Raw genomic sequence first — 57,671 nt, 5'->3', positions numbered from 1 at the left:
CGGTTCCCCCCGCGACTAAAATCATGGGGTTTTGGCTATTTTCTCTAAACCAAGCTTTACCGTGTGGGATATCAATATCAATGCGGCGTTGGTCTAAAATTCTATCCATCACCGCCATGGCATAAAGATTAATCTCCGAAGCCCCAATATGAAGTTCAATTGTTTCGTTATTCGCGGGTGTAGAAGCCATGGAAAATGGGCGCTTATCACGTTCGTCCATTACCACCATAAGATACTGGCCCGCTTTAAAATGAAAAGGACCATCCGGCAACAAAATAACCCGATATACAGTATCAGTTATGGACTCAACAGATGTGACTTTGCAGCTCAAAGTTGCCATGGATCCCCTCTTATTTTTCAAAAATATTCAATTGTTCCCAAATATCATCTATACGCGACTTCACTTTTTCATCCATTACTATTGGTCTGCCCCACTCCCTGTTTGTTTCCCCAGGCCATTTATTGGTGGCATCTAGCCCCATTTTCGAGCCTAAACCTGACACTGGTGAAGCAAAATCAAGATAGTCAATCGGTGTATTTTCCATCATAACAGTATCACGGGCAGGATCCATACGCGTGGTTATCGCCCAGATCACATCTTTCCAGTCACGCGCATTGATATCATCATCACAAACAATGACAAATTTTGTGTACATAAATTGGCGAAGATAAGACCAAACCCCCATCATGACGCGTTTTGCATGACCTGCGTATTGTTTCTTCATGGTGACAACCGCGAGGCGATACGAGCAACCTTCAGGAGGCAAATAAAAATCAACAATTTCTGGGAATTGCTTTTGCAAAATAGGCACTAAAACTTCATTTAGTGCTTCACCAAGTACGGCTGGCTCATCAGGTGGTCTGCCTGTATAGGTGGAATGATAAATGGCATTGCGACGCTGTGTAATATGAGTCACTGTAAATACAGGGAAACTATCGATTTCATTATAATAACCGGTGTGATCCCCATAAGGTCCTTCGGGGGCAAGCTCTCCCGGCTCAATATACCCTTCTAAGATAATCTCAGCCCCAGCGGGCACCTCAAGGTCATTAGAAATACATTTAACAACCTCTGTTTTATTACCGCGCAATAATCCTGCAAAGGCATATTCAGATAATGTATCCGGAACGGGTGTCACTGCCCCCAAAATAGTTGCAGGATCTGCTCCTAGTGCAACCGCCACGGGGAACTTTTCCCCCGGATGCTGTTGGCACCACTCTTGGTAATCAAGAGCGCCACCACGATGTGAAAGCCAGCGCATAATGACTTTATTTTTACCTAACACTTGCTGGCGATAGATACCTAAGTTTTGGCGTTCTTTATTCGGACCTCTCGTGACGGTTAATCCCCACGTAATGAGTGGCGCGGCATCCTCAGGCCAACAATGCATCACAGGAATTTTAGTCAGATCGACATCATCACCAGTCCAAATTTGCTCTTGGCAAGGTGCTGAGCTTAGCCGTTTCGCCGGCATATTCAATACTTGTTTAAATTTAGGTAATTTATCGAATAAATCACGGAATCCCTTCGGGGGATCTGGCTCTTTCAGGAAAGCAAGCAACTTACCCACATCATGTAAGGCTTTGATATCTTCTTGCCCCATCCCCATGGCAACGCGTTTAGTCGTACCAAACAGATTGCATAAGACAGGCATATTATACCCTTTGGGGTTTTCAAATAATAATGCCGGGCCCCCTGCTCTAAGCGTGCGATCGGCTATTTCCGTCATTTCGAGGTAAGGATCGACTTCCATCGTAATACGTTTTAATTCGCCTTGCTTTTCAAGCTGGGCAATGAAGTCTCTTAGGTCACGGTATTTCATTGTCATCTTTTACTATTACAGAGGGAGTCTCATTATAAGACGTCCGGCAAAGGTTACAAGTTACCCATAAAAACTATTTGTAATCAATATGTTTATCTCTAAAAACTGATTACTTTACTGACAAACAAATGGAACCAGTGATTTTAATGATAAAGTATCAAACTGTTCAGGAAATACCTGATTGTGCTTAAATAATTTAAAACCATCACCTTTTCCACTGAAATACTCCAGTGTATTCCCCTTAATTTGTAACCCACTACCTTCCCTTAGCGCAACAACGACTTCATGTGGATTGATCACACAAAATTCTTGCAATCTTTCATCGCGAGTTTCCCCCATATGACCAGAGATATGCGCATCAATATAATGAGGATTTATTTGCAATGGAAAGAGCCCCAAAGATGGCATAATTGCCGCATTACTCACTGGCATATCATTGGTTGTACGAATACTGGGTGTCGCGACATTACAACCTGCACTCCAGCCAATATATGGCACATCACGTTCTCTCACCGCACGCTGAATAGCCACAATAAGCCCATTTTCATGCAGACATTTATTTAACCACCAAGTATTACCACCGCTAACAAGAATACATTCCGCTTGTTCAATTGCTTCTACAGGACTAGAGAAATGCTCTATCGAGGTGACTTTGATCCCTAAAGATTCACTTAGCTGTTCCGCACGTTCATCATGCGAACCGCGTAATATTGCATAAGGCACTAATACTGCTGACTTAATATTTTTACGGGCAATCATTTCGTGAATACGAGGTAATGCGTAGCTTAGCCATACTGGATTATTAGGAAGCTTACCATTACTTAATAAAAATATTTCCATGCTGTCTCCTAGATAACGAGTTGTTATACTATGGTTAACTCTCTTGAGTAAGTTTAAGTTAATATATGTTTCTGATTCTGAATGATATTCTTACTTAATGGATTAGTCACATTTTTATGTGTTAATTTGTTATGATGAGCATAATTTTGTCGCGTGGGTTAGAAAAATGGAAAAGTGGTATTTGCTATATTGTAAACGAGGGCAAATTGATAGGGCCATAGAGCACTTGAATAGGCAAAGTGTCATTTGCATGACCCCGATGACAGAGATAGAAAAAGTGGTTAGAGGAAAACGGGTGACAGTACAAGAAGCTCTATTCCCTAACTACCTATTTGTGAAATTTGATCATAATGACATCCATACGACAACAATCCAATCAACACGAGGTGTAAGTCATTTTGTGCGTTTTGGGCAACTACCTGCCGTTGTACCCGATGAAATTATAGAGCTCTTGCAACAGGCTCCACTGTCTCATCTTGTCGCCCCTGAAACACCGGTGCATGGTGATAATGTTTTAATTACAGAAGGTATTTTTTCCGGTATACAAGCTATCTATGATGAGCCAAATGGTGAGTCGCGATCCATCTTATTGCTGAATATTTTAAATAAAAATGTATCTAAAGTGCTTGATAACTCTCAATTTAAAAAATTACCTCAATAGAAATAAAAAGGCCCACATCGAGTGGGCTTTTTTGTTAATTCAATAGTCATGAACTAAGAATCTTCTTTCTCTTCGTTTTCTTCGTTTTCTTCTTCATCCGCCTTCCGTCGACCTTTACCTACATAAAAGTTAGATAAAAGTACCCCCAACTCAAAGAGTAAGTACATCGGAACGGCAAGTAAAGTCTGAGAGAGAACGTCTGGTGGCGTTAGGAACATCCCAACAATAAATGCACCAACTAAAATATATGGGCGTTTACGTTTTAATGATTCCGGTGTTGTCACTCCCGTCCAGCATAAGAGAATAATGGCTATAGGTACCTCAAATGCGGCACCAAATGCCATAAATAGCGTCATAACAAAACTGAGATATTTGCTAATATCCGGAATAAAATTAACGCTATCGGGTGTCGTTTTCACAAAAAAGCCGAATGCTAATGGGAAAACCACAAAATAAGCAAATGCCATTCCTAAATAGAAAAGGAAGCTGCTCGAAACCAACAAAGGCAGCATTAATCTACGTTCGTGCTTATATAACGCAGGTGCTATAAACGCCCAAATTTGATACAGAATGACCGGTATTGATACAAATATCGATACCATCATTGTCAGTTTAATTGGGGTAAAGAATGTAGATGCCACATCTGTCGCACTCATTTGAGAACCAACAGGGAGCTTATCAATCAAAGGGGCGGCAACTAACCGATAAATGTCATTTGAGAAGTAAGCCAAAGCAGCGAAAACAATCAAAACCGTAATCAAACAGTTTAGCAGCCGCTTCCTGAGTTCAATGAGGTGGCTAATAAGTGGTTGTGTATCATTTACAGCCATGTTCTATTTTTCGCTTTCAGTCTGATTAGGATTTTTTTTCGTTGTCGATGCAGTTTGTTGAGCGTCGTCGCTTTGCGCTGATAACGTTACTGGCTCTTCAACCACTTCTGCCATTTTTGCTGCATGTTCAGGATCAGGGTCTGACTCTTGAGTTTTTGAAGCATTGTTTTGAGCATCTTTAACTGCACTATCATAGTTGTCAGTTAATTCTTTCGCTTTTTGCAATTCGCTTTCAACACCCTCTGTCGTCGCTTGATAACCTGATTTTAATGATTGTGCTGCTTGGCGAAGCTCATCCATAGATTGTTTTAGCTCAGGAGAAAGCGTTTCCATACCAGCTTTCTCCTCAACTTTTTTCAAGGTCTCTTGCAATTCTTGCAATTTGAGTTCTTGTGACAATTCATTTTGCACATTAGCGGCTAAAGAGCGCATAGCACGGATCCAACCAGCAACAGTTCTCACTGCCACTGGTAGACGCTCAGGGCCTAATACGACAAGACCAATAACTGCAACAAGCAGCAGTTCACTGAAACCTATGTCAAACACGGTTTAACCCTGCTCTTTATTTTTGCTCTCAACTGGGCTGTCTTTCTTCTCAGCAGCCTGTTGCTCTGTAATATTTTTAGGTGCAAAATCAGCATCTTGTTTTTCTTGCTCTTCTTTTGCAGCCTTTGCAGCTTCATCATCGTTCATTGCTTTTTTAAAGCCTTTCAATGATTCACCTAAGTCAGATCCCAGAGAGCGCAGCTTTTTGGTTCCGAAAATTAAAATAATAAGTAGAGCAATAATAATAAGTTGCCAAGGGCTACCAAAAGCGGCCATTGAAATAGTTGATTCCATTGTTTATACCTCTGTAAAAGTGGGATCAATAGTTATTTATCCCATTATATACAACCTGCTCTCAATACGGAAATATTCACAGGCTTATAAACTTGTCGCAAAACAAGGTTTACTTAATTTTTTCCTGATTTATACCAACCTATAACCCATGACAACGCACCAATAGTCATAAATGCTGTCGCCATTGAGGTTGACTCAAAAATAAAGAATAAACTACCGCAAAGAATCAGTGTTGCCCCCATTCCTAATAGGTACTGAGACTTACGCTGTTTGCTACGTTGTTCCTTTAATTGATCAGTAAGTTGTTCAATATTCGATTGTAGGAATTTATGTTGACGTAAAGCGCCATAAATTAAATCAGGAATTTCAGGCATTTTTTCTGCCCAATAAGGTGCCTTTTCTTTTAAAGCTTGAGTAATAGCTGGAATACCAACTTGGCTATGTATCCAATCTTCTAAAAATGGCTTCGCCGTCTTCCACAAATCAAGTTGGGGATAAAGCTGACGACCTAAACCTTCAACATAAAGTAAGGTTTTTTGTAGCAATACTAGCTGTGGTTGCACTTCCATATTGAAGCGACGAGCAGTATTAAATAGATTCAGCAGGACATGCCCAAACGAAATTTCAGCCAGTGGCTTTTCAAAGATTGGTTCGCACACCGTTCTGATAGCAAACTCAAAATCCTCAACGTTGGTATCAGCAGGTACCCAACCTGAATCGACATGTAACTCCGCCACCTTACGATAGTCGCGGTTAAAGAACGCAATAAAGTTTTCCGCTAAATAACGCTTATCTTCTTTATTTAATGACCCTACAATACCACAATCAATGCCAATATAAAGTGGATCTTCAGGGTGTTCATAACTCACAAAAATATTGCCTGGATGCATATCCGCATGGAAGAAACTGTCACGAAAAACTTGGGTAAAGAAGACTTTGACGCCTCTTTCAGCCAAGATTTTCATATTTGTTCCCTGAGCTTTTAAAGCCGAGATATCCGACACCGGGATTCCGTAGATGCGCTCCATGACCATCACATTTTCACGGCAATAATCCGCATAAACTTCAGGCACATACAACATAGAGCTATTTTCAAAGTTACGACGCAGCTGGATAGCATTGGCTGATTCACGTAAAAGGTTCAGCTCATCGATTAACGTTTTTTCGTATTCACGCACGACTTCTTTAGGGCGTAAACGACGGCCGTCTGGTAACAAAGGCACCCAATTAGCGATGCGGTACATGAGTTTCACATCAGCTTTAATCACTGGCAAGATATCAGGACGAATGACTTTTAAAACAACCTCTTTGCCATTTTCTTTCAGCTTGGCAGTGTGGACTTGAGCGATTGACGCTGAGGCGAGGGCTTTTTCATCAAAATCATCAAACCATTGTTCTAATGGCCCACCTAATGATTCTTCAATGTAGCGACGCGCCAATTTACCGTCAAAGCTAGCGACTTTATCTTGTAGTAAAGAGAGTTGATCAGCAATTGTTGGAGGGAAAAGGTCTCGGCGAGTCGATAACATCTGACCAAATTTAATCCATACCGGCCCCAACTCTTGTAACGCTAAACGTAATCGTTCACCCACTTCTTTTTCTGGATGTTGATTCTTGATCCAAAAGAAACCAAAGCGACCAATCCGAAGGGGTAACGTGAGTTTAACTTTTGGGATTAATTCATCTAAACCATATGAGAGGAATACCCGAATAATAAAGTAAAGGCGTTTTATTTCACCGGGCGTCATTATGCTCCTCCAGCTGGCGTAACCGCATTTCTAGCTGATTTAAGGACTCAGCAATCTGCTCAACTTCATCACTAAAATAAGCCAGTTCTAGCGGATTTGGCGCCATTTTCCATTCTTCAAGCAATGTATCTTTTAGGTACGTTTTTTGTCGACATGCTAGATGTGAAACAAGTTTACTTCCCTTTTGAACGATTTGGCTAATCCCTTGTGCGGCAACATCGCCGAGATAAGGTGACAGATAATGGGCGGGGTCCCAAATGGCCATATCTAACAGCGACGACCAATGCTGAACAACCTGCATATCACCTTCAATAACAATTTCACCACTATTAATTAGCTGTGATAATTGCTGTTTATCCTTTAGTTTAATCAACGTAAACAGGGATGTTTTGATTGTACAATCAGCAGGTTCACACCATTGGCTTAACACATCAACATGGTTATCAGTAAAAATCAGCGTCAACGTTTGATTGAGCTCTTTTAAGTCGACCGACATGACTTTACCCGCTAAGCGTGCTCTAGCGGGTTTTAAGACCGATTCTTTAAATAACATATGATTCATACATGTTTCCATGAATGCCGTCATTAAAGAATATAATACGGTATTTTGGCTTTCTGACTGTGCTGACGTGGCTTCCATCTTAGAATTTAAACCCTTTATGCAATGCGACGATACCACCTGTCATATTGGTATAAGTAACCTGTTCAAAACCTGCATTTTCCATCATGGATTTCAGTGTTTCTTGGTCAGGATGCATACGAATAGATTCAGCGAGATAACGGTAGCTCTCAGGATCACCAACGACTGCTTGCCCAATACGTGGCAAAACATGGAATGAATACGCATCATAAGCTTTATTCAGTGGCTCAATAACAGGTTTAGAGAATTCAAGAACAAGCAAACGTCCACCTGGCTTTAACACTCGAAACATTGAGCGCAACGCTTTATCTTTGTCTGTAACATTACGCAGACCAAAAGAGATAGTGATACAATCAAAATAATTATCTGGGAACGGCAACTCCTCAGCATTAGCTTGAACATAGCTAACATTACCAACGATACCAAGGTCACGTAACTTTTCACGCCCCATTTTTAACATGGAATCATTGATATCAGCGAGAATCACTTCGCCTTTTTCACCGACAAGGCGAGAAAATTTAGCGGTTAAATCGCCGGTTCCACCCGCCAGATCTAGAACGCGTTGATTACGACGCACACCACTGGCTTCTATCGTAAAACGTTTCCAGACACGATGAATGCCAAACGACATTAAATCATTCATCAAATCATATTTTGATGCTACAGAATGAAAAACATTTGCTACTAGGCCAACTTTATCTTCTTTGCCTACTGTACGGAAACCAAAATCAATAGTTTCTTTTGTTGGTTCTGTCATTTCTATTATGCCTGTTTATAATTCAAACTTTTGTAGGAAGTGTAACAGCCTTTGAGGTAAAACCCTATCAAGAAGTCTAAGATTCCGCACAATATGGCTTATCTGACTTTTCAACTAATTGAGCGGAGATTGGCTGCTTTACCTCTACTCCCATTTCTTTAAAGCTTTCTGCTTGGCTAATCAAATTTCCTCGGCCTTCTGCTAGCCTTTTCATTGCTGATTGATAAGCCTGATCTGCTTTATCTAAGCTGGCGCCTAAAAGCTGCATATCCTCGACAAAAAGGCGCAACTTATCATACATTTTCGCTGCTTTTGTCGCAATTTCTTGCGCATTTTGTCCTTGTCGTTCGTACCGCCATAAGTTATTGATTGTTCTCACTGCAACCAATAAGGTAGAAGGACACACTAACATGATATTCTGTTTTATCCCTTCATCAAGTAACTCAGGCGATTCTTTTAAAGCTAACAAATACGCAGGTTCAATCGGAATGAACATCAAGACATAATCAAGGGAGCGTATTCCTGGTAATTGGTGATAATCTTTACGGCTTAAACCACGCATATGATTACGAATTGAAGCGACATGATTTTTGAGTGCATAGGCTTGTTCTTCAGGATCTTCACTATTGAAATAGTTTTCATAGGCGACTAATGACATTTTAGCATCAACAATGACGTCCTTGCCTTCAGGTAGGCGAATAATCACATCGGGTTGATAACGGCTATTGTAGCTTGTGTTTATACTCACCTGTGTCTCAAACTCACTACCTTGACGTAAGCCAGAAGCTTCAAGGATACGAGTCAAAATCGTTTCTCCCCAATTCCCTTGGATTTTATTATCACCTTTAAGAGCACGCGTTAAATTAACGGCTTCTTTCGTCATTTGGTTGTTTAACTGTTGTAATTGACGAATTTCATAAGCCAAGGTGTGCCGTTCTTTAGCCTCTTCCCCAAAACTTTGTTGAACTTGCTGGCGGAAACCTTCAAGTTGCTCACGAAATGGTGACAGCATGGCGATTAAGCTTTTCTGTTGCTGCTCTGACACTCGTCGTTCACTTTGTTCGAAAATACGGTTTGCCAAATTTTCAAATTGTGTAGTCAGCCGCTGCTCACTATTTTGCAATAGCCTTTGTTTTTCTTCGTTAGCTAATTGATTTTGTTCAAAACGTGTGGTGATTTCCCGTAGTTCAGCTTCCTGCTCACGGTTAATGTCTCGCAATGTACGCAGCTCTTGATCAAGACGCTCATACTCCATTTTCCATTCAGAAAGATGGATGTTTTTTTCATCGCTTGCCGCAAGCTGACGGTTAACTTGTTGGAGTTCTTGTTCTTTTTGGCTCAATTTTTGTGCAATAGAAAACCAGACAGCCAAACCGCCAATTAAAATACCACCGAGGGCACCAATAACCCCATATAGTAGAGAGGTATCCACTGTTAAATCCTTACATTACGTGATCCAATGTAAAGTAATCGGATACTGTATATCTGTCCAGAAGTAATTTGAAGTAAGCCATAAATTGCGAACAGCTTCGCAGCTTATCCCATCCAATGAGCCAACCAACGTAGGCCAAAAGCGCCTGGCGCTAATATACCGAATGCCCATATCATCGCAGAAACAATATTCGCGACTTGAAAGTAACGTTTCGGCATTTTACAAATGCCTGCAACTAAAGGTACTACGGCTCTAAATGGTCCAAAGAAACGTCCTAAAAATACGCTCCAGATCCCCCAACGATTAAAGAAGTGCTGCCCGCGATCTATCATCTGTGGTTTACGAGAAATAGGCCACATTTTACGAACATTGTCTTTGTAGTGAAAACCAAACCAGTAAGAAAGCCAATCACCAAAAAACGCGCCTAATGTCGCGGCAAGCCATACAGGCCAAAATGTGATACCGCTTTCTCCGATTAAAGCCCCTAAGCCAAGTAAAATGACGGTCGCAGGTAACAGTAAGGATAAAAATGCTAAAGATTCACCAAAAGCGAGAAAGAAAATGATTGGTAGTGCCCATATTTCATGTTCACGGGTAAACTCAGTCACCGCATGGACTATTTCATTTAGTGTCACCGTCATTTCTCCCTTAATGATAACTTGGTGAGTACATTAACGAATATGTAATAAACCAATATTAAACTAACTATTCGATAAAATAGCTTTGCAGCACGCTGCGACCAGACTTATCCAAACCAAAATCCGTCTCTAACCACTTATCAATGCTGCCATAATGATTATTTATACTATTTATCGCTGTCAGTAAAAACTCTTCGCGTACTGAATAGACATATTCAAACTTCTTCACTGCGCTTTCGCTCATTCTCTGGGCGTGTTCTTCCAGTAAATGCTTGCGATATGGGGCCAACGTTTCGTTTGTTAGCAAGTAATCTTCCATGACGGTGTCTAAGTCAGCGCCAAGTGCAAATAGTACTAAAGCTGAACCAACGCCGGTACGATCTTTACCAACGGCACAGTGCTGAACGATACCACCTTTTTCTGGCTGCTTTAGCATATTCACCAGTTGATGATAAGCTGGATTATTTAGCGGCAGCAGTTCGTAAAGACGGTTCATGAAAATTTTAGGATCAAATTTTTCAAGGAGTTCAGGGGTTAATTTATCAAGATCAGCACTCACCTCTTTAGCCATAGGGTTTGCAGGTGCATTAACATAATGAGCGCCATCCCAAACAATATCTGGTTTTGATTTAATTTCAGCAACATCGCGATAATCTAATATCTGATAGAGATTTTGATCTTGTAAAATGATCAAATCCTCTTCAGTTAAATGGTTGAGAGCCCCTGAGCGAAACAATAAACCTGACTTAATTTTATTACCATTCGCTAATTTTTTCCCACCAAGGTCACGGAAATTAACGCCGCCTTTAAGAGGCAATACTGAAGGGTGCAAATAAGGTGTTTTGGTCATCATCTTCTTACCTATAATGTTGATTGTTCTCAAAACCATAACAGATTATGCCTCGAAAAAAATCAGAAAAAATACCTGCAATTAAGCAGGCATTAATAAAATGAGCGATAAAGATGAAAATAAACCAAGAGAGAGAAAGTGAACTGGGCTCGTCTACTGTTTATTCACAACCGAGTGAAAGCGTAAGTAAACGAGCCAGTAATGACGCAATTAAAGTAGGCGGCGAGCAGCCTCAACCACAATACTCAACACATTACCTTCTGTTTTCTTCAGCAAGGCTTCATTAGGGATTTCTTGTTGGGTACGGTTAACAATCACACCAGCGACCATACCAGCCCGTAAACCTTGGCTTGAACACATAGTCAATAATGTTGCAGATTCCATTTCATAATTCATGACACCCATATCTTGCCATTCTTTCATTGAACCTCTGAAATGGCGCATCACACGGCCTGTATAGGTATCGTAGCGTTCTTGTCCTGGATAGAAGGTATCAGAGGAAGCCGTCACCCCCACATGGACGGTCGCCCCCGCTTCTTTTGCTGCATCATAGAGAGCATTTGTACATGTAAAGTCAGCAACCGCAGGGTATTCAAGAGGTGCAAAGTGCTGGCTCGCGCCATCCAGTCTTACTGCGCCTGTCGTCACCAAAACATCACCTACATTGATGTTTTCTTGGATAGCACCTGTTGTACCAATACGTAAGAAAGTACGGATCCCTAACTGTGCTAATTCTTCTACAGCAATCGAGGTAGAAGGACCACCGATACCTGTAGAACACACAATCACGGCTTTACCATCAAGCTCACCACGCCAAGAGGTGAACTCACGCAGAGAAGCGAGATGTACTGGGTTATCCATCAAACGTGCGATTTTCTCAACGCGATTCGGGTCACCGGGAACAATAGCAACAGTAGCACCCTGCAAGTCACTCTTTTTTAAGCCTAAGTGGAATACGTCAGACATATCAAACTCCTTTACACAATGGCATCATTGAATTTATACGTTAAGAGTAATATAGCGGTAAACCCCAAACAGTTTAGTGACATTAATCACCTTTAATGAAAATCGATATGTTTATGTTGCAAAATAAAGTGATTCAAGTCACACAAAGCAAGCGGGTAGACCTAAGTATCCGATCAGTATAGACGATACCGAGAGGAGCACTGAAACAACACTTATAAAATTTGATTAGCCATGATGAGAAGTATTGATTGTTGTTAATGATATACAGCAAAGCCTCTATTTATACCTATAAATGCCAATCCAAGGCTGATTCATCGCATATTTTGCGTGACGCCTGTTGATATTGAAGGTGGACATGCCTTAGCACAAGATATCTTCATTGCCCCCGCTCATTGGCATGGAACTGCGAGAATAAAAAAGCGCCACTCATGATTTGAATGGCGCTTTGAATTATTGGCAGAATAAAAGAGCGTTGGCTATCAGAGAACTACATCAAGGATTAGAACGCCCACCAGACCGATTGCCCAAGCTATCGTTGTTGGGATAGACCAGACCATCATCTGCTGTTTAACGTCCTTAATACCCATCATTCTATTCACAACCCAGTAAAGGCTGTCGTTAAAATATCCGAAGAATAATGACCCCATAGTTGCTGCTTGAGCAGCGACAAGTAGATTAATATCCGGAATTTGGCTAATGATTGGCGCAGATATTGAAGCTGCCGTGATCATCGCGACGGTGCCTGAGCCCTGAATTAAACGTACTAAGGTTGCGATAATAAATGGGATGAGCACAGGCGTGATCGGTAAGCTCGCCACATGCTCGGCTAAAATATTTCCCGTCCCACTATCACGTAGCACTGCGCCTAATGCACCGCCAGCACCTGTTACCAATAAAATGATACCCGCTGACTGTAAGCCTTCTTCCATACGGTCGATGACTTCTTCCTTTGTCGCTTTTGGCATCAATGTATAAACCGAGATTAACACACTGATCGATAAAGCGATTATAGGTGCCCCAAGGAATTGGAAGGTTTGGAAGTACCAATTATCATCCATACCTTGGAAAGTGTCAGTTTTCAGCAATAACCCATTAACTGCGTTAATAAAAATCAGCAAGATCGGCGTGACGATAGGCAATACAGATAAGAACAGGCTTGGTAACGGTTTATTTGCCTTTTCTTCCATATAACGATCGTGGATTTCTTTTAAATCGGCATTGTTGCTGTCATCAGGCATGAACTCAGGGTATTTAACCGCTAGCCATTTTGCGTAAAAAACAATACCAATCACGCAAGGCACCGCAAGGGTCATCCCCGTTAATATCATGGCACCAATATCAACACCAAAAATGCCTGCAACCCCCAAAGGACCTGGCGTTGGCGGTACAGTATGGTGTGTGACCACCAGACCACCCGCTAATGCAACACCTAGGGTTAACAAACTGCGCTTACCGTTCTTTGCTAACGCTTTCGCCAACGGATAAAGAATAACGAATGCCGAATCAACAAAAATAGGGATACTAACGATATAACCTGTAATAGCCAGCGCCCATTCTTCACGCTTTTTTCCTAACCAACGAATAAAACTATAAGCTATCTGTTCAGCGGCACCAGAAACTTCTAGCACCCTTCCCATCATTACCCCGAGACCGATAACAATACCGATGCCACCGAGTGTACTACCAAAACCTTTTGTAATGACAGTCACTGTTTCGGCCGCTGTTAATCCACCAGAAATACCGGCGATTGCAGCCGCAATCAACATGGCAAGTAACGCATGAATACGCGTTCGTAATACCAAGAAGATCAGGACAAATATGGCCACTGCGAGGCCAATAATAGGAATATAGGACATCGCTTATCCCCTATTGCTGTGAGCCGTGGTGAGTGATGAACGAACGGATCGCATCAGCAAATGAACCATCTGCACGGAAGCCAAGGCCTAACGCACGGCTAATATCAAATTTGCCCGGCCAACTCGCGACGATACGGTTAATGGCTTCATCAGGTTCGAAACGAATAAGGTCAACAGCGTCTTGACCAGCGACATCGCGTAGCGCATCAATCATTCCTTGAACCGTTACGGTAATTCCCGGTAAGTTAACGGTACGAGAAAGGCCAAATTTCTCTGCTGAAATAGTTGCAGCATGGATGAAATTGCTCACCACGGTTTCTGGGCTAGACAGCCACAAAGCAAGTTCAGGTGAAACTGGGCAAACACTTTCAATACCATTTAATGGCTCACGAATGATCCCACTGGCAAATGATGAAGCAGCCTTGTTAGGCACTCCTGGGCGAACACTGATGGTCGGTAGACGTAACACACGTCCGTCAACATAACCTTTACGTGAGTAGTCGTTAACCATCAACTCACACATGGCTTTTTGAGCGCCATATGAAGATTGCGGATTCACAACACATAGGTCGGTGATCACATCTGGCAGCTCACCACCAAATACGGCTAAAGAACTGGTAAAGATAAACTTCATGGCCGGATTTTTAGCACGAGCCACTTCTAACAACTGACGTGTTGCTTCGAAATTCACTTTCATGCCTAAATCGAAATCACTTTCAGCATGGCTACTCACAATTGCAGCGAGGTGGTAAACCACATCGGTTTGTGCATCAATCAGTTGATCAGCAGCACCTGCTTGAGTTAAATCCGTTGCCACACAGCTCACTCTAGCATCTTCAATTGGGGATGTAGGGCACTGAATGTCCGCTAGAACGAGTTGGTCAAATTGAAAACCCTGGCTATTTTTAAGTAAAGCAGCGGCTAGCTGCTGACCTAAAAAGCCAGCGCCGCCAGTGATGATAACTTTCATTGTTATTCTCCTTGAAATAGCCTATTTCTGGCTATTTATCATTAGGTAAGATTTATTTATGTCTTTATTAAATGAAGTTTTATATTTTGTTCTGTTATCCGCTGCACAGCATCGTTTGGTAGTTGATCGTCGCAAATGATGTCATGCAATTGATTGAGTGGACAAACACGAAACATACCGTATTTGCCAAATTTACTACTGTCAGAAACCAGCACACAGCGCCGAGCAACATCTAGTAGTGTTTGTTTTATCTGCACTTTTTCTTCATGGGGCGTAGAGACACCATGCAGTAAATCCCAAGAGCTTGTACTAATAAATGCCACATCAACATTTAACGTTTTCAGCATCATCGCTGCGGTATTACCAACACACGAATGATTGCGTTTATCGACTTGCCCTCCCGTGTGATAGAGATTGAGTTGCGATTTATTCATCAAATACTGCATGATCGAAAAATCGTTAGTCACAATTGTTAAATTAAACCGTTCACCTAACACACGAGCGATTTCAAATGTGGTCGTTCCCGCATCGAGATACACCACTTGCCCGTCTTCAACGAGCGATGAGGCAAATTTACCTATCTCACGTTTACTGCGATGGTGTAGACGCGCTTTTTCACTCCAAGGTAACTCTTGGCGTAACGCATCGTTTAAACGAACACCACCGCTGATTGCGACCACCTTCCCTTCTTCTTCGAGCATGCGAATATCACGTCTTACCGTCATATGTGACACATTCATCAGTTCAACCAAATCGTTGATCGAAACGGTTTGGTATTCATGAACGTAACGGTAAATAAAATCACGACGCTCTGAAGGGATCATAGGTTCTCCTGTTTATGACTGTGCTTGTTTCAGCCACCCTAAACCGTCTTCTGTGCGGCCCGCAGGATGATATTCACATCCCAGCCAACCTTGATAACCCATTTTGTCGAGTTGCTCGAAAATCCATGGGTAGTTGACTTCACCGCTATCAGGTTCGTGACGATAAGGCACTGAAGCTATCTGAATATGACTAAATTTACCCCATAAACGCTCAATTGTTTTCAATAAATCACCTTCCATGATTTGGCAGTGATAAAGATCCAACTGAATAAAGACGTTTTCACGAGCAATTTCAGGGAGTAAGGCTTCAGCTTGCTTCTGTGTCGTTAAGAAGTAGCCAGGCATATCACGCGTATTAATCGGTTCAATTAAGACGCGAATACCATGTTCTGCCATCACATCCGCTGCATATTGGATATTCTTGATAAAGCAGGCTCGCTGTTGCTCAGGCGTAAAGCGGGCATCGACTTTGCCGGCCATCGCATGCACTTGTTGACATCCTAATGCCTTAGCATAGTGCAATGCCGTATGAACGCCTTTTGCAAATTCATCTTCACGACCTGGTATCGATGCCATTCCGCGCTCACCAGCAGCCCAATCCCCCGCAGGCATATTGAACAGTGCTTGTGTTAATCCATGTTTCTTCAGCTCTTCCGCGATAGCTTCTGGCTGCTCTTCGTAAGGAAACAGATATTCAACGCCAGTAAAACCTGCCTGTGCGGCACGCTCAAAACGTTGGATAAAAGGAACCTCGTTAAACATCATACTGAGATTTGCTGCAAATTTAGCCATGTATAGTGCCTCATTTCTTTGGATAACGGCTTTCTAGCTCGTTAACCTGCTCTTCAGTGAGTGTTGTAAAGCCTTGCTGACGTAGCGTGATATACAAACGAGCCGTATCTTCCAGTTCTTCCGCATTGAAGAAGGCTTGTCTTAATGTTTTACCGCCAACAACAGGCCCATGATTCGATAGCAATACCGCATTGTGGTTTGGTGCTAACTTTTCAATCTCTTCACCAATACGGTCATCCCCCGGTGGTAAATATTGAATCAAGGGTAGTTTGCCAACTCGCATCACATAATAAGGCGTGATCGGGGGTAAGCAGTTGCTGCTATCAAGTCCCGCTAAACACGATAACGCTGTTAGCCAAGGCGAATGTAAGTGCACCACGGCTTGGCAGTCTGGACGCTGTCGATACATCGCCATGTGCATAGAAACTTCTTTCGTTGGCTTATCTCCATCGATCCAGTTACCTTCTGCATCCAACTTACTCAATCTTTCTGGATCTAAATCACCAAAGCTTGAATTGGTTGGGGTAACAATAATGTTCCCATCGGGAAGTTTGGCACTGATGTTTCCGGCTCCACCACTGCTATAGCCGCGGTTAAACATCGATTTAGCCCAATCAGCCAGTTCTTGGCGTAGTGCCTGTTCTTCACTCATTAAACATCTCCTGTGCGTACTGGAAGAAATTCTCTTGGCCGAAATTACCCGATTTGAGTGCCAACCAGTGTCCGCTTGTTAAATCCTGAACCCATGGAACCCCAGGTGCGATTGGCGCACCAATGCTAAGCTGCTCTGTTCCTAGGCTTTGAACGACCTTGCCGGATGTTTCGCCACCCGCAATAATAAAAGTGTTATAACCTTGCGCTTGAAGAAGTTTTACCACTTCACCAAACACGTTTTCGACTGCACTACTCGCCACTTCTGCCCCATAATTTTCCTGAATTTTTTTCAGAATTTCAGGTGGTTGAGTCGCATAGAGTAAAGGGGCTAAACCAGTGATTTTTTGTTCTTGAACCCAATTCGCTAATTGCTGTGCATATTCTGGGTTAGCAATACACTCGCCCACATCCACAACTTTTGCAGGCGCGATTTGCTGGTAGCTTTGAACTTGTTTATTCGTCATCACTGAGCAGCTACCGGATAAAATAATGGTTTTACGGCCTTGGCTTGCAGGTATTTCACCACGGCTGCCACCCGCGCCCCATTCACAACCCGTATCCACATTTGCTAACGCAGCGCCAAGACCTGAGCCCCCCGTCAGCAAAGGCATCTCTTTCACGGCTTTTGCGATAGGCAATAAATCATTCATTGTTAATGAATCAACAACGATATAGCTTGCCCCTTGCTCTGCTAAAGTCGCTAGACGTTGCTTAATCAGCGCGTCACCTTGCTGAATATCAGACAATGGAATTAACCCGGCTTTACCTTCAGACTGTTTTTCCATGACTCTGAGCAAGTTAGCATCTGTCATTGGTGTCACTGGGTGATGCTGCATGCCACTTTCATTGAGTAATTGGCCATTTACAAATAAATGACCATGAACAACGGTTCTGCCGTTTATTGGCAAGGCAGGACAAATCAATGCGACTTGCGTATCAAGCTGTTGCATCAATGCGTCAGTAACCGGTCCAATATTGCCTTTTTCTGTAGAATCAAAAGTGGAGCAATATTTAAAGAAAATCTGTTGGCAGTGAGCTTGCTGCTTTAACCAACGGCAGGCATTTAAGGATGCATTGATTGCGGTGTCGACAGGACAAGAACGGCTTTTTAGGCTGATAACAATCGCATCAACATCTTGTGGCACAGCCGTATTTTCATCCGGTTCATTCAATAGTTGAACGACACGCCAGCCGTTCTGTACCATAAATCCTGCAATGTCGGTTGCACCGGTAAAATCATCGGCGATCACACCTAATTTCACTGTCATACTTTTTTCTCCGGTAAAGCAATTCCTTTGAAAGTTTTGATCACCGCACTGTCATCTTGATGGCCAAAGCCTTCATGACTTGCAGAAATAAACATCTGATGAGCAGTTGCGGCAATAGGCAATGGGAAATTAAGTGCTTTTCCCGTTTCCATGACTAAACCTAAGTCTTTAACAAAAATATCCACAGACGATTTTGGCGTATAATCACCATCAAGAACATGCTGCATACGGTTTTCAAACATCCAAGAATTACCCGCAGCATGGGTGACGATGTCGTACATCATATTCAAGTCGATACCTGCTTTAGCGGCTAACGCCATACTTTCCGCAGCAACAGCAATGTGTACGCCAGCCAGCAGTTGGTGGATTGTTTTCACCGTTGACCCTAGACCGACTTCATCACCAACGCGGTATAAGCGCTCAGATATCGCCGCAAAAATAGCGTTAAGTTGCTCAAATAATGCTGGTGCGCCTGACGCCATCACCGTTAACTTACCTTCCGCCGCTTTCAGCGCCCCCCCAGAAATAGGGGCATCCATTAGTGGTAATTGATATTGTTCTAAACGCTTAGCGATGCGCTTGGTTTGCTCAGCCGCTAACGTACTATGCAACACAATAATTGTGCCTGGATGTAACTGTTCTACGAGAGGTTTATCCCCTTCAAATAGAATAGCTTCAACTTGGCGACCATTAACGACCACTAAAAGTAAAGCCTGTAAGTCTTGAGCATATTCAGCAGCGTTTTGCCCCACCGCAACAGCGCCAGCCTGTTTTAAGGTTTGGCATGCATTTGGGCTAAGGTCAAAGCCATAGGTAGGAATATTATTTTTTATAAGGGATTGTGCGATCCCCATACCCATAGAACCGAGACCAATAACACCGACATTCTTAACGATATTTCCCATAACAACCCCTGATGTTGTTAATCTTTGTTATTGATGTGAATTCTCACATAACAAAATTCACAAACACATGATGAACATCACATTACGAACAAGATAAAAAACCAACAAATAAATTTTATGTAATTGATTTTTAATGTTTTATATTTTTTGGTAATTCACAAAACCATTCACAGCATAATGTGATAAAAAATGTGATATGAGTATGTTTTACACAGTTCAAGAATAAAAAAAGAAAATTTGTCATCTTTTCCATTCAGTTAAGTAGATATCGCATCATTTTTGATTGACGCTTTGCTGAAATTGACCAAAATAGCCGACGACTTAATTTTTTAGTGGTATTCCAAAGCTAACCATAGGCAGTTGGAGTCTACAACTTGATAAACGATGAGGAGCATTAGATGGGTTTGTTCGATCAACTGATCACCATGGTTGCCGGTGATAAAATGAGCCAGTTTCAATCTGTTATTGAATGGATTGATAAACAAGGTGGGTTAGCGGGTGTTGCCGATAAATTTAACCAACAAGGCTTAGGTGAGATTGTCCAATCATGGATCGGTAATGGTGAGAACCTACCTGTTAGTGTAAACCAATTAATCCAAGTATTCGGTAATTTAGATATCCAGCAGCTCGCTCAACAAGTAGGCTTCGACTCACAAGAAACAACCGAGTTAATCGCAAAATACCTCCCCAAACTCGTCAATCAAGCGACTCCTGAAGGCGTTTTACCAGAACATATTGATTTATCAGCAATCGGCATGAATATGCTAAAAGAAAAGCTGTTTGGTTAATACTGTCAAAAAATAGAAAAACGGTAGGGAATACGCTGTCTCACCTACCGTTTGTCATTGTTAAAGCCTTAGCTTTGGTATTCATTCCTCAGTTTTTTCGCCGCTTCAACCATGTTAGCTAATGATTGACGGGTCTCTGGCCAGCCTCTTGTTTTCAAACCACAGTCAGGGTTAACCCACAGGCGTTCAACCGGAACACGTTTTGCTGCTTTTCTCAGCAGAGCCACAATCCAATCGACATTTGGTACGTTGGGTGAGTGAATATCATAGACACCCGGTCCAATTTCATTGGGGTAGTCAAAGTCTTCAAAGGCGTCTAACAACTCCATATCAGAACGTGAAGTCTCTATCGTAATAACATCGGCATCCAGTGCAGCTATCGACTCCATGATGTCATTGAACTCGCAATAACACATATGAGTGTGGATCTGTGTCTCATCATCGGCTATTGCAGCACTCAGTTTGAAAGCATCAACAGCCCAATTTAAGTACTCTGCCCACTCATCCTTACGCAGTGGTAATCCTTCACGCAGTGCAGGTTCATCAATTTGAATAATGCCAATACCTGCTTTTTGTAAATCATCCACTTCATCCCGTAACGCTAACGCAATCTGTTTCGCGATCGTTTCACGGCTCACATCTTCACGTGGGAATGACCAGCACAGTATCGTGACAGGCCCTGTTAACATCCCTTTGACCGGTTTTTCAGTCAAGGATTGCGCATATTTCGCCCATTCAACTGTAATAGCTTCAGGACGACTAATATCACCAATGATCACTGGTGGTTTGACGCAACGTGAACCATAGCTTTGCACCCAGCCATTTTGAGTAAATACATAACCATCAAAATGCTCGCCGAAATATTCCACCATGTCATTACGTTCTGCTTCACCGTGCACCAGCACATCGATATCTAGCAGCTCTTGCTCTTTAATCGCTTGCTTAATGTGCTCGCTGATATTGGTACGGTAGTGCGTTTTGTCAACATTCCCTTTCTTGAAATCAAGGCGTAGCGTTCTAATTTCACTGGTTTGTGGGAACGAACCAATCGTTGTTGTTGGCCACAATGGTAGATTAAAACGCGTGCGCTGACGCTGTGCCCGTATTGGATATGCGCTATTACGCTCAACATCCCCTTCTCTAACCGCTTTCAAACGCTGTGCAACCGTTGCATTATTCACGCGTGTTGAGGTTTTACGCGCACGAATGGGGGCGCTGTATTGCTCCAACTCAGCAATATTGGCCTCTGTTGGCTCATTTAACGCTTTACTTAATAAAGCTAATTCACCGCATTTTTGTAAGGCAAATGCAAACCAGCTTTTCACCTCATCGTCCAAACGAGTCTCGTCGTTAAGATCGATTGGGCTATGTAACAATGAACAGGATGTACCAATCCATATTGGTCGTTGACCTAATAACGGTTTCACCCGTGCAAATTTTTCACCTAAATCAGCCTTCCATACGTTGCGCCCATTGATAATCCCAAGAGATAGCAGCCAATTTTGTGGTAATTGTTGATGCAGTTTTTCAATATCATCACGTCCAGCCACCACATCAACATGCAAACCTTGAATCGGCAGTTGTTTAATCAGGTCTAAATGATGACTAATGCCATCAAAATAAGTGGTTAGCAGTAAATTAGTTTTACCTGTAAGGGCTTGATAGGCGGTTTGATACGCGTGCTGCCACTCTATCGGTAAATCTAAAACCAAGGCCGGCTCATCGATTTGAACCCACTCGATCCCTTTTTGCGCCAGACGAGTCAGAATTTCTTCATAGACAGGCAATAAATCATTCAGCAAAGATAAACGATCGAATGATTCACCCTTCACTTTACCTAACCATAGATAGGTAATTGGGCCAATAACAACCGGTTTAATGTTATGACCTAATGCCAATGCTTCATCAACTTCATCAAATAGCTGCGTCCATGAAAGGCTAAATTTTTGCCCTTTTTGGAACTCGGGAACAATGTAGTGATAGTTGGTATTAAACCACTTAGTCATCTCTCCCGCTGCGGCTGGTTTTCCTGTTGGAGCACGGCCTCGTGCGACTCTAAACAGGGTATCTAAATCAATTGAGCCATCTTCATTTTGATGACGTGGTGGCACGTTGCCCAACAATAGGCTGGTTGTCAGCACTTGGTCATACCAAGCAAAATCACCAACAGGTAATAAATTCACTCCTGCCTCTTTTTGTTGTTGCCAGTGACGAGCCCGTAACTCACGTCCTGTCTCTAAAAGTGCGGCTTGATCAATCTTGCCTGCCCAATAATCTTCTTGTGCACGTTTTAGTTCTCTTTTCAGACCGACACGAGGAAATCCAAGTGTATGATTTATAACAGACATATTGACCCCTTAAAATTTTTAGCCGTCTAGATGTTTACACATCTATAATCAACAGGTACTGTATAAAGCACAAGCGCAAATTATTCATTGTCATCTTGAAGGTTTCTCATGATTGAACTAAAACATCTAAAAACATTGCATGCGCTCAGCCAGCACGGTTCATTGGCGGCAGCTGCAACCTATTTGCATCAGACTCAGTCTGCTTTGTCACATCAGTTTAGTGACTTAGAGCACCGTTTGGGCTTTAAGCTATTTGTTCGTAAAAGCCAACCATTACGTTTTACTCCACAAGGGGAAGTCCTATTACAGTTAGCCCAGCAAATATTGCCTATGGTGAAGGATGCGATTCGTGTCTGTAATGAGCCAGGTGTCTCAACACTACGTATCGCCATTGAATGCCATAGTTGTATTCAGTGGCTCACTCCTGCATTACAACAATTTAGGCAAACATGGCCACAAGTTTCCGTCGATTTTAAATCAGGTGTGACTTTCGACCCGCAACCTGAATTACTGTCACGGGAACTGGATATCGTCTTAACGTCTGATATCTTGGCGGATAAAGAAATTCACTACACGCCACTATTTGATTATGAAGTGAAATTGATTGTGGCTAATGATCATCCTCTGGCAAGAAAGCCAATAATTGCTCCGCATGATCTGGCCGATGAGACTTTATTAATTTACCCCGTACAACGTCACCGTTTTGACGTATGGCGTCATTTCTTGCAACCAGCGGGCGTTTCACCAAGTGTTAAAACTGTCGATAACACACTGATATTGATTCAAATGGTTGCGGCAAAAATGGGAATAGCAGCATTGCCACATTGGGCTGTCGATTCCTTTGAAAAACAAGGTTTGATTAGCATTAAAACGCTAGGGAATGGATTATGGAGCAGGCTGTACGCTGCATGCCGTGAAGGAGAGCAACGCCAACCTGCTATTGAAGCTTTTACCAAAACCGCGACTAGTCACGCTGTTGATAATTTGTCTTATGTTAAGCCGGTGAAAGTATCCAGCGCCTATGTACCCACAGAGAAGCAACAATTAGGCTCGCTCCAATGGTAAAACTCAGCCAATCCGGATGTTGTTGCCAGATAGCAAAATTCACTAATAGCCCCGCTGGAACCATCATGTTATTCATGATAGCAAGGGTTCCAGCGTCTACCTTGGTCGCGCCATAGTTCCACATAAAATAGCCAATACCAGAAGCTGCTACGCCTAACCACAGCAGAACGCCCCATTGCACATGAGTTGTTGGAATCATGGATTTATTACCGAATAAGAGCCAACCAACTAGCGCCACCAACGTTGCACCGAGATAGAACCAAGAAAAAGCCTGATGCTGAGGAATGGGATAGACCTCCATCAAGCGTTTATAACCTACCTGACCTATCGCGAAGAAAATATTGGCAAGTTGAACATAGATCAAGCCAACCCAAAATGACTCACTCAGGTGATCATAACGAATGATTGCAGCTCCGATCACGGCCAGCAATGAACTGAAGAGATAGCCTATGCGTAACTTTTGACGTTCCAATAGGTCATAAACTAGCGTCACATACAGTGGCGTCATGACCGTAAATAGCAAAAATTCAGCGACGGTAAGGTGCCGATATGCTTGGAAAACAAAAAAGTACATGATCCCCAGCTGACATGCGCCAACCGTCATATAGAGGGCAATCACTTTTTTTCCTAAGCCACGCCAACGTAAAAAAGGCAAAAAAACCAACGCTGCTAAAGATACGCGAATTAAAACAGATAACCAGCTATCGACTTGACCAGCAAGATATTCACCGATAAGACTAAAAGACGCTGCCCAAAGCAGCGTCGTTATAACAAGTAACCACATTATTGTATTGTTCTCAATTAATGCTCTTTTTCAATGAGTACGGCTTCTAATAAATCGAGGTCAGTCAGTAAAGATTGCAACGTTTCATTACTGATTTTACGTGTTGCACGTAAGTGATATAACTCACCTCGTTCGGCACGTAGTGCTGTTAATCTAAACCTGCGTTCCAGATCCTCAATTTGTAGATTATGCTCAATTTCATCCTGACCCGCGGTTCGGCGACGTAAATGCCCCGTTACCCTTGATGCGACCTCACTAATATCTTCCGGATCTAATTTTTCATCAACATCCGCGGATAAACGCTCTTCCATTTTGTTCAAACTGACAATAGCCACTTCAGCCATTGCCGCTTTTGCCATGCGTATTTCGTTGATATCCGCTTCCTTGTCACTCACCTTAAAATTACGCAATAACAGTGGTAACGCGATCACACCAGCAAAAATCGAGAATAAAATAACCCCAGCAGCAATAAATACCAGCTGATAACGAGCAGGGAATGGTGAGCCATCACTTAAAAATAACGGCACTGACAACACACCCGCCAAGGTAATTGCCCCACGAACGCCCGCAAATGAAGCTAACCATAATTCACGCACTGTATAATTGGCGAACTGTAATGGCCTTTTCTTCAAAAACAGTCGGCTAAATCTTTTCATTAGCCATAGCCAACAAAAACGTAATATCAACAAAGCAAAATAGATAACCGCAACAGCCGCGAATAACATCCAAGTTTCTACACTCGGGTCTAATTCAGCTTGCAGTACAGAGGTTTCCCATATTCCCGGCAATTGCAATCCGAGCATGATAAACACCAGTCCGTTAAATACAAACTCAAGCATCGACCATACGCTGTCAGCACGTAGTCGCATTGCCAGAGGAGCATTACGGATCACACCAGATTTAGTGATCGTCATACCCGCAGCAACCGCTGCCAAAATGCCCGAAAAGCCAATATGCTCAGCAATCATGTAGGAGGCAAAAGGCAGCAAGAGCATAAACACGATTTGCGTTGCAGGATCATCCCCACTCCAGCGGCTCATCAGTCTAAGCGATTTACTGTAAACCCAAGTCACGACGATACCGGACAATAATCCACCTATCGCAACTTTAAAGAACTCAATGGTCACACCGGAAACAGAGAATGCCATCGTTCCCATGGCAATCGCCACAGCAAACTTTAAAGCAACAAGGCCAGAAGCATCATTCATGAGAGCTTCACCTTCCAACACACTCATCATGCGTTTTGGAATTCGGCCTTTACCCACAATGGAAGAGAGGGCGACGGCATCCGTTGGTGAAAGAACAGCGGCAAGTGCAAATGCAGCAATTAATGGAATACCAGGCATCAGCCAGTAAATAAGATAACCAATCCCAACAACGGTCACCAATACCAGCACTAATACCAAAATGAAGATTTCGCGTCCATTTTGGAAAAATTCACGGGTTGGTGTTTTCCAGCCATCAACGAATAACAATGGTGGAATCAATAACACCATAAATAATTCAGGATCAAACGTGACATGCAAGCCAAACTGAGGCCAAGCCAATAACGCACCAATCGCAATTTGAATCAAGGGTAATGGAACACGAACAGGAATGACTTTTGTCACCACGCCTGAAACAGACACAGCCAAAATTAAGATGAGGATAGTAAAGAAAATTTCCATGTTGCCCTTACTGATTAACTAAACGAACCAAGACCCAAATATGACCCGTCGTAGCAGAATATTAGGTAGCTCGTCAGGCCATAAAATTTTTCAGTAAAGCCAGCAACTCGTGAAAACCTGCGGGTTTCACATGATTTACCGCCTTTTATCTATTCTATCCTTAACTCACTACTCGGCGGGAAAATAATTCAAACTTTAAGATTAATCGCGATAATACATTAGGGGGCGGCTAACGAGCCCTCCCCCACAGAATAACAAATCTTAAATAGCTAGATCAGCAGCATAAAAAGCTACCAAAAGAACGGCAATCACGACGGTACCGATATTTAGCTTACGCCATTCGCCAGCAAAAATACGGCCGATCACCAGTGCTGCAAAGCCCAACATAATACCGGTGACAATATTACATGTCAGAACAATAAATACCGCACACAATAGGCCTGACATCGAATCGACAAAGTCATCAAAGTCGAGTTTAGACACATTACTGAGCATCAGTAAGCCAACGTACATTAAAGCGGGAGCCGTCGCATAAGCGGGAACTAAATAAGACAGTGGCGATAAAAACAGAATGAACAGGAATAACACACCAACGACAACAGCGGTCAAACCTGTGCGTCCACCAGCTGCCGTTCCTGCCGCTGACTCAATATAAACGGCAGCAGGAGAAGCACCAATTGCACCAGCAAAGATACTGCTCACCGAATCGGCTGTTAATGCCTTACCACCATTAATAATTTGCCCCTCTTTATCAAGCAAATTCGCTTGACCTGCAACAGCGCGAATTGTTCCCGTTGCATCAAAGACGGCAGTCATCACTAAAGCTAATAAACTCGGTAACACAATTGGCTGTAATGCGCCCATAATATCCATATTAAATATCAGTGATAAACCATCCTCCCCGAAAGAAGGCAGTTTAAAGAAACCTTGATATTTAACGGCGGGATCAAAGATCAACCCAATAATAGAGATAGCGATAATGACCAGTAAAACACCACCGGGTACACGACGCTTTTCCAGACCAAAGATAACGGCTAAGCCCGCTAATGAGATTAAAACAGGAAAAGAGGTGAAATCCCCCAGTGCTACAGGTAGGCCTGCGTTTGGATTTTTAATCACCAGCCCTACCCCATTGGCAGCAATCAGCAGTAAAAATAGCCCGATACCGATCCCTGTCCCATGCGCAATGCCCATTGGCATATTACGAAGGATCCAACTGCGAATACCTGTCACTGAAATAATGGTGAATAAACACCCCATTAAGAATACGGCACCAAGCGCAACAGGGATGCTAATATTTTGCCCCAACACCAAACTAAATGCCGTAAATGCGGTTAGTGAAATAGCACACCCGATTGCCATTGGGAGATTAGCCCATAGCCCCATTAATAATGAGCCAAAACCAGCAACTAAACAGGTCGCAATAAACACTGCGGTAGGAGGGAAACCTGCCTGCCCTAACATGCCAGGCACAACAATAACGGAGTAAACCATTGCTAAAAACGTCGTTAACCCAGCAATGATTTCACGGCGAACCGAAGAGCCACGCGCGGAAATTTTAAAAAATTTATCCAATTTGCAATTGGTTGAAGCCTGTTGGCCAGACATGGAGATACTCCTGCTAAACATAACTAAAAGCGCCAAATTCCGCTCACGAAAACGATTACTTTTTTAAAAAAACTCATAAGCCAAGTCATTCACTTAATGAAGAGTGATTTTACGCAATCGTTTGGCTTTATGGTCGAAATGGCAGATTCTGAAGCGGGCAATTATCAATCTAAACAGGTGTACTGATCAAGTGTTTTCGAATTTAAGCAGCAGATAGCGTGCAGCAAAGCAAACTTAACGTAAATTTTTACGTCTTTCTTTCTTCCTCGATATTATTGATAGCTAAATGCAATGGCTACGTGACCTCTTCCGACTTTAATAACGTTAAGAAATAGACCCCATTCAATAAACTACTAATAGATTTTACTCTCGTTTAGCTGTAGTTAATAAATGCTTTGTTAGAGTTAAATTCTATTTTGTTAATAATAACAAGATAAATTAATTTCAATTAATGAGGTTTTAATTTTCATTAACCGCATTTATTACCAAAAATGTAACGCTGCAAAAAATATAATCACACCTTCAAAAAGTAAATAAAAATTAACTTTTATTTCATAATGTTAACAAGATTCATTTATAACAGTTTATTTTTATTTATTAGGTTAAAATTAAACATTACGCCGAGCTATTAATTATTGGAATATATTTACTGTAAACAATGTATAAAAAATTATCCCCTAAACAATTATCACTAACTTTATTTATTGGCTTCCTGGTTATTTATCTTTTGCCCGGTATTTATGGGCATACGCCATGGAAGCAAGATGAGAACTATAGCTTTGGTATCATCCAAACCATGTTCGAAACCAATAACTGGTTAGTGCCTACCAATGCGGGCGAACCTTTTATGGAAAAGCCCCCTCTGTACTACTGGGTCGCGACGCTCACTTCACATTTGCTGTCTGGCTTAATGCCGCTTCACGATGCTGCCCGTAGTGCTACTCTATTGTTTTCAGTGGTTAATTTTTCATTTTTCATTTTGCTAGCACGTCGCGCTTTCCATGCAGCAGACATTGGGGATAAACGTATTTGGGTGGCTTTCGCACTCTATGTTTGTGCTCCCGGTATTTTAAGACATAGCCATGACATGTTCACGGATATTGCATTGGTGACAGGAGCAACCATTGGTTTATATGGCATTTTAGGGCTGATACGCCAAGAAAAAGTTGTCGCATCCGCATGTTGGCTTATGGCTGGTACGGCTATTACCCTGTTATCAAAAGGCGTATTTGTACCTGGTGTCTTATGGATCAGCTTACTACTTACGCCTATTTTCCTACCGCATTGCCGTCAAAAAACATTCTGGTTACCCGCCATCATCGCGGGCCTTTGCTCACTGATCTTTATTTTACCTTGGCCTATCTTATTATATTTGCAACACCCAGATCTTTTTATCACTTGGTTTTGGGAAAATAACATTGGACGATTTTTAGGTTTTTCCGTTGAAAAATTAGGCGCTAAGGCTAACTTAACACGCGTGCCAGCATCTGTCCTTTTATTTGCCTTTCCTTCTGGAATACTGGCAACCCTTTATTTTTTAAGGAACCCTTTAAAACGATTACGCAATCACAATGAGTATTTAGTCACAATATTCCCATTACTGGGAATTGTATTTTTACAGATGTCAGCAACAGGTAGAGCACTTTATTTATTACCTTTTATCGCTCCATTGGCTATTTTAGGTACAAATACACTGTTTTCTATTCCAGAGAGAGCATTACGCTATTTTTCATATTTTGCGGCAACATTCTGGTCTGCACTGATTATTTTTCTTTGGGTTTGCTACGTGATCGCGCTTTCTGGCCATGCTGAAACTTGGCTTCAGTTTTTTAGTCAATGGCTTCCCATGAGCTATCACATGCCATTTTCAGCGTTGACTTTGGTGGCTGCAACGCTTCTCACTGCTATTTGGTTTTTACGTGGTTCCTTCCTCAGCCAACAAATAACATTGCGAGCCATACAGAACTGGGCATTAGGCATGTGTATTGTTTGGGGGGTCACGTTCACCTTATTTGTAGGTTGGATTGACTATGCCAAAGGATTTGAAAAAGTATTTGTCGATTTAGCGCAACAGCTAGATGATCATTATCATGATAATGACTGTATGGCCTCGGATAATATAGGCGAATCTGAAGCCCCTATGCTGTACTACTACACCAACATTCTGCATCAGCGACAAGATCGCTTTGAAAAACCAGCGCATTGCCGCTGGCTGATTGTATTATCAAAACAGGTTAAACCAGCACCATCTGGTATGACATTATTTTGGACAGATCATCGCCCCGATGAATTTACCGAAAATTTAGTCGTTTATAAGAGTGTTGAATAGATAAGTCACATTTCTGTGCCAGTTCAGACAACTGGCACAGAAAGCCAGTTTAGACTCGCTGAGTCGCCTGTGCGCTATATTTCTCACGGGTAAACCAGAGGAATGCCGCTGCAATAAGAATTAGGAGAACGGGCAGCCCTGATGGTGAAATCGACGTCGCTACGCCAGCTAATAATGGTCCAGAAAGGTTACCAATTCCCCATAGCATTGCTGCTGCCGCATTGGCGATAATGAGGTCATTGCCACGAAAATATTGTCCAATTTGCACAAGAGCAATTGTGTAAATCGCCCCTGCCGTTGCGCCTAAGACAAACAACAGTAACCAAATTAAGACGTTATGAGTAATCAGTAATGGCAACAAGCAACTTGCACCAAACGTGACAATGCCGCAAATTCGGTATAATTTTTCACGATTCATATGATCAGCGAGCCAACCAAACGGCATTTGCATAATGGCATCCCCCGCCAATATTGCACTAATCATCATTGCTGCAATCGCTTCGGTATGCCCCATCCCCATCCCATAGATAGGAAATATTGACAAAATGGTGCCATCAAAAAAGGCAAAAAACAGGATACCCGCACAAATACCGGGTGCAAATTTCACAAATTGAATAATAGAAAAACGAGACTCACTTGCCGTGGCTGAAATATGGTCTCCCACCTTTTGTTCCATCGCTAAAAATAGTGCGATGGATATAAGATGGAGCAAAGTACAAATGAGTAAAGGTGACTTATCTTCAACCCCGTAATAAGCAATAAAAGAAGGACCAAGTAGCTGGCTTACAGTAAATACCGTTGTATAAATAGCCAATATTCGACCCCGCTTATTTTCAGGAGAAAGCTCATTAATCCACGTTTCTCCTAAACAGATAAGTACACCACTCGCAAGTCCTGTAATCAGGCGTAATGGGAAAAGTAACCACAATGGCAACGTGCTGAGCAACGGTAATAAACTCATAGCCGAAACAACCGTGGCAAATAACATCGCCTGCCGCTTTCCACACCAATGCACAATACGCTGAACAACCGGTGCGATTAAAAACATACCTAAGGCAGGTGCAGCAGAAATAATACCGATATATAACTCACCAACACCATAGCTATTTAATCGCAGTGCGACCATTGGAATACTGAGTCCAATGACAATACCAATCACTGCGATACTGGTCGTGATCGTAAAAATAGCAAATGAAGGGGTACGACGAAAATATTGAAAACGCTGATGATCAGAGCTCATTTTGATATTCATTGCTTCCGTTATGAAGCATCCATTTTAAACACTATTAGTTAGGGTTAGTTTTGACATAAAAACCCATCATCATCATAACTAACAAAAGATGACAAAAGGCGCTCGTATCATAAACTATATTTTGTACTGATAGTTTTTTATTTTTGAGCACCGATTATAAAATGAAAAAATAACGATATAACAAAGCAACACCTGAAATTAAAATAATAATATTAATAATTTTAAGGAACGTATCACGGGATATTTTCAGTGTAATATGGCGCCCAACCCAGATTCCTATTAGCATAGCGGGAGAAAACGCTAGCGCCATCAAAATAATATCCATATTGACATAAACACCCATCACTAAAAATATAATAACACGTGTCAATGTACTAAAACCGATTAAGGTCATCTGGGTGATGCGAAATCGCTGTTTATCTGCGATGCGGCTTGATAAATACATAGCATAAATAAAACCACCACTACCAAATAAGGCACTAAAAACCCCACCGATTAAGCTGAAAGGCACAACAAATGCTTTTGACAAATGTGGCTGGGCTTTCTTTGAAAAGAACGTATTCAGTACATAAAAAATAACAAATATACCCAACAGTAAAATCAGGATATCAGGACGCGTTTTCAATAGAATGGCAGCCCCAATTAAACTCCCCACGATCATCAATGGAATAATCCATTTAATTTCATGATAGTCCGCGTTTTTACCATCTTTAACAAGGTTGATTAATGCCGCGGTTAAGTCAATAAGGGCAAGAGTCGGCACAATCATATTTAAAGGAAGATACATCGCTAATACTGGAGTGGCGACTAACGCAGAACCAAAGCCAGCCATCCCAAAGACCAAATAAGCGCACAGTAAAGTAAAAAAGCAGATTGCCATCTCTGGAGATAAAATATCAAACGGCATAGTGAATCTCTACAAGGGTATTTTGTTCACTATAATTTCTTCTGAAAAAATAAAAAAGTCCTGTTTGATAGAATGTGAAACCTTATTTATTTATCAAACACGTTAATTTTCACACTTCGAGATTATTGCCAAAATATTATGCCTTCGTCAGTACATTTCTGACATAATGTTGCTATGATGCTAGAATTAATAGCATAAATTAATTTTCAGGGAAGACAGCATATGGATAAAAAAATCAATATTAAAATTGGTCAAAAAGTACGCCATCTGAGGCAAGCACGAAATTTATCCCTGAATGAACTTGCACGCCTATCAGGCATTTCAAAAGCCGCGCTCTCTAAATTAGAATCGGGTGATTCCAACCCTCGCGTTGATACGCTAGAAGCTATTGCCATTGCATTACGTTTCCCTCTGAGCGATTTATTTGCATTACAGCATGAAACTTACCCCTATTTCGTCAAATCCTCCCCCCTACAAGGCGATTATTCACAGCTCTTTAAATTTCGGATCAATATGGGCAATATTTCTGAGATATGGCAGCTAAAAATGAAACGTGGCGCCATCATTAATAGTCCAGCTCACATGAGTGGAACCCATGAACACATCATGATGCATACAGGGTCATTGATGCTACGTTTAAAAAACGACCAGACAGTACTACTAGAAGAAGGCGATTTTTATGCTTTTAGCTGTGACTTTCCCCATTCCTATCTCTGCATGGAAGGGGAATTAAATGCAACCGTCGTCATGACCTACTCTCACCTCAGTGACAGTATTTAATTCTCGATATGCTTCGCGTCGTAACTGATCCGCAGTATGCCTTTTTTATACTTCATTGATTTAATTGAAAATTGTTCAATTTTACCAAGTGATGCGACATGCGTACCACCGCATGGCACTTCATCACCTTCAGAAACACCACAAAGCCGTAACGTATCGCGTTGCCCGATTAATACAGGTGAATCATCACTGATAGATTGATTCACTAGCATTTCTATTTGCTTATCATCAAGTTGCTCGATAGGTGTGGCGTTATCTCCGATGGCGCTGAATTCAACCCGTGACTCATTAGGAAAGTGATGCCCTTTTTGTCCCTGCCAACCAAAACGTGACATAACCCAACTCAGCAAGTGTCCTGTAGTATGTAAAGCGGCATGGTGTTGACGCTGCGCCTTATCAACACGGGCAATAACGGTATCACCACTCTGCAAATCTTGGTTTGGGTTTAAATAAGCAATAATTAATCCATTCGAGTGTTTCTTAATACGAACAGGCTCATCATTAATCCAACCAATATCTGCTGGCTGCCCTCCTCCTTGAGGATGAAAGATATTCTCCGTCAATGCCACCCATTGCCCGTCGTCATCATGACCCGACTCGAGAATAGTGGTTTTAATTTCATAGAGATAAGTATCAGTAAGATAAATATTGTTTTGCATAAAAATAATCCACTTATAGATAACAGCTTTATGATGTGATGTTGAAATTGTTATATCATCATTGTTCACTTTAAGAAACACCTGAGAACTAAAACAAACAAATGTACTTAAATTGTATCCATAAGCCAGATAAAAAATTCAACCTACACCGTGATGTAGGTTGAATAGACATGCCGTTGTTATTAAGCGTTATTGCAGATAATTTTGCATGGTCTCAAATAACCTTAAATCGTCGCTAAAACGAACTTCACGAACGTCTTCTAATTTTTCAACTTGATTGACCATTTGAGATAAGCGTTCGTCTTTTTGGACTAACAGCCAAATACGGCTTTCATCTTTATCTTTTATTGGCATACATAGGATGCCATCCACATTAAATGCTCGGCGCGCAAACAAACCACAAATATGTGACATGACGCCAGGGTGGTTACGGACAATAAGTTCTAACGCGATAGGATGATGTTCAAAAACCATAATTACGCTCCGATCATATCAATATTTGCAGCACCCGGTGGAACCATTGGATAAACCTTTTGGTTCACATCGATCAAGGCATGAATTAAGCAAGGACCCTTTGTATTCATAATCGTTTCTAATGCCATCTCAGGATCTGCTTCTGTATTTAAATCACAGGTCTGCAAGCCGAATCCTGCCGCAATTTTTATAAAATCGGTTTGGTATGGATAAGCGGCTGCATAAATACGATTATCAAAAAACAGTTCTTGTTGCTGATAAACCATCCCTAATGCTTGGTTGTTCATCAAAACAATTTTGATATTAAGTTGATGTTCAACTGCGGTAGCCAACTCTTGAATATTCATCATCAAGCTGCCATCCCCCGAAAAACAAACGATCGTTTTCTCAGGATTCGCTAAAGCTGCACCAATCGCGGCCGGCAAACCAAATCCCATGGTTCCCAAGCCGCCAGATGTTAACCACTGGCGAGGACGTGATAACGGATAAACTTGTGCCGCCCACATTTGATGCTGTCCCACATCCGTAGTCACGATCGCGTCTTCTCCTGCTGCTCTTGCTGCCGCTAACACTAACCCGTAATGTGTTAAAGGATTATCAGCCTCACTTAAATTCAGCGGAAAGTTCTGTTTTAACTCATTAACTCTTGTCATCCATTCTTCACGCTGATTTCGCTCAACTAATGGCAGCAATAATTCTAGGATTTGCCCTGCATCAGCATTGATAGCAATATCAGGGCGTTTAATTTTGCTGATCTCTGCTTTATCGATATCCACATGAATAATTTTGGCATTCGGGCAAAATTTTTCTGCGCGACCTATTGCACGGTCATCAAAGCGTGCTCCAATAACAATTAACAGGTCCGCTTCTTCCATAACCATATTAGTGCTACGCGCTGCATGCATGCCCAACATGCCTAAATACAGTGGATGACGCATTGGAATAGTGCCTAACGCCATCAATGTCATTGTTGTTGGCAGTGTTGCTTTCTCTGCAAAAGCAATCGCCGTTTCCGTCGATTCAGAACTAATAACCCCGCCACCAAAATAAAGAACTGGGCGCTTAGCCTGATTAATCATCTCAGCTGCCTGAATGACCTTTTCCATATCAAAATTTGGGGCTTTATCTTTTGGCTGAATCTCAGGTAATGAATCTAATTCGATAGTCGCGGTTTGTACATCCTTCGGGATATCAATCCACACAGGTCCCGGACGTCCTGATTCTGCAATCCGAAAAGCATCACAAATAACTTGAGGTAATTCATTGATATTACGAACCAAGTAATTGTGTTTGGTGACAGGAATAGAAATTCCATAAGTATCAACTTCTTGGAATGCATCTGTACCAATCATTGATGAAGGAACTTGCCCTGTAATACAAACTAATGGAATAGAATCGAGCTTAGCATCGGCAATTGCCGTCACTAAATTCGTTGCCCCTGGGCCACTTGATGAAATACACACTGCCGCTTTACCAGTGGTACGTGCTATGCCTTGTGCAATAAAGCCAGCGCCTTGCTCATGGCGCGCCAAAATATGGCGAATCTGCTTACTTTTGCCTAAAGCATCATAAAAAGGGAGTGCCGCGCCACCTGGGATCCCTGCAACAATGGTAATCCCATGTTTTTCTAACAGATGGACGATTAATTCTGCACCTGTAAAACAGGTTTTATCTGGTGATGTTGTGCCCAACTCGCTCATAATTTTATCCTTCACACTAGCCGGCGGATTCGGGCGGAGCGTCATAAAAAAACCCCGTCCGGTTTGCGCCGGCGGGGTTCTAAATCTGCGTTGATTTGTACCCGTTACGGCGCTAAGCCCACGACCACCACCACACGCACGACCACCGCGGCTGATGGCGCGGTAAGTAGTAGGTTTGAATGATGAAGAGTCATGTTCACGGGTTAATCCTGTCTGTCGATTTTAATTGGTTAGATTATTAATCATTATTTTGTGTAAGTGCATTTAAGAAAACACATATTGTTCATAATAACAATCATTTTTTCGATTTTTATTCACAGCAAACTTAAAATGAGATCAATATCACAACACACAGCAACAGGATAATTATCTAGTAAAATAGGATAATAAAGTCATTATCACTAGCTAGACAGATTGAAAAAAAGTCTCATTTTCTTATCAATTTTCTCTTGACTTAAAGTTGACTTTAAGTCGTAAAATCCCCTCCTTACAAGATAGCAATAACCATAAAAATTAAATATATCTCTTTATTTTTATTGAGGTTTATAACTTTCGGCATCGAGGGGGAATTATGCCAAAAAATGTCTGGTGGCTAACTATTGCGTTAGCATTGTTTACGACAGGTAATGCTATTGTTCTGTCGGTCGCGGTAGTGATTGGTGAAAGTCTTTCCCAAGATCCCACCTATTCCACATTGCCATTACTCAGTCAATATATTGGTCTGATTATCGCAACCATTCCCATTGCATATTTAATGCAGAAACACTCCAGAAAATTAGGTTTTATCTTGGGCAATATCGCGGGCATCATCGGCGCAACCTTGTCTATTATTGGCATTATTTATCATCACTTAGCCTACTTTTCGCTTGGCTTATTTTTTACAGGCATTGCAATTGGTACGGCTAAACAATTTCGTTTCGCTGCATTAGAAGAGGCACCTAAGTTCTTGCATGCTAAAGCGATTGGATTAGTCATGAGTGGAGGAATCGCTGCCGCCTTAATCGGCCCTACACTCGCGGTAGTCACACAACGATTTTTTACTGAATACCCATTTGCAGGCCCTTTTAGTACCTTAGTGGGCATTTATATGCTCGCCTTTATCTTACTATTAAACATCCCATTAAAGAAAATTCCCCCAGAAAAACAAAATCATATGGAGGTGAAGCGTAGTTACAAGCAGTTATATTCACAACCCATATTAAAATTAATTGCGATAGTGAGCGCCGTTGGCTATGCATTGGTTGTTTTTACTTTTGCGTCTATTCCACTCTCTATGAAACAAAATCATTTCCCGTTTCCTTTGATCGCTATCGTCTTTCAATGTCATGTACTTGGCATGTTTGCCCCTTCATTTTTCACTGGGCATTTGATTCAGCGCTTAGGAGCTAAAAAAATTATTTTTGTCGGTATTCTATTACTCATACTCTCTGCAACTATTAACCTTTTAGGTACTGAGTTTTACCACTACTTATTATCTGGGATTTCCGTTGGAGTGGCATGGAATTTACTTTTAATCAGTACAACCCAATTATTACCGTACGGTTATCAATCTCATGAGAGAGCGAAAGTACAAGGTATGACTGATTTCCTGATTTATTCCTTTGGTGCATTAGGTAGCCTTGGCGCAGGCGTGCTGTTCTTTTCATTAGGCTGGCAGTTAATGAATACAGTCTCAATAATTTTTGCACTTTTCATTTTGAGCAGCTATGTCGTATTAAAAAAACATATTCCACAATGAACTAAACCATAACAACAGTATTTAATTTTACCTTTAGTAACCCAATGACTATTAATCATTATGAAACTCTCTGTCTTATTAGTTTGTTTAGGCTTTATTTATTTTAAATTCATAAGATGAATACTATGCTTAATACCTAATAACTAGGAAGTGTATTATGTACAATAAATTAACTATTTCATACAGTAAAAAATATACTGAATTCCAATCTGCTGTCGTCAATGAAATTCTTGTTTGGATAGAAGAAAACCTAACCAGAAGATTATTACTCGATGATATTGCTCAACGTTCTGGATATACCAAATGGCACTTACAGCGAGTATTTCGTAAAATAGTCGGTATGCCTCTTGGTGAATATATCCGCCGCAGAAGGATCAGTGAAGCAGCAAAAGACTTACAAACAACAAAACTTCAAGTTATTGATATTGCGCTTAAATATCAATTTGACTCGCAACAATCATTCGCAAAAAGATTTAAAGCGTATTTAGGTACATCACCTTCTTTATATCGACTTGCAAATAATTATGATAATGATCCGCTACTACTGGAACCAAAGGTAGCTTAATTATTTCATATGAAAAAACATCAATATTTAAAACTTTCTGATATCACTATCTAAAAAGCCCCTTGTAATCACTCTCAGGGGCTTTTTTATCAATGAAGTCATTAATAACTCATTAAAACAATACTTAAAGAAACCTTAATAAAATTTTAATCAACCCTTAAGGTTTAACTTTATAAAAAAACTATAATTGAATGATAATAAGGTTATTGCATCCCCAAAACACACATCAATAATAAACAAAAGCCGCCTTCGTGGAATATCTATCGATACCTTTCTGTTATGTTTAAAAATGATGCTCAATCAAACTCACCATTTCATTCACATCATTAAAATCAATGTTCAATAACTCAATTTAAATAATAAAATAAGTAACAGGGGGTGATTCACTTCTTTTCTATCATCGTTTTTCTTTTTAAAGAACGATTTGATATTAATTTTTATACTCATAACGATAAAACAATAGGCTTATCAAGCTAACAGAAAGTTAGCCATCCTAGTTAACTATATGAATAATAAGTATTGTATCAAAGACTCTCCTGAACAAATAAAAATACCCTTAAAATAAGGGTATTTTATCATTCTTCAACATTCTATTTTTAGGCGAGCCTTAGAACGGAATATCGTCATCAAAATCAATTGGTGGCTCACTGCTTTGTGGAGCTGGCGATGACGGTGCACGCGCTGGTGCGCCACCACCACTAAATTGTTGCGCTGCTGGTTGCTGTGGTTGCCCCCAACCACCTTGGCCACCTTGGCTTTGGCCTGAAGATTCACCGCCGCGTCCGCCTAGCATTTGCATTGACCCGCCAATGTTAACCACGACTTCTGTGGTATAACGATCTTGACCACTTTGGTCTTGCCATTTACGCGTTTGCAAAGAACCTTCGATGTATACCTGAGAACCTTTTTTCAGATATTCACCCGCAACTTCAGCTAATTTGCCGAAAATAACCACGCGGTGCCATTCTGTTTTCTCACGCATTTCGCCGGTTTGCTTATCACGCCAGCTTTCAGAAGTTGCCAGAGTCAGGTTTGCCACGGCACCGCCATTAGGCATGTAACGGATTTCAGGATCTTGCCCTAAGTTACCGATAAGAATTACTTTATTTACGCCTCTGCTGGCCATTTAAACACTCCTGATGCATTAGATTTAATCTCTGTATTGGTCATGAAGTTTAACACGACCAATCAAGTATTGCATACGCATTCCCGATGAAAATCCCCGCTGTTCAATCAAAATGCGAACCGCTTTGAAAATTTAAGCCCTATCATTATTATCAGTGTTGATAGACAAAAAATATAGGCTTCAATGAATTCAACTGATAAACAAACCGACGACCAGTCAGCCGCATCATTATCGGTATAATGATGTGTTCGAATCAGTATCGTCAGCAATGCGAGAGCCTGAAGTATAACATGTATAATCTTTTTTTTAATAGAATACTGTATATTCATTCAGTCTAAATTGTGCGATAATGATCCACTTATGATTGTTCACTATCAAATCATCCGGGAAGTGGTAAATGGATAATATCGAAGTACGCGGTGCCCGCACTCATAATCTTAAGAACATCAATCTCATCATCCCCCGAGACAAACTGATAGTTATTACAGGGTTGTCCGGTTCAGGGAAATCATCATTAGCCTTTGATACGCTCTATGCGGAAGGTCAAAGACGCTATGTTGAATCATTATCAGCTTATGCAAGGCAATTTCTCTCGCTGATGGAAAAACCTGATGTTGACCACATCGAAGGGCTATCACCCGCTATTTCGATTGAACAGAAATCCACCTCTCATAACCCGAGGTCTACAGTCGGTACCATCACTGAGATCCATGATTACTTGCGTTTGCTGTTTGCTCGTGTTGGGGAACCTCGTTGCCCTGACCATAACATTCCACTCGCAGCGCAAACAGTAAGCCAAATGGTTGATAATGTTTTGGCTCAGCCCTCTGAACGCCGCATGATGTTGTTAGCCCCCGTCGTGAAAGATCGTAAAGGTGAGCATGTCAAATTATTAGATAATTTAGCCTCTCAAGGTTACATCCGCGCGCGTATTGATGGTGAGGTTTGTGATCTCTCCGATCCACCGCCCCTTGAATTACAAAAGAAACACACCATCGAGGTGGTCGTTGATCGTTTTAAGATCCGTGATGATATTGCACAACGTTTAGCTGAATCATTTGAAACTGCACTGGAATTGTCGGGTGGCACAGCCATTGTGGCCGACATGGATGACCCGCAAGCTGAAGAGCTCGTTTTCTCCGCTAATTTTGCCTGCTCGGTATGCGGTTACAGCATGATGGAATTAGAGCCACGTCTCTTTTCCTTTAACAATCCGGCTGGTGCTTGCCCAAGTTGTGATGGCCTTGGCGTTCAACAATTCTTTGATCCGGAAAGAGTCATTCAAAGTACGGAGATTTCCTTAGCCGGAGGAGCTATCCGCGGTTGGGATCGCCGTAACTTCTACTATTTTCAAATGCTACAATCCCTAGCGGAACATTATAAATTTGATGTTGAAGCTCCTTATGAATCCCTAAGCCCATCGATTCAAAAAATTATTTTATATGGCTCAGGGAAAGAGACCATTGAGTTCAAATACCGTAATGATCGAGGTGATATCACTGTTCGCCGCCATCCATTCGAAGGGGTGCTCAATAATATGGAGCGCCGCTATAAAGAAACGGAATCTACTGCGGTACGTGAAGAACTGGCGAAATATATCAGCAACCGGCCTTGTGTGACATGTCACGGAACTCGCTTGCGTAAAGAAGCACGCTTTGTTTTCGTCGAAAACACCACGTTACCTGAAATTGCCGATTACAGCATTGGCCATGCTATGGCATTTTTCCAAAATCTAAAACTCAACGGACAAAGGGCGAAAATTGCCGAAAAAGTCCTAAAAGAAATCAGTGATCGATTAAAATTCTTAGTTAACGTAGGCCTTAATTACCTAACCCTTTCTCGCTCCGCGGATACCTTATCCGGCGGTGAGGCACAGCGTATTCGTCTTGCCAGCCAAATCGGTGCAGGGCTTGTTGGAGTTATGTATGTCCTTGATGAGCCTTCAATCGGACTCCATCAACGCGATAATGACCGCCTGTTAGAAACGCTAATCCATCTACGTAACTTAGGTAACACCGTGATTGTGGTTGAGCACGATGAAGATGCAATCCGTGCGGCAGACCACGTTATTGATATTGGCCCTGGAGCCGGTGTGCACGGCGGCCAAATTGTTGCCCAAGGCACATTAGAAGATATCATTGCCAACCCAGAGTCATTAACGGGTAAGTTCTTAAGCGGTGAACGACGAATCGAAATTCCCGAGAAACGAGTTCCCGTGAATAAAGACAAGATGCTCCAATTACATGGTGCTAAAGGGAACAACCTAAAAAATGTCACCCTTAGACTCCCTGTTGGCTTATTTACTTGTATTACAGGCGTTTCTGGTTCAGGGAAGTCCACGCTGATCAACGATACTTTATTCCCTATCGCACAGCGTCAATTAAATGGTGCAACGACCATCACACCTGCCCCTTATTTAGATGTTGAGGGTCTTGAGCATTTCGATAAAGTCATTGATATCGACCAGAGCCCTATCGGCCGTACACCTCGTTCAAACCCAGCCACCTATACGGGGGTCTTTACACCTATTCGTGAACTATTTGCAGGTGTACCTGAATCACGAACTCGTGGCTATAATCCAGGTCGCTTTAGTTTCAACGTCAAAGGTGGTCGCTGCGAGGCCTGCCAAGGCGACGGTGTGATCAAGGTTGAGATGCACTTCTTACCTGATGTTTATGTACCCTGTGACCAGTGTAAAGGTAAGCGTTATAACCGTGAGACATTAGAGATTAAATACAAAGGAAAAAGCATTCACGAAGTACTTGATATGACTATTGAGGAGGCTCGTGATTTCTTTGATGCCGTCCCTGCTCTTGCGCGTAAACTGCAAACATTGATGGATGTTGGTCTTTCCTACATTCGTTTAGGCCAGTCAGCCACCACTTTGTCTGGTGGTGAAGCGCAACGCGTGAAACTTGCACGTGAATTATCGAAACGTGGTACTGGGCAAACCATTTATATCCTTGATGAACCAACGACTGGCTTACATTTTGCAGATATCCAACAGCTGCTGACGGTATTGCATCAATTACGCGATCAAGGTAACACCATTGTGGTCATTGAGCATAACTTAGATGTTATCAAAACGGCTGACTGGATTGTCGATTTAGGCCCTGAAGGGGGCAGCGGTGGTGGTGAAATATTAATTTCAGGTACCCCAGAAGAGGTGGCGGAATGTGAAAAATCGCATACTGCTCGTTTCTTAAAACCAATCTTGGCTCGTGGCTACTAAATATCACGGTGACCCAAACAATGGCGGTTTTTGATCGCCGCGTTGTGTCACTGCCTCTGTAATAAAAAACGCAGGATTTACCTGCGTTTTTTTTACGATATCACTCGACGGTTACTGACTAACCGCAGCAAAAGCTTCAACGATACGATGCACGTTATGGCGGTTAACTCCAGCCATACAAACTCGCCCAGTTCCGACTAAATAGACCGCAAACTCATCTTTCAAACGAGCAACCTGTTCTTTTGTAAATCCGGTATAGCTGAACATACCGCGTTGTTTTAACAGATGGTCAAAGTTCTTTTCAGGTAAAGCTTTTTTCAGTTCGTCCACGAGGACTGTACGCATTTCGACAATACGCACTCGCATCTCTTCAACTTCTTTCAACCATTGTGCTTTTTGTTCGCTATCAGTCAGCACTTGCGCCACAATCTTAGCTCCGTTTGATGGAGGGCTAGAATAAAGGCGACGAACCCCTGCTTTTAGCTGACCAAGAACACGGTCGCGTTCTTCTTGGTTTTCACAAATAACAGATAGGCCACCAGCACGTTCACCATAGATACCAAAGATTTTGGAGAATGAATTACTGACGAATACCGGTAAACCTGCTTTGACCATCGCTCTGATAGCATAAGCATCTTCATCAATACCTTCAGCGAAACCTTGGTAAGCAATATCTAAGAATGGGATCAGTTTTTGTGCTTTTGCGACTTTAGTCACTTCATCCCACTGCTCAGGTGTCAAATCAGACCCCGTTGGATTATGGCAACACGGATGCATTAAAATGATGCTATTTGCTGGCAACGTCTTAAATGTTGCGAGCATTTCAGCAAATTTAACCCCTTTAGTTTTTTCATCAAAATAAGGGTAGTAGTGAACTTTGGTACCGGCACCAGAAAAAATAGAGGCATGGTTTTCCCATGTTGGATCACTACACCAAACCTCAGATTGAGGGAAATAATGGTGAAGGAAATCAGCCCCCAGTTTTAGCGCACCAGACCCCCCTATCGTTTGTACTGTTGCAATACGCTCTTGAGCGATCAGTGGGCAATCAGCACCAAATAGCAGGTGTTGGATCTCCAATCGATAATCTTTTAAACCTTCCATCGGCAAATACAGTGATGCACTTGGTGGCAGCTTATTTAAAGCCGCTTTTGCATGGCCCACTGTTTTTAGCTCTGGTGTTTTGCCTTCACCGTCATAATACAGGCCAATACTCAAATTGATTTTGTTTTCACGAGTATCTTTATTAAATTCATCCATTAACGAAAGGATGGGATCGCCAGGATAGGAATCAACGTGTTGGTACACAGGACATCTCCATAATCAGATAATATTCTATTTTTCGTCTCGTCTTTTGAAAATAACCCTTTGTCAGTTATTCGTCTACATATTCCATGACAACTCTTGAGGTTAATTTTGTCAGTAGTTCATAGTTGATAATTCCTGTTTGTTTGGCAATTTCCTCAACAGGCAGAGCTTTCCCCCATAAAACCACCTCATCACCTACTTTATCATTGGCATTTGGGCCTAAATCGACGGTGATCATATCCATAGAAACGCGCCCTACAATTGGCACTTTTCGCCCATTAACCAAAACGGGTGTGCCCGATGGCGCACTTCGAGGATAGCCGTCACCATAACCAATTGCCACGACGCCAAGTCGAGTATCACGGTCACTACACCATGTTGCACCATATCCGACACATTGCCCAGCAGCATGCTCTCTGACGGCAATTAATGTTGATTTAAGTGTCATCACACTTTCTAAACCAAAGGATTTAGCGGGGACTCCTTCTTGCGGAGACGCGCCATACATTATAATGCCCGGTCTTACCCAATCATAGTGAGCTTCTGGCCATAATAGAATGCCTGCCGATGCCGCAATCGATTTTTCCCCGACCTTATTCTCAATAAATTGTTTGAAGCAATGGATTTGTTTAGCGGTTGTAGGTAATTCAGGTTCATCAGCCTGACAAAAATGGCTAACAATATTGATAGGCAATTCGACATTTTTACAAGCTTGTAAACGCTGATAAAACGCCTCCGCATCTTGAGGAAGTACACCTAAGCGATGCATACCCGTATCAAGTTTCATCCAAACTTTGATAGGCATCGCTAACTGAACATTTTCCAACATTTCAAGTTGTTCAATACAATGGATAACCGTATCGATACGGTGTGTGACTAACAATGGCAGATCAGAATGTTCAAAGAAACCTTCAAGTAACACGATGGGAGCTGTTATTCCCTTTTCTCTTAATGCCAGAGCTTCCTTAAGACGGGCAACCCCAAACCCATCAACGAGGTCTTCAATACCGGTACTGACTTCAGTTAATCCATGGCCATAAGCGTTTGCTTTAACAATTGCAATGAGACGACTGTGTGGTGCTAATTCTCTGACGCGTTGCAGATTGTGTCGCAGAGCGCGGCGGTTAATTAATGCGGTTGCCGCTTTCATTATTTCCTCTTTTATTTTTATGCTCTCATCACTAAAACTATCGTTAGTGAATACACGAAATCATTCCAGTTGTCATAACACGACACAAAAAAACGCCTTAGGGGCATACCAAAGTATGCGGCTAAGACGAGTGAACTGAGTCAACGCAATGACAACTCGAAATCGGGTGAGTGTTTATTCATCATCGTAAGCCGGCCCCGCATAGTTATCGAAGCGAGACCATTGGCCATTGAACGTCAATCTAACCGTACCAATTGGCCCATTACGCTGTTTACCTATAATAATTTCCGCAACGCCTTTCAAGTCGCTGTTGTCGTGATAAACTTCATCACGATAAATAAACATGATCAAGTCAGCATCCTGCTCGATAGAGCCTGATTCACGTAAGTCGGAGTTGACTGGGCGTTTATCTGCACGTTGCTCAAGGCTGCGGTTTAGCTGTGAAAGCGCCACAACGGGTACATTAAGCTCTTTCGCTAACGCTTTAAGTGAACGCGAGATCTCCGCGATCTCTAACGTTCGGTTGTCTGATAACGCAGGAACTCGCATCAACTGTAGGTAGTCGATCATGATTAGGCTCAAGCCGCCATGTTCACGATAAATACGGCGAGCGCGTGAGCGAACCTCTGTCGGCGTTAACCCCGAGGAGTCATCGATATACATATTACGCTTTTCAGACAAGATCCCCATCGTGCTCGAAATTCGTGCCCAATCCTCATCATCAAGCTGCCCAGTACGAATACGCGTTTGGTCAACACGGGATAATGAGGCCAACATACGCATCATGATCTGGTTGCCGGGCATCTCCAAGCTGAAAATCAAAACCGGTTTTTCTTCCGTCATTGCCGCATTTTCACACAAGTTCATCGCAAAGGTCGTTTTCCCCATTGATGGACGGGCGGCGACGATAATTAAATCGGAGCCCTGTAGGCCGGCTGTCTTTTTATCGAGATCTTGGTAGCCTGTTGACACCCCAGTCACACCGTCATGCGGCTGCTGATATAGTTTTTCAATTTTTTCGATGGTTTCCGCTAAAATCGCTTCAATATCCTTTGGGCCTTCATCTTTATTGGCCCGCGATTCAGCAATTTGGAAGACTTTCGTTTCTGCAAAGTCCAATAAATCTTCACTACTACGCCCTTGTGGGTCATAACCTGCATCGGCGATTTCATTCGCTACCGAGATCATATCTCGCACAACAGCACGTTCACGAACAATGTCCGCATAAGCATTAATGTTCGCCGCACTTGGTGTGTTTTTTGACAATTCGGCAAGGTAAGCAAATCCTCCAACAACATCCAGCTCACCTTGTTGCTCTAGGGACTCTGATAGCGTGATCAGATCAATCGGTTTGCCTTGTTCTAGCAAGGTTTGCATTTGAGCAAAAATAGTACGGTGTGGACGACTATAAAAGTCTGCATGGGTAACGCGCTCAGAAACAGTATCCCAACGTTCGTTATCTAGCATTAACCCTCCCAATACAGATTGCTCCGCTTCGATAGAATGCGGTGGAAGTTTTAAGCCTTCCATCTGCTGGTCGCGCGGCGCACTGTTTTTGTTTTCTGAAGGGTATTTCTTAGCCATACTTTCTTATCCACATCCATTATTTACTAACATATTAGTATACGCCAAACTTGTTATTGAAGGGCGCTTTCTTTACTTCCTGAACAGAATTTTTATCGTTGTCCGATGAGTGATAAACCTATAATTCATACCACGAAACCATAGCGTTATTATTGAGTGATTGATATGGTAGACAAATCAGCTTCTAAATAATTCGAATATTTGTAGCCAACAAATCCAATGATTCCCGTGAAACTAGCTCACGATGGGATTAAGGAACAAAATTTGTCCGCTACACACCTCAACCAACAGATAACTTGCAAGACGACGAGTCCAATACTGTTACTATCGGAGATGATCATGGTAAAACGCATTGAATTTGTACAAAATGGTGGCCCCGAAGTTCTGAATTATACCGATTTTGAGCTAAAAGACCCTGCCGATAACGAAATTCAGATAGAAAACCATGCCATAGGTATCAACTATATTGATACCTATGTACGTAGCGGTTTATACCCTGTCGCCAATTTACCCTCAGGCCTGGGTACAGAAGCTGCGGGTATTGTGGTGAAAACCGGTTCCCAAGTAACAGGTTTTCGCCCTGGTGACCGAGTCATGTATGCTCAAGGCCCTCTCGGCGCATACAGTGAAGTTCACAATGTACCAGAACAGGCTGTTGCCCATCTACCCGATGATATTTCCTTTAATCAAGCCGCGGCATGTGGCCTAAAAGGTATGACAGTCTATTACCTACTGAACCAAACTTATCAAATCAAACGCGACGAAATCTTTTTATTCCATGCAGCAGCAGGCGGCGTTGGACTCATTGCTTGCCAATGGGCAAAAGCGCTGGGTGCCAAAATGATTGGTACGGTTGGTAGTGCGGAAAAAGCAGAACGCGCCAAAGCAGCTGGTGCGTGGGAAGTGATTAATTACCAAACTGAAGATATTGCTGCACGCGTTAAAGAAATCACCAACGGTGAAAAAGTGAATGTCGTTTATGACTCTGTCGGCCAGTCAACTTGGATTGCCTCACTCGATTCACTGAAACGCCGTGGTTTAATGGTGAGTTTTGGTAATGCATCTGGCCCAGTGACAGGCGTCAACCTAGGAATATTAAATCAAAAAGGCGGTTTGTATGTCACTCGCCCATCATTAGGGGTCTACGTCACTAATAGAGCCGAGCTAGATCAAGCCAGCCGTGCGCTGTTTGATATGATATTGAGTGGCAAACTGAACGTGGATGTACCAGAGCAACAGATTTTTGCCTTAAAAGATGTGCAAACGGCACACCGCACATTAGAGTCGAGAAAAACGCAAGGTTCTAGCCTATTGATCCCTTAATTCGCTTGATTGGGATGCCAACTGCGGTTGCCATCCCAACGCTAATTATTGATCTCGAGTAACTAATGCCAAGGCTTGTTCGACGACAGCAAGATCTGCACCTTTCTTATGTGCATTCTCACTCAAATAACGTCGCCATTGGCGAGCGCCTGGAATACCTTGGAATATCCCTAGCATATGGCGGGTAATATGTCCCAAGTAAGTGCCTCGCGACAACTCTTTTTCGATATAAGGAAACATTTGCTGAACAGCATCCACAGCATTCACCACCGGCAATTGACTATCGAATAATTGGTTATCTACCGCAGTCAAAATAGCGGGATTTTGATAGGCTTCACGTCCTACCATCACACCATCAAGGTGGCGTAAATGCTCTTTCGCTTCTTCTAGGGTTTTTATTCCACCATTAATTGCTATCGTTAACTGAGGAAAATCACGTTTTAGCTGATAAACACGCGGGTAATCCAAGGGTGGGATTTCACGATTTTCTTTTGGACTAAGGCCAGATAACCATGCTTTACGAGCGTGGATGATAAACATTTCACAGCCGCCTTTGGCTGAAACGGTCTCAATAAAGTCACACAAAAATTGGTAGCTGTCCTGCTCATCGATACCAATCCGCGTTTTCACCGTCACTGGGATCGACACCACGTCCTGCATCGCTTTGACACAATCAGCCACAAGCTGAGCATCTGCCATTAAACAAGCGCCAAAACGGCCATTCTGTACACGATCAGATGGACAACCGACATTAAGATTAATTTCATCGTAACCACGCGCTTGTGCTAACTTTGCACATTGCGCTAATGCCGCTGGGTCACTGCCGCCGAGCTGTAGTGCTACAGGTTGCTCTTCTTCACTAAATGCTAAATAATCACCTTTACCGTGAATAATAGCGCCTGTGGTGACCATTTCAGTATAGAGCAACGTATTTTTGCTCAACAAACGGTGGAAGTATCGGCAATGGCGGTCAGTCCAATCCAACATCGGCGCAACGGAAAATCTATTTATGTTCTTGTAACCTGTCATACCTTGAAAAACCTTATTTTCGGTCATTGTTGTATCTGTCTTGTATCCATGTCTTTTGTGACCTATTTAATGTGTTTTTGCTTTACCAGAACACCCGTTGAAGCCCTCTGTTTGGGAAACTCCACACCTAAATCTGCCATGGAAAATACTATAAGATAGGCGATTATAACATAGACCTCAGAATGAGAGCAGATGGTACTGTGCGATATCGCTGTTCGGTTGCTATCAAGAAGACGGCAAAAGTATTTAAACACAAGGTAGCTCTGCTACATGCATTGATACTCAATATGCCATGAGGTATAAACACACTATTTGCTATTAAAAATCTGTGCGCATATTGAATTCAACCGGTTTAATACTCTTCTATCGATGGCAGCCATAGGCCCGATAAAACATATTTTTAATATTCTAATTCATTAATAGGCCATAGACAGAGTGAAATAAATTATCACAATGCAATATAAAAAATCCCACCAATAAAAACCCAGTGAGATTTTAGATTCACACACCCTTTTTATATTAGTCGATTATTTTTTCATTTAGACTTTATTAACCTCCATAACATGTGGTATCGAATAATGCAGTTCGCTGTTGTTATTCCCAACATAAAACTCAACATACATGATATACTCTAACTTAATCGTATTTCTAGGTAAGAGATTATATCGAGTGATCATCCCAGCATAGTTAATGAAAAATGACTTCATATTTTCAGAGTATAATACGATTTTATAGTTTCCTCGTTCTACTCTTGTAATCACTTCATAGTACACAGAATCTAATTCTTTACTAATTTCGTTTACTCCATATATCTCGCCTTTCATAATGTTATCGTCTTCTGAGTCCTGATTATTATTTAAAACAGACTCACTGTCTGACAACGCCATGTGTTCTAGGAAGGCTGGCAGCTCTAGTTTAAACCCCTTAACAAGATGGTTTTGTTCTATCCGATTTGGGGAACTAAAAAACTCAACATATAGGCTAAAGAAACTATCTGGCGAAACATATTCTAATAATGACACATACAATTCGGCTATATATTTATCATCATTACTAAAAACAAGGTCAATAATTTCATCACTCTCTTCCAAAGTACATTTAACAATCACGCTTGAGTTATCTGAATTTGAATTAGTGGATTCAGTAACTTTTAAAACTTCATCAATATACCCAGACTTAATCATAATAGCCTCATTTATTTATATAACACCGATGAAAAACACAAATTAATTATAGTAGTAATTTATTTGTCGGATAGATTATAAAATAAAAAAGATAAAAACCTGTTATTATTAAAACCTAAGCATATAAAAGCAAAAAAGAGACGATTATGATGTATGATTTTTAAAATAAACTTCCTTTATCATTGATTTTCAGCCAATTAAAACTGAAGATTACATTTAGATTAAACTCATTATAATGAATTTTCGATTATTTAGTGTAGAAGAGAATAGAGTAGACGTTCATATTACAACATGTCACTTTATTAGTGACATGTTGTAAACTCATATAAATAAATTTTTATCTCTCTTATTAATTGCCAAATACGCGAATACGAGGGAATTGTTCAATATGATATTCCGCAATATAGGCGATAAACATTTATCACCATCTGCATTCACTTAAGAAACCGGTGTATTCATCAAATTCACAATGTGCTCCGCAAGCTCCGGCGTTGAAGCACTGAGTAAGCTGCCGCCAAACAACACTTTTTCACGTTCACCACTTAAGGTACAGACTTCTCCACCAGCTTCGCGAATACAGGGGATCAGCGCCGCACTATCCCAAGGCTTCATGATCGAATCAATAGCGGCATGTATACGGCCTGATGCAACCATTGCATGTTGATAAGCATCATTAGCAAAAATAAAATCACGCGCCGCTCCGACAACACGATCGAGATGATAAAGCGTTGTTCCATCTCGTGGATCGTAAGTGCTACTATGAATACCTGATGCTGAAACCACCGCATTCGCCAGCTCTTTTGGTGCGTCTTTTGCTAAGACTAGCCGTCTAGAGCTGTTACCTGTGTCTAAATAGCAGCCATCCCCTTTTGCAGCGTACATAATTGTAGAAATAGCGGGAAAGCTAATGACACCGACAATAGGCTCACCATGCTCAACATAAGCAATCAAGGTGCTAAATAACGGAACACCATAAATAAAAGCACGAGTACCATCGATAGGGTCAATAACCCAGCCCGAATCGAATGATTTACTGCCTTCAAGGCCAAATTCTTCGCCAAGAATGGGGATATTAGGGGTGCGTCGAGCGAATAATTCACGCAATTTAGATTCAACTCGCAAATCCGTTTGGGTGACAACTGAACGATCCGGCTTGTAATCAAATCGTCCAGCGCCTTGAAATGCTTCCACAGTCATCGCTGTGACCGATTTCGCCGCTTCAAGTGCTATTGCTAACATCGTGTTTATCCTCCCAAAGCATAAGACAGATCGTCATTATAACTTCCAAGAATAATTAGGGAGAGATAATCATGCTTTTTGTTACTCAATGATTATGCATTATTTTTATGGAGCTTAACTTCACCAAACGACATAAAAATTAACGTATTCCCTGCGGCACCGCGGTATACTCCTTGGCGTTCATTTAACTCACAAGCCAGTGCGGCAAATTCCCAAGCTTCGCTTTCATCGATCTGACACATGGCTTCGGTTAATTGATCATAGCCTTTGCGTTCAGCAAATTCTTGTACGGCTAAAGCATCTTGTAATAATGGTTCTTCGATCGAGCTATTCGCCCATCCCCACAGCCAATTTCCTTGGTTTTGATCATAAGTGCCGATAATTTGCACGGGGGCAACTGCCACAATATCGTCTGGCGCCTGAAAAACGATAATGCCTTCTTCTTGATCAACAGACCAACTCGCTTGATCAAGTTTCCAAGTATCACAATGAAATTGACTCTTATGTTGCAAGGCGTTCATGCTACGGGCTAGCAATATGTCATAAGGTAAGTTTTCAGCATCTTGATTCATATAAGCATTCCTAAATTACAACTTAATAACAGAAAGAAAATCATTACATAGTGATAGATTAGGCCAGCTAAACTATGGGGATTCAACATGACCTAATAGCTATTTATCACCCAATATGTTTTAAGGCATCCACCACCAGTTGCCAGAATTTAGCATGATCTAATTTTACCGCGACTTGAGTATGACAATCAGCAGGGGCAGGATGGCGGAAATCAGCAACGGTCATCCCTAAAGTTAACGTTCCTGTTAGCTCAATATCCACGGGAACAGGTTGTGTCGTCATGACGGAAGGGTCGATAACATAGGCAACAGCACAAGGGTCATGCACTGGTGGGGCATCAAAACCTTGCGCCTGTTTATACATTTTGCCAAAGAAATCGAGTAATTCGACAACAAATTGCGAACAAGGTGTGCCAACTTTAGCGATGTTTTCGATAACATCCGGCGTTGCAAGTGCTTGGTGAGTGAGGTCTAAGCCAACCATGGTGAGTGGCCATTTTTCATTAAAAACAATATGTGCGGCTTCCGGATCAATCTTAATATTAAATTCAGCCACAGGGCTCCAGTTTCCAACATGGTAACCGCCGCCCATTAACACAACTTCCTTTACCCGCTCCACAATACGCGGCTCAAGCCTTGCTGCTAATGCAATATTGGTCAGTGCCCCTGTAGGCACTAAAGTGATGGTTTTAGGAGGATGCGACATGATCAATTTTATGATCAATTCTACTGCATGACTATTTTCTAATGTTAGCGATGGTTCTGGTAATTGAGGACCATCAAGCCCTGAATCTCCATGAATATCAGGAGCAATTTCCACTTCACGTACTAATGGCCGAGGTGAACCTGCCGCAAACGGAATTCCCCGAATTTTTGCCATTTCCGCAACAGCAAGCGCATTATGAGTGACTTTTTCAAGAGTTTGATTACCCGCGACAGTAGTGACAGCCAATAAATCTATTTCAGGATTACCATAAGCCAATAACAACGCAATCGCATCGTCATGTCCCGGATCGCAATCTAGGATAATTTTCTTTGCCATACACCTTACCTTATTGAATGAAAAAGGAGCTGTTTGCTAAACAGCTCCCAATCTAACCAGCTCATCAAGTAAAATCTATGAGCCGCTACAAAATAAAGGTCATTTTATTTTAAAACATGCGCATAGACACGTTTCTGTCCATCTTCCGTTTTCGGAATATAGACACCTTGTAGCTCGGGCGCAAACCCCGGCAGTAAGTTAATTCCAGCTTCGAGCGCTTGAAAATAACGTAATACAGGCCCTTCCCAAACCTCACCCGGCACCACACACAGCACTCCCGGTGGGTAAGGTAATGCGCCTTCAACGGCAATTCGGCCTTCCAACTCACTAAGTGGAAGTAATTCCACATTGCCTCGAATAAATTCAAGGTGAGCCTGTTGTGGGTTCATTTTGACCGTAGGAAAATGTTGTCTACGGAACATCTCTTTCTGTAACTGCTTAATATTGTACTGCACACTTAATTGATGCATCTCTTGGCATAAACGGCGCAAAGTATAGCCTTGGTAATGCTCTTGATAACGCTGATAGACGGATGGCAGCACATCTTCTAATAATGCATCTTCTTCCAGTAACTGCTCAAAACGCACCAAATGCATGACTAACAAATCCAGCTTCTCTTTACTCTCTGCTGGCGTAAGCAAAAAGAGAATCGAATTCAGATCACATTTTTCAGGGATCACACCATGTTCGCGCAAAAAATGAGCCAAAATCGTCGCTGGAACCCCAAAGGATTCATAGTCGCCACTTTGAGCATCAATCCCCGGCGTCGTTAACATTAACTTGCAAGGATCAACAAAATATTGGTTTTTTGCATAACCCTCAAAGGCATGCCAACGTTCATTTGGAATAAAATTAAAGAAACGCTGCTCGGAAGCTATTTGCTCTGTTGGATAATCCTGCCATGGTTTACCATCGACCCATTCAGGCACAAACGGCCTAAAATATTGGCAATGTTTGATGATGGATTTTCTAATTTCAATACCGAGCTTAACGCACTCCATCCACATCATTTCGCCCGCATCGCCTTGATGTATACGCGCATTCACATCTAAGGAAGCAAATAACGGGTAGAACGGGCTGGTCGATGCATGCATCATAAAAGCATTATTGAGCTTTTTATGAGAAACAAAACGGTTTTGCCCTTTAATATGATTATCTTTTTTATGAATCTGCGACGCTTGTGAGAAGCCTGCTAATTGTTTATGCACGGATTGTGTCACCATAATACCTGGGTCATTTTCATTTAATTCCAGTAATAATGGCGAACATTGACGCATCATTGGAATGAATTGTTCATAACCCACCCATGCAGAGTCAAACAGAATATACTCACATAAATGGCCAATCTTATCGACAACCTGCCTTGCGTTATATACCGTGCCGTCATAGGTGCCTAACTGAATAACCGCCAAACGAAATGGTCGTTCTGCCGTGCGTTTCTCGGGCATCACTTCAGTAATCAATTCACGCAAATAATCTTCTTCAAAGCAATGTGCATCAATCCCACCAATAAACCCAAACGGATTACGTGCAGTTTCAAGGTAAATTGGCGTTGCTCCTGCCTGAATTAACGCACCATGATGGTTAGATTTATGGTTATTGCGATCAAATAACACGAGGTCTCCAGGTGTTAATAACGCGTTCAATACCACTTTATTTGATGATGATGTGCCATTGAGTACAAAATACGTTTTATCGGCATTAAAAACCGTGGCCGCAAATTTTTGCGCTTCCTTTGCGGCCCCTTCATGGATCAGCAGATCCCCCATTGCTACATCAGCATTGCACAAGTCGGTACGAAAAAGATTTTCACCGTAGAACTGATAAAATTGTTCCCCTGTCGGATGGCGACGGAAAAATTGCCCGCCTTGATGTCCAGGACAAGCGAAGGTGACATTATGACCCGCAGCATAATCCATCATTCGAGCAAAAAATGGCGGTAATAACTGCTCAAGATAGCGATTCGCGGCGTCGAGTAATTGACGGCTATTTTCGTTACGCTCAGCAGGTGCAGGAGGCAGTATTGCCGTTACATATGACGGCATCTCGATATTATCAGGAAGCTGTTTATCACTAATGATAAACAGCGGAATACTTAACTTACTATCAATAACTCTTTTCCATAGCCCTTGATTGGCATCCTGTTCAGATAGCACAACAGCAGCGATATTGTTTAACTGTGCATCGCGAATATCTACCCATTGGAATTCTCCAGTAAAATAGATAGCGACCCCCTGGCTACATGCCACATTGATTTTGTTCATAACAGTCTGGCCCTTAGTTAGCTGAGGAAAAGAGGCCGACAATATACTTGATAGAAAATCAGATTGGAATTGTCAGAACGTGCGGGAAGAATCATAAATATTATGGAGTAGATAAATTTTGATAAGCTACTGGTTAATAGCATAAAATTATTCAGGGTTATTTTTGCGCCACTGGCATTAAACGCTATAGAAAAACCACAATATCAACTAACCGACTAATATTTTTAATTTTAACCACATATTAGTCGGCCGATTTATCCAAGTTGGGAGGTTAGTTGTTTTTTTCCATATACAATGTCTGTGTAGGATAAGCAAAGTCTGCATCGTGACGTTTAACGATCTCAATGATCTTTAAATACACATCTTGCTGAGCAGCTAACCATTCCGCCCACACCGTCGTTTTCGTGAAGCAATACACCATAATGTTGAGCGATGAATCCGCGAATTCATCAAAATAAACCAATAACGTTTGCCCCGTATCAATATTGGGATCTTGCTGCAACATACTACGAATATCACTGACAATAACGCTCACTTTATCTGCATCCTCATAACGTAAACCTAATGAGGTTTTGATGCGTCGGTTAGTCATACGCCCTGGATTCTCAACACTGATTGATGAGAATAATGAGTTAGGGATATAGAGTGGTCTATGATCGAAAGTAACAATTTTTGTGATACGCCAACCAATCTCCACAACCGTACCTTCAATATTTCGGTCTGGCGAGCTGACCCAATCACCAATATTAAAAGGCCGATCAAAGTAAAGCATAATCCCAGAGAAAAAGTTACTTAGAATATCCTTACCCGCCATACCAATGGCAATGCCACCAATACCACCAAAAGCCATCAACCCCGACAAACTCATCCCAAAATGTTCGCCAAATAACAAAATCATCACGACAAAAATGGTGGTTTTAAATACTCGGGCAATAATACGTGCTGAGGTTGGGTCGCTCCCTTTTTTAATTTGCGTCTTTTCTAGCCTATTGACCAATTGAAACAGCTTGCGCACTAAAATAATGGCAATAATCGCAATAGTAATGAAATTAATCAGAGGGGTTGAAATAAAGCTTAAATGAAAATCTGTAGCCGCCATATCAACATATTGGGCAGCGACAATGACCATACTACATAGCACTGCTGTCTGGATGACATGAATAAAAATACTTTTATTTTTATGCTTATGCTTACGTTTTTTGCTTATTATCTCGAAAACAACCGCAACGGCTAAACATACCGCAATGATGGTAATGCCAATGGCATACTTTTCGAGTAATGTATCAATCATATTTCACCGCTCCGCATCGCTTTATATTCTTTTTTAATGATACCTTGTTTGTCTACTACGCTATTTTAGATAAACTCTGAGTGGATAAAACGCAGCAATAAAACCTCACTAAGATAACAATTTTGAACGTTATTTTCCTATTAATTATCAAGTTACTTTTTTAGAGCTTCCAATTCTAATATAGAGACATCTTATGTTTAGCCCAAACTCAAAAGAGATCGATAACGTCCTTGCATTGAATTTACAACAAAAGTATCGCTACTTTGTGGGAAAAATTGCCGATTGGAAGGCCGTGTGGGTACTTTTCGCGCATGATCAGATTACGACAATACACGATAACAATGGACGGTTATTACTCCCTGTTTGGCCAGCTAAAGCTTATGCACAGCGTCATCTTGATGGCAAAAAGACAAATTGCATCCCGACGCGGCTATCACTAGAACATTTTATGACAGAGATATTACCGGATATGGATGGCGCGAATATGACAGTCGCGATCATGATGGATCCGCAATGTAAAACATATGTCATCGCTGAACCCAAAACACTGCTACAAGATCTGATCGAAGAGTGTGAGCAATATGAATGATAACGATCATGCCACTTTTATTGCCACTATCGATCTGACTTTTATTGATTGATTATCAGTGGCCTTATCAAAGCTCCCCCACTTGAATCTTCAACAACAGGCAGTTTTTAAGCTGCCTGCCATGTAATGAAGATTATTGCTCAACACCGGTGGTTACCGTAAATTGTCGTTTTTCACCAGCACCTAACCAAATCAACGTGTGATTATTCTTTGCCGCTAAAAAGCCTTCAGGCCGGCAAGTCGCGGGTAACACAAAGGCACCAACTTTCTGATCGCCATTGTAAAGGATCCAGCGAGTGGCAAAATTAAGCTCAGAAGAATGAAAGCGGGTCACAAAACTCACCCCCTCTTTCGAGGTCATACGGAACTCCGGTTGTGAGGTGTACTGCGCTAAGTTATCCATAAAAAAGACTATTTCAGGATCACACATATTCGGTTGATCAAGCTGATTGAGTGTGACCGCGCCCGATTTTAAAGCTTGATTAAATTCCAGCCACTGCGGTGTTGGATTCACATGCCCAGGAATTGATTCTCGTAACGTCATTGCACTTTCCGGAATATTTTGACTCAGTTGGGCGTTATCCACATAGGCATAGTTCATATGACACATATATTGTAGAGGCATCGCTACTGAAGCCAAATTAGTCACCGACATGTTAATCTCAAATAACGCACTGTTTGCGTTTAAAGTCACAGAAGGCTCGGCAAGATAATGGTGACCAAATCCCATAACATATTCATAGTCACCACACACCCGCACACTATCATGCGATAACGATA

The 57,671-nt window shown here is 41.9% G+C and carries 51 protein-coding genes and 1 pseudogene (2 of these 52 only partly in view); 10 read left to right on the top strand and 42 right to left on the bottom strand.

From position 1 onward, the window contains the following. The 3 genes from fre to pepE all read right to left on the bottom strand — a co-directional run. Positions 1-340: the 5' portion of an NAD(P)H-flavin reductase gene (fre, locus tag ACWPW6_RS02715; RefSeq protein ID WP_154624674.1), read on the bottom strand. The gene continues 362 nt to the left of window position 1, outside the view; 340 of the gene's 702 nt are visible here — the first part of the coding sequence; its start codon is at positions 338-340; its stop codon lies off the left edge, out of view. 10 nt (positions 341-350) lie between these two features. Further along, positions 351-1,823 carry a 4-hydroxy-3-polyprenylbenzoate decarboxylase gene (ubiD, locus tag ACWPW6_RS02710; protein WP_163860648.1) on the bottom strand — a complete coding sequence of 491 codons (1,473 nt, stop codon included), beginning with the start codon at positions 1,821-1,823 and terminating at the stop codon, positions 351-353. 114 nt (positions 1,824-1,937) lie between these two features. Then, a complete protein-coding gene (gene pepE / locus ACWPW6_RS02705; RefSeq protein ID WP_154624672.1) occupies positions 1,938-2,663 on the bottom strand; it encodes a dipeptidase PepE in 726 nt (241 codons plus the stop codon). Positions 2,664-2,829: 166 nt separating this feature from the next. On the opposite strand from pepE, the gene rfaH reads away from it, so the two are divergent. Next, the gene (gene rfaH, locus ACWPW6_RS02700) at positions 2,830-3,324 is read left to right on the top strand and encodes a transcription/translation regulatory transformer protein RfaH (protein ID WP_154624671.1); all 495 of its coding nucleotides are present in this window, start codon (positions 2,830-2,832) and stop codon (positions 3,322-3,324) included. Between the two features lie 53 nt (positions 3,325-3,377). Here rfaH and tatC read toward each other — a convergent pair whose 3' ends face one another. From tatC to ltnD, 17 genes are all read right to left on the bottom strand, one after another. Next, the gene (gene tatC, locus ACWPW6_RS02695; protein ID WP_163860647.1) at positions 3,378-4,154 is read right to left on the bottom strand and encodes a Sec-independent protein translocase subunit TatC; all 777 of its coding nucleotides are present in this window, start codon (positions 4,152-4,154) and stop codon (positions 3,378-3,380) included. Positions 4,155-4,157: 3 nt separating this feature from the next. Continuing rightward, positions 4,158-4,700 carry a Sec-independent protein translocase protein TatB gene (gene tatB, locus ACWPW6_RS02690; RefSeq protein WP_163860646.1) on the bottom strand — a complete coding sequence of 181 codons (543 nt, stop codon included), beginning with the start codon at positions 4,698-4,700 and terminating at the stop codon, positions 4,158-4,160. A 3-nt stretch (positions 4,701-4,703) separates the two neighbouring features. Beyond that, positions 4,704-4,994, bottom strand: coding sequence for a twin-arginine translocase TatA/TatE family subunit (tatA, locus tag ACWPW6_RS02685; protein ID WP_154624669.1), 291 nt, complete (start codon positions 4,992-4,994; stop codon positions 4,704-4,706). Positions 4,995-5,107: 113 nt separating this feature from the next. Continuing rightward, positions 5,108-6,742, bottom strand: a complete 1,635-nt coding sequence (ubiB, locus tag ACWPW6_RS02680; RefSeq protein ID WP_154624668.1) for a ubiquinone biosynthesis regulatory protein kinase UbiB — start codon at positions 6,740-6,742, stop codon at positions 5,108-5,110. Further along, entirely contained in the window at positions 6,729-7,382 is a 654-nt protein-coding gene (locus ACWPW6_RS02675) for a ubiquinone biosynthesis accessory factor UbiJ (RefSeq protein ID WP_247047141.1), read from the bottom strand. Before ACWPW6_RS02675 ends, ubiB begins: the two co-directional genes overlap by 14 nt. A 1-nt stretch (position 7,383) precedes the next feature. Next, positions 7,384-8,139: a bifunctional demethylmenaquinone methyltransferase/2-methoxy-6-polyprenyl-1,4-benzoquinol methylase UbiE gene (gene ubiE / locus ACWPW6_RS02670; RefSeq protein WP_154624666.1), complete on the bottom strand. Its 756-nt coding sequence runs from the start codon at positions 8,137-8,139 to the stop codon at positions 7,384-7,386. Between the two features lie 76 nt (positions 8,140-8,215). Continuing rightward, positions 8,216-9,571, bottom strand: coding sequence for a DNA recombination protein RmuC (gene rmuC, locus ACWPW6_RS02665; protein WP_163860645.1), 1,356 nt, complete (start codon positions 9,569-9,571; stop codon positions 8,216-8,218). Between the two features lie 104 nt (positions 9,572-9,675). Further along, positions 9,676-10,206 carry a DedA family protein gene (locus ACWPW6_RS02660; protein WP_163860644.1) on the bottom strand — a complete coding sequence of 177 codons (531 nt, stop codon included), beginning with the start codon at positions 10,204-10,206 and terminating at the stop codon, positions 9,676-9,678. A gap of 70 nt (positions 10,207-10,276) precedes the next feature. Next, positions 10,277-11,059 carry a tyrosine-protein phosphatase gene (locus ACWPW6_RS02655; protein WP_154624681.1) on the bottom strand — a complete coding sequence of 261 codons (783 nt, stop codon included), beginning with the start codon at positions 11,057-11,059 and terminating at the stop codon, positions 10,277-10,279. 210 nt (positions 11,060-11,269) lie between these two features. Next, a complete protein-coding gene (gene udp, locus ACWPW6_RS02650; protein ID WP_163860643.1) occupies positions 11,270-12,025 on the bottom strand; it encodes a uridine phosphorylase in 756 nt (251 codons plus the stop codon). A 479-nt stretch (positions 12,026-12,504) separates the two neighbouring features. Next, complete coding sequence (locus ACWPW6_RS02645; RefSeq protein ID WP_154624663.1) at positions 12,505-13,881, bottom strand: GntP family permease; 1,377 nt, start codon at positions 13,879-13,881, stop codon at positions 12,505-12,507. 10 nt (positions 13,882-13,891) lie between these two features. Beyond that, positions 13,892-14,851, bottom strand: a complete 960-nt coding sequence (denD, locus tag ACWPW6_RS02640; RefSeq protein ID WP_163860641.1) for a D-erythronate dehydrogenase — start codon at positions 14,849-14,851, stop codon at positions 13,892-13,894. A 56-nt stretch (positions 14,852-14,907) separates the two neighbouring features. Next, on the bottom strand, positions 14,908-15,675 hold the full coding sequence (locus tag ACWPW6_RS02635; protein ID WP_004924695.1) for a DeoR/GlpR family DNA-binding transcription regulator: 768 nt from the start codon (positions 15,673-15,675) through the stop codon (positions 14,908-14,910). A gap of 12 nt (positions 15,676-15,687) precedes the next feature. Beyond that, positions 15,688-16,467, bottom strand: a complete 780-nt coding sequence (otnI, locus tag ACWPW6_RS02630) for a 2-oxo-tetronate isomerase (RefSeq protein ID WP_163860640.1) — start codon at positions 16,465-16,467, stop codon at positions 15,688-15,690. A 10-nt stretch (positions 16,468-16,477) separates the two neighbouring features. Further along, complete coding sequence (otnC, locus tag ACWPW6_RS02625; protein ID WP_154624660.1) at positions 16,478-17,119, bottom strand: 3-oxo-tetronate 4-phosphate decarboxylase; 642 nt, start codon at positions 17,117-17,119, stop codon at positions 16,478-16,480. Then, positions 17,112-18,389 carry a 3-oxo-tetronate kinase gene (otnK, locus tag ACWPW6_RS02620; protein WP_163860639.1) on the bottom strand — a complete coding sequence of 426 codons (1,278 nt, stop codon included), beginning with the start codon at positions 18,387-18,389 and terminating at the stop codon, positions 17,112-17,114. The genes otnC and otnK overlap by 8 nt, the downstream gene beginning before the upstream one ends. Continuing rightward, positions 18,386-19,294, bottom strand: coding sequence for an L-threonate dehydrogenase (gene ltnD, locus ACWPW6_RS02615; RefSeq protein ID WP_154624658.1), 909 nt, complete (start codon positions 19,292-19,294; stop codon positions 18,386-18,388). The genes otnK and ltnD overlap by 4 nt, the downstream gene beginning before the upstream one ends. Before the next feature lie 398 nt (positions 19,295-19,692). Between ltnD and ACWPW6_RS02610 the strand changes: the two genes are divergently transcribed. After that, positions 19,693-20,082 carry a YidB family protein gene (locus ACWPW6_RS02610; protein WP_163860638.1) on the top strand — a complete coding sequence of 130 codons (390 nt, stop codon included), beginning with the start codon at positions 19,693-19,695 and terminating at the stop codon, positions 20,080-20,082. 68 nt (positions 20,083-20,150) lie between these two features. Here the strand turns inward: ACWPW6_RS02610 and metE are convergent, their stop codons facing one another. Then, entirely contained in the window at positions 20,151-22,430 is a 2,280-nt protein-coding gene (gene metE / locus ACWPW6_RS02605; protein WP_163860637.1) for a 5-methyltetrahydropteroyltriglutamate--homocysteine S-methyltransferase, read from the bottom strand. A gap of 108 nt (positions 22,431-22,538) precedes the next feature. Between metE and metR the strand changes: the two genes are divergently transcribed. Beyond that, complete coding sequence (gene metR / locus ACWPW6_RS02600) at positions 22,539-23,495, top strand: HTH-type transcriptional regulator MetR (RefSeq protein WP_154624655.1); 957 nt, start codon at positions 22,539-22,541, stop codon at positions 23,493-23,495. On the opposite strand, the gene ACWPW6_RS02595 is transcribed toward metR, so the two are convergent. The 3 genes from ACWPW6_RS02595 to ACWPW6_RS02585 form a co-directional block, all read right to left on the bottom strand. After that, entirely contained in the window at positions 23,425-24,279 is an 855-nt protein-coding gene (locus ACWPW6_RS02595) for a carboxylate/amino acid/amine transporter (protein WP_247047140.1), read from the bottom strand. The two genes, metR and ACWPW6_RS02595, sit on opposite strands and share 71 nt — an antisense overlap. Before the next feature lie 17 nt (positions 24,280-24,296). Beyond that, the gene (locus tag ACWPW6_RS02590; RefSeq protein WP_154624653.1) at positions 24,297-25,946 is read right to left on the bottom strand and encodes a Na+/H+ antiporter; all 1,650 of its coding nucleotides are present in this window, start codon (positions 25,944-25,946) and stop codon (positions 24,297-24,299) included. A gap of 261 nt (positions 25,947-26,207) precedes the next feature. Next, entirely contained in the window at positions 26,208-27,554 is a 1,347-nt protein-coding gene (locus tag ACWPW6_RS02585) for an NCS2 family permease (protein WP_154624652.1), read from the bottom strand. A 658-nt stretch (positions 27,555-28,212) separates the two neighbouring features. On the opposite strand from ACWPW6_RS02585, the gene ACWPW6_RS02580 reads away from it, so the two are divergent. Continuing rightward, positions 28,213-29,883, top strand: a complete 1,671-nt coding sequence (locus ACWPW6_RS02580; protein WP_163860636.1) for an ArnT family glycosyltransferase — start codon at positions 28,213-28,215, stop codon at positions 29,881-29,883. 49 nt (positions 29,884-29,932) lie between these two features. On the opposite strand, the gene ACWPW6_RS02575 is transcribed toward ACWPW6_RS02580, so the two are convergent. Further along, entirely contained in the window at positions 29,933-31,123 is a 1,191-nt protein-coding gene (locus ACWPW6_RS02575) for an MFS transporter (RefSeq protein ID WP_249999793.1), read from the bottom strand. A 166-nt stretch (positions 31,124-31,289) separates the two neighbouring features. Then, positions 31,290-32,042, bottom strand: a complete 753-nt coding sequence (locus tag ACWPW6_RS02570) for a sulfite exporter TauE/SafE family protein (RefSeq protein WP_247047806.1) — start codon at positions 32,040-32,042, stop codon at positions 31,290-31,292. Positions 32,043-32,264: 222 nt separating this feature from the next. Here ACWPW6_RS02570 and ACWPW6_RS02565 point away from each other — a divergent pair, with 222 nt between their 5' ends. After that, on the top strand, positions 32,265-32,822 hold the full coding sequence (locus tag ACWPW6_RS02565) for a helix-turn-helix domain-containing protein (RefSeq protein WP_196714005.1): 558 nt from the start codon (positions 32,265-32,267) through the stop codon (positions 32,820-32,822). Here the strand turns inward: ACWPW6_RS02565 and ACWPW6_RS02560 are convergent. The 4 genes from ACWPW6_RS02560 to ivbL form a co-directional block, all read right to left on the bottom strand. Next, a complete protein-coding gene (locus ACWPW6_RS02560) occupies positions 32,819-33,481 on the bottom strand; it encodes an alanyl-tRNA editing protein (protein WP_196714004.1) in 663 nt (220 codons plus the stop codon). The genes ACWPW6_RS02565 and ACWPW6_RS02560 overlap by 4 nt on opposite strands. A gap of 189 nt (positions 33,482-33,670) precedes the next feature. Beyond that, entirely contained in the window at positions 33,671-33,955 is a 285-nt protein-coding gene (gene ilvN / locus ACWPW6_RS02555) for an acetolactate synthase small subunit (RefSeq protein WP_004924476.1), read from the bottom strand. Positions 33,956-33,957: 2 nt separating this feature from the next. Further along, positions 33,958-35,655 carry an acetolactate synthase large subunit gene (gene ilvB, locus ACWPW6_RS02550; protein ID WP_154621821.1) on the bottom strand — a complete coding sequence of 566 codons (1,698 nt, stop codon included), beginning with the start codon at positions 35,653-35,655 and terminating at the stop codon, positions 33,958-33,960. Between the two features lie 104 nt (positions 35,656-35,759). Further along, the gene (gene ivbL, locus ACWPW6_RS02545; RefSeq protein WP_154621822.1) at positions 35,760-35,849 is read right to left on the bottom strand and encodes an ilvB operon leader peptide IvbL; all 90 of its coding nucleotides are present in this window, start codon (positions 35,847-35,849) and stop codon (positions 35,760-35,762) included. Between the two features lie 377 nt (positions 35,850-36,226). On the opposite strand from ivbL, the gene ACWPW6_RS02540 reads away from it, so the two are divergent. Both ACWPW6_RS02540 and aarP read left to right on the top strand, forming a co-directional pair. Next, entirely contained in the window at positions 36,227-37,393 is a 1,167-nt protein-coding gene (locus tag ACWPW6_RS02540) for an MFS transporter (RefSeq protein ID WP_257759932.1), read from the top strand. A gap of 157 nt (positions 37,394-37,550) precedes the next feature. Continuing rightward, the gene (gene aarP, locus ACWPW6_RS02535; RefSeq protein ID WP_154623204.1) at positions 37,551-37,958 is read left to right on the top strand and encodes an HTH-type transcriptional activator AarP; all 408 of its coding nucleotides are present in this window, start codon (positions 37,551-37,553) and stop codon (positions 37,956-37,958) included. A 607-nt stretch (positions 37,959-38,565) separates the two neighbouring features. Here aarP and ACWPW6_RS02530 read toward each other — a convergent pair. Beyond that, the gene (locus tag ACWPW6_RS02530) at positions 38,566-39,084 is read right to left on the bottom strand and encodes a single-stranded DNA-binding protein (RefSeq protein ID WP_154623819.1); all 519 of its coding nucleotides are present in this window, start codon (positions 39,082-39,084) and stop codon (positions 38,566-38,568) included. Between the two features lie 397 nt (positions 39,085-39,481). On the opposite strand from ACWPW6_RS02530, the gene uvrA reads away from it, so the two are divergent. Then, positions 39,482-42,316, top strand: a complete 2,835-nt coding sequence (gene uvrA, locus ACWPW6_RS02525) for an excinuclease ABC subunit UvrA (protein WP_249999788.1) — start codon at positions 39,482-39,484, stop codon at positions 42,314-42,316. A 111-nt stretch (positions 42,317-42,427) separates the two neighbouring features. Here uvrA and ACWPW6_RS02520 read toward each other — a convergent pair whose 3' ends face one another. The 3 genes from ACWPW6_RS02520 to dnaB all read right to left on the bottom strand — a co-directional run bounded on the left by ACWPW6_RS02520 (position 42,428) and on the right by dnaB (position 46,358). Further along, positions 42,428-43,624 carry an amino acid aminotransferase gene (locus ACWPW6_RS02520; RefSeq protein WP_196714001.1) on the bottom strand — a complete coding sequence of 399 codons (1,197 nt, stop codon included), beginning with the start codon at positions 43,622-43,624 and terminating at the stop codon, positions 42,428-42,430. 67 nt (positions 43,625-43,691) lie between these two features. After that, positions 43,692-44,774, bottom strand: coding sequence for an alanine racemase (alr, locus tag ACWPW6_RS02515; protein WP_154623821.1), 1,083 nt, complete (start codon positions 44,772-44,774; stop codon positions 43,692-43,694). Positions 44,775-44,948: 174 nt separating this feature from the next. Continuing rightward, complete coding sequence (gene dnaB, locus ACWPW6_RS02510) at positions 44,949-46,358, bottom strand: replicative DNA helicase (protein ID WP_154623822.1); 1,410 nt, start codon at positions 46,356-46,358, stop codon at positions 44,949-44,951. Between the two features lie 339 nt (positions 46,359-46,697). Between dnaB and ACWPW6_RS02505 the strand changes: the two genes are divergently transcribed. Further along, positions 46,698-47,681, top strand: coding sequence for an NADPH:quinone reductase (locus ACWPW6_RS02505; RefSeq protein WP_163860628.1), 984 nt, complete (start codon positions 46,698-46,700; stop codon positions 47,679-47,681). 45 nt (positions 47,682-47,726) lie between these two features. Here ACWPW6_RS02505 and dusA read toward each other — a convergent pair whose 3' ends face one another. From dusA to ACWPW6_RS02470, 7 genes are all read right to left on the bottom strand, one after another. Beyond that, the gene (gene dusA / locus ACWPW6_RS02500) at positions 47,727-48,737 is read right to left on the bottom strand and encodes a tRNA dihydrouridine(20/20a) synthase DusA (protein ID WP_249999786.1); all 1,011 of its coding nucleotides are present in this window, start codon (positions 48,735-48,737) and stop codon (positions 47,727-47,729) included. A gap of 512 nt (positions 48,738-49,249) precedes the next feature. Then, the gene (locus tag ACWPW6_RS02495; RefSeq protein ID WP_249999784.1) at positions 49,250-49,894 is read right to left on the bottom strand and encodes a hypothetical protein; all 645 of its coding nucleotides are present in this window, start codon (positions 49,892-49,894) and stop codon (positions 49,250-49,252) included. A 438-nt stretch (positions 49,895-50,332) separates the two neighbouring features. Further along, entirely contained in the window at positions 50,333-51,133 is an 801-nt protein-coding gene (locus ACWPW6_RS02490) for an inositol monophosphatase family protein (RefSeq protein ID WP_247047271.1), read from the bottom strand. Between the two features lie 92 nt (positions 51,134-51,225). Then, positions 51,226-51,705 (bottom strand): DUF6882 domain-containing protein, encoded by a 480-nt coding sequence (locus tag ACWPW6_RS02485; RefSeq protein WP_163860625.1) that lies wholly within the window; start codon positions 51,703-51,705, stop codon positions 51,226-51,228. 106 nt (positions 51,706-51,811) lie between these two features. Further along, positions 51,812-52,747, bottom strand: a complete 936-nt coding sequence (uriH, locus tag ACWPW6_RS02480) for a uridine-preferring nucleoside hydrolase UriH (protein ID WP_249999781.1) — start codon at positions 52,745-52,747, stop codon at positions 51,812-51,814. A gap of 104 nt (positions 52,748-52,851) precedes the next feature. Then, the gene (locus tag ACWPW6_RS02475; RefSeq protein WP_249999780.1) at positions 52,852-55,011 is read right to left on the bottom strand and encodes an ornithine decarboxylase; all 2,160 of its coding nucleotides are present in this window, start codon (positions 55,009-55,011) and stop codon (positions 52,852-52,854) included. 271 nt (positions 55,012-55,282) lie between these two features. Continuing rightward, entirely contained in the window at positions 55,283-56,302 is a 1,020-nt protein-coding gene (locus tag ACWPW6_RS02470; RefSeq protein WP_154623541.1) for a mechanosensitive ion channel family protein, read from the bottom strand. Positions 56,303-56,495: 193 nt separating this feature from the next. Between ACWPW6_RS02470 and ACWPW6_RS02465 the strand changes: the two genes are divergently transcribed. Beyond that, positions 56,496-56,891, top strand: coding sequence for a DUF2750 domain-containing protein (locus ACWPW6_RS02465; RefSeq protein ID WP_249999777.1), 396 nt, complete (start codon positions 56,496-56,498; stop codon positions 56,889-56,891). 133 nt (positions 56,892-57,024) lie between these two features. On the opposite strand, the pseudogene ACWPW6_RS02460 reads toward ACWPW6_RS02465, so the two are convergent. Beyond that, a pseudogene (locus tag ACWPW6_RS02460) lies at positions 57,025-57,671 on the bottom strand (aldose 1-epimerase family protein) (it continues 369 nt past the right edge of the window).

This window comes from Providencia sp. Marseille-Q8014 (assembly GCF_965112055.1).
The sequence above is the reverse complement of the archived record's forward strand: the minus strand, read 5'-3'. Positions and strand labels throughout refer to the sequence as shown.

Coding starts and splice junctions, on each gene's coding strand:
- ACWPW6_RS02495 (WP_249999784.1), bottom strand. CDS start 49,894: ATGATTAAGTCTGGGTATATTGATGAAGTTTTAAAAGTTACTGAATCC.
- ACWPW6_RS02565 (WP_196714005.1), top strand. CDS start 32,265: ATGGATAAAAAAATCAATATTAAAATTGGTCAAAAAGTACGCCATCTG.
- ACWPW6_RS02485 (WP_163860625.1), bottom strand. CDS start 51,705: ATGAATCAAGATGCTGAAAACTTACCTTATGACATATTGCTAGCCCGT.
- ACWPW6_RS02590 (WP_154624653.1), bottom strand. CDS start 25,946: ATGGAAATTTTCTTTACTATCCTCATCTTAATTTTGGCTGTGTCTGTT.
- ACWPW6_RS02570 (WP_247047806.1), bottom strand. CDS start 32,042: ATGCCGTTTGATATTTTATCTCCAGAGATGGCAATCTGCTTTTTTACT.
- metE (WP_163860637.1), bottom strand. CDS start 22,430: ATGTCTGTTATAAATCATACACTTGGATTTCCTCGTGTCGGTCTGAAA.
- ACWPW6_RS02505 (WP_163860628.1), top strand. CDS start 46,698: ATGGTAAAACGCATTGAATTTGTACAAAATGGTGGCCCCGAAGTTCTG.
- ACWPW6_RS02560 (WP_196714004.1), bottom strand. CDS start 33,481: ATGCAAAACAATATTTATCTTACTGATACTTATCTCTATGAAATTAAA.
- ACWPW6_RS02655 (WP_154624681.1), bottom strand. CDS start 11,059: ATGACCAAAACACCTTATTTGCACCCTTCAGTATTGCCTCTTAAAGGC.
- tatC (WP_163860647.1), bottom strand. CDS start 4,154: ATGGCTGTAAATGATACACAACCACTTATTAGCCACCTCATTGAACTC.
- tatA (WP_154624669.1), bottom strand. CDS start 4,994: ATGGAATCAACTATTTCAATGGCCGCTTTTGGTAGCCCTTGGCAACTT.
- dnaB (WP_154623822.1), bottom strand. CDS start 46,358: ATGGCTAAGAAATACCCTTCAGAAAACAAAAACAGTGCGCCGCGCGAC.
- otnK (WP_163860639.1), bottom strand. CDS start 18,389: ATGACAGTGAAATTAGGTGTGATCGCCGATGATTTTACCGGTGCAACC.
- ACWPW6_RS02475 (WP_249999780.1), bottom strand. CDS start 55,011: ATGAACAAAATCAATGTGGCATGTAGCCAGGGGGTCGCTATCTATTTT.
- ilvN (WP_004924476.1), bottom strand. CDS start 33,955: ATGGTTTTTGAACATCATCCTATCGCGTTAGAACTTATTGTCCGTAAC.
- ACWPW6_RS02580 (WP_163860636.1), top strand. CDS start 28,213: ATGTATAAAAAATTATCCCCTAAACAATTATCACTAACTTTATTTATT.
- ubiB (WP_154624668.1), bottom strand. CDS start 6,742: ATGACGCCCGGTGAAATAAAACGCCTTTACTTTATTATTCGGGTATTC.
- ACWPW6_RS02470 (WP_154623541.1), bottom strand. CDS start 56,302: ATGATTGATACATTACTCGAAAAGTATGCCATTGGCATTACCATCATT.
- ilvB (WP_154621821.1), bottom strand. CDS start 35,655: ATGAGCGAGTTGGGCACAACATCACCAGATAAAACCTGTTTTACAGGT.
- ubiE (WP_154624666.1), bottom strand. CDS start 8,139: ATGACAGAACCAACAAAAGAAACTATTGATTTTGGTTTCCGTACAGTA.
- ACWPW6_RS02490 (WP_247047271.1), bottom strand. CDS start 51,133: ATGTTAGCAATAGCACTTGAAGCGGCGAAATCGGTCACAGCGATGACT.
- ACWPW6_RS02465 (WP_249999777.1), top strand. CDS start 56,496: ATGTTTAGCCCAAACTCAAAAGAGATCGATAACGTCCTTGCATTGAAT.
- ACWPW6_RS02635 (WP_004924695.1), bottom strand. CDS start 15,675: ATGATCCCTTCAGAGCGTCGTGATTTTATTTACCGTTACGTTCATGAA.
- denD (WP_163860641.1), bottom strand. CDS start 14,851: ATGAAAGTTATCATCACTGGCGGCGCTGGCTTTTTAGGTCAGCAGCTA.
- rfaH (WP_154624671.1), top strand. CDS start 2,830: ATGGAAAAGTGGTATTTGCTATATTGTAAACGAGGGCAAATTGATAGG.
- ACWPW6_RS02585 (WP_154624652.1), bottom strand. CDS start 27,554: ATGTCTGGCCAACAGGCTTCAACCAATTGCAAATTGGATAAATTTTTT.
- ACWPW6_RS02540 (WP_257759932.1), top strand. CDS start 36,227: ATGCCAAAAAATGTCTGGTGGCTAACTATTGCGTTAGCATTGTTTACG.
- uvrA (WP_249999788.1), top strand. CDS start 39,482: ATGGATAATATCGAAGTACGCGGTGCCCGCACTCATAATCTTAAGAAC.
- ACWPW6_RS02575 (WP_249999793.1), bottom strand. CDS start 31,123: ATGAGCTCTGATCATCAGCGTTTTCAATATTTTCGTCGTACCCCTTCA.
- otnC (WP_154624660.1), bottom strand. CDS start 17,119: ATGAGTGAAGAACAGGCACTACGCCAAGAACTGGCTGATTGGGCTAAA.
- ACWPW6_RS02675 (WP_247047141.1), bottom strand. CDS start 7,382: ATGGAAGCCACGTCAGCACAGTCAGAAAGCCAAAATACCGTATTATAT.
- alr (WP_154623821.1), bottom strand. CDS start 44,774: ATGAAAGCGGCAACCGCATTAATTAACCGCCGCGCTCTGCGACACAAT.
- dusA (WP_249999786.1), bottom strand. CDS start 48,737: ATGACCGAAAATAAGGTTTTTCAAGGTATGACAGGTTACAAGAACATA.
- ACWPW6_RS02645 (WP_154624663.1), bottom strand. CDS start 13,881: ATGTCCTATATTCCTATTATTGGCCTCGCAGTGGCCATATTTGTCCTG.
- ACWPW6_RS02530 (WP_154623819.1), bottom strand. CDS start 39,084: ATGGCCAGCAGAGGCGTAAATAAAGTAATTCTTATCGGTAACTTAGGG.
- aarP (WP_154623204.1), top strand. CDS start 37,551: ATGTACAATAAATTAACTATTTCATACAGTAAAAAATATACTGAATTC.
- ACWPW6_RS02595 (WP_247047140.1), bottom strand. CDS start 24,279: ATGTGGTTACTTGTTATAACGACGCTGCTTTGGGCAGCGTCTTTTAGT.
- ivbL (WP_154621822.1), bottom strand. CDS start 35,849: ATGACTCTTCATCATTCAAACCTACTACTTACCGCGCCATCAGCCGCG.
- uriH (WP_249999781.1), bottom strand. CDS start 52,747: ATGGCAAAGAAAATTATCCTAGATTGCGATCCGGGACATGACGATGCG.
- pepE (WP_154624672.1), bottom strand. CDS start 2,663: ATGGAAATATTTTTATTAAGTAATGGTAAGCTTCCTAATAATCCAGTA.
- ubiD (WP_163860648.1), bottom strand. CDS start 1,823: ATGAAATACCGTGACCTAAGAGACTTCATTGCCCAGCTTGAAAAGCAA.
- udp (WP_163860643.1), bottom strand. CDS start 12,025: ATGTCTGACGTATTCCACTTAGGCTTAAAAAAGAGTGACTTGCAGGGT.
- ACWPW6_RS02610 (WP_163860638.1), top strand. CDS start 19,693: ATGGGTTTGTTCGATCAACTGATCACCATGGTTGCCGGTGATAAAATG.
- metR (WP_154624655.1), top strand. CDS start 22,539: ATGATTGAACTAAAACATCTAAAAACATTGCATGCGCTCAGCCAGCAC.
- ltnD (WP_154624658.1), bottom strand. CDS start 19,294: ATGGGAAATATCGTTAAGAATGTCGGTGTTATTGGTCTCGGTTCTATG.
- otnI (WP_163860640.1), bottom strand. CDS start 16,467: ATGGCTAAATTTGCAGCAAATCTCAGTATGATGTTTAACGAGGTTCCT.